We start from the raw sequence: 57,157 nt of genomic DNA, 5'->3' as shown, positions 1-57,157 counted from the left end.
ACATTGCGGGCTGTATTGATGAAGTGGCCGACAAAACCATTCGCCACTTGGCCTATGAACCGATTGCCTCTGGCCAGTACCCAGTGCTTTTTTCACCCTCGGCATTCCTCAGCCTGCTCAGTGCCTTTAGCAATCTCTTTAATGCCCAAAACATTTTGGATCGCCAGAGCCTTTCGACGCCAGAATCCCTCCATCAGGCGATCGCCAGCCCCCTTTTGAGCGTGTACGACGACGCCCGCCATCCCCAGAATGTGGGTCAGTCCCTCTTTGATGGCGAAGGTACCCCCACCCGCCGCACCCCTTTAATTGAGCAGGGGATTCTTACGGGTCTCTACCACAGTGCCGGTACGGCGCGTCGCTTTCAAACCCAGCCCACGGGGCATGCCAACTTAGGGGCAAAGGTGACAGTGAGTGGTCACTTCTACGATGTCCCAGCGGGTGAAGGGGGCGATCGCGCCGATGGTCTTGTCTGGATTGACGAACTCCATGCCCTCCACGCGGGCGTGAAAGCCCTTCAAGGCTCATTTTCCCTCCCTTTTGACGGTTGGCTGTTGCGCAACGGCGAAGCCATCAGCATTGAAGCGGCCACCGTGGCCGGCGATATTCGCAGCCTGCTGAAAGGTATTCTCCATCTGGGCACTGAAGTTGAAGTCACCCCCTATGGTTGTTGTCCGCCAGTGTGGGTGAGTCCCCTTGCGATTACCGGTGAATAGCTAGACCTGCATCAAGTCGAGGCTGCGGGACGTGCCCAAGCGGGTGGCACCGGCATCAATGAGTTCAAGGGCTTGCTCCCGCGTACGAATGCCGCCAGAGGCCTTAATGCCCACGCGATCGCGACTCAGGCGCTTGAGCAGACGCACATCTGCAATCGTGGCACCACCGCGCCAGCCCGTGCTGGTTTTCAGGAAAGCCACCCCCGCATCCAAGCAAATATCCACTGCCAGTTGTTTTTCTTCCTCTGTCAGCACCGTGGTTTCCAAAATTGCCTTGACGGTCACCCCCGTTTCCGCGCAGATTTGGGCAATATCGCGATAGACGGCCTCGGTGTTGCCCTCCTTGAGCCAACCCAAGTTAATGACCACATCCAACTCTGTCGCACCACTGTCAACCGCCTCCTGCGCCTCATAGAGTTTCGTGGCACTGGTGTGGGCACCACTGGGAAAGCCAATGACGGTACACACTTTCACGGGTGTGCGGTGGAGCAACTGGACTGCCGTCTTCACCCAGACGGGCATGACACAGACGGCGGTAAATTTCCATTGTTCTGCTTCAGCACAGCATCGTTCAATCTCTGCTGTGGTTGCCAAGGGGTCAAGCTGGGTATGATCAATGTAGGGCGCAAGGTCAAACAAATCACGTTCCGTCATAGGAATTCACCCAGAACAACCCTATTTTTATTAACTAAATAATAATAAAAACGGGGACGGAAAATGAGACCTTGGGAGATCGGTTCTCCCACCCCCCACCTAAAATTCACCCTTGCTAGATTAAAGCTAGGCTATCACAGGCACGCTGACCTGTTGGCCAGACTACCTTTTTGGGAGGACACTCTATGGAGCCAACCATGAACCCTCGCAATCTTCAAGAAAGTGCTGATTCCCTCTGGAACTATCTGCAAAGTTTGGATGCAGAAGTGGTGGCTCGCCTGTCCCGTCCCGCGTCGCCAGAAATGGCCATTGTGATGGAACGCCACATTGGTAACCTGCTGGGCTACTTGCCACCGGAGGGGTTTGAGGTTTCCATTACCACGAATCGGGAGCACCTTGGGCGTCTCTTGGCTTCGGCAATGATGAGCGGTTACTTCTTGCGCGGTGCCGAGCAACGTCTTGAATTCGAGCGATCGCTCCAAGCGGCTGCCCAAGCGGAAGACAGCAAATAACCCATGCCAACGGTACAGGACAGTGGGGGCGGGTATACACTACCTGCCCTTCGTTTTGCACTTTTACAGTGGTATCAGCAGCAGGGGCGGGATTTACCTTGGCGGCACACGCGCGATCCCTATGCCATCTGGGTCTCAGAAATCATGCTCCAGCAAACCCAAGTGGCCACGGTGATTCCCTACTACCAGCGTTGGCTAGCCACCTTTCCCGCGATCGCCGACTTAGCGATTGCCGATTTGGAAACCGTCTTGAAACTGTGGCAGGGATTGGGCTACTATGCACGGGCACGCCATTTGCACCGCGCGGCTCAACAGATCATGGCCGATCATGGGGGGCAATTTCCCTGCACCTACGAGGCCGTGGTGGCATTACCGGGAATTGGTCGCAGTACCGCAGGTGCGATCCTCAGTGCTGCCTTTAATCAGCCCCAGCCGATTCTCGATGGCAATGTCAAACGGGTGCTTGCCCGTCTCTATGGACTCACGATCCCCCCCAAGCAAGCGGAAGCCCAACTCTGGCAGTGGTCGGCGCAACTGCTGTGTCCCCAAGCCCCCCGCGATTTTAATCAAGCCCTGATGGATCTGGGGGCAACGATCTGTACACCCCACCAACCCCTGTGTCATGCTTGTCCTTGGCAACACCATTGCGTCGCTTACCAACAGCAGTTAACCCATGAGATTCCTCGCAAAATGAACCGTTCCCCCTTACCCCATAAAAAGATTGGTGTCGCGGTGATTTGGAATGCGGCAGGTCAGATTCTCATTGATCGGCGGCCACCAACAGGTCTATTGGGGGGACTATGGGAGTTTCCGGGGGGCAAAATTGAACCCAATGAGACGGTTCAGGAGTGTATTCAGCGGGAAATTCGTGAGGAATTGGGCATTGAGATTAGTGTTGGTGAGCATTTGATTGACATTGATCATGCCTACACCCATTTTCGGGTGACGCTCCATGTCTATTACTGCCAGCATCTTTCAGGAAGTCCTCAGCCCTTGGGGTGCGATGCCATCCGTTGGGTGACCCCTGAGGAATTGGAGCAGTTTCCCTTTCCGAAAGCCAATACTGCAATTATTCAGGCCATTCACGAACGGGGCAGACCCACAGCCTAGGTGTTTGCAACGACACCCTCAGCCGCCGCCGCATCCAAAAACCAAAGGGCATTGCCAGTAATCAGCCGTGCCGGATAGAGATGGGGATCAGTCGTCCCAGAGAAAATATGACGTAGGGCAGTTTGTTTATTGGCACCTGTCACAAGAAAGAGAATTTGACGGGCATGGTTAATCAGGGGCACCGTGAAGGTGAGGCGGGGCTGGCCATCCTTGTTGCCCACGGTAATCAGGCGATCGCCCACCGTCAGGGCTGCTGTGTGGGGAAACAGGGAGGCCGTATGGCCATCGGGTCCCATACCGAGCAAAATCAGATCAAAGCTGGGAACTTCTCCTTCACGGATGCCAAAGGTTTGGCGCAGGATTTGCTCATAGCGATCGGCAGCGGTCTGCGGATCCGCATCCGCCGTTGGCATTGGGTGAATCTGATTTTTGGGAATCGGTACATGATTGAGCCACGCCTGAAAGGCCATCCCCGCATTGCTGTCGGCATGATCGAGGGGAACATAGCGTTCATCACCCCAGAAAATGTGCCACCGTGACCAAGGAGTATCCGCACAAACAAGGCTTTCATACAACGGTTTAGGCGTGTTGCCGCCGGCAAGGGCAAGCATAAATTGCCCCCGTTGGGCGATCGCCCCAGTGGCCTGCTCAAGAACAAACTGCTTTGCCGCCGCCGTCAGGGCAGCCAAATCTGGAAAAACACGTACATTGGGTGTTGGCATAGAAGCATCATCCTAATTGGAGCGAATCACACCATCGGTCGCCGTACCCAGTCCGGGACTGGAAAAGGGATCAGCATTGCCGCGCCAGTTAAACCCATTAATGCGCAAAAGAATCGTCGCCAACTGGCGATCGAGGTTATAGCGAAACACCACCCCATAGGTGCGACGGCTATATTCAACAATAATGTTTGTATCAAAAACTCTCCCTGTGTCCACATTAATTTGCATTTGGGTACCCGCTCGCAGCGGACCGTAAATCTGCTGCAACAATCCCACGTTGAGCACACTAAAGTCAGTAATCCGATCAAAGAGAAAGGGCGAGGATGGCTCACTCAATGTCTGTGTAAATCCCACATCAAAACTGGTGTAGTCAAACCAATGACGAGAAAAATGACCCACTTGACCCCGAAACCCTGCCCCTGCAACTAACGCGGGTTGGGTACTGCCATTGGTATAGTAGTTCGCTACACCGCCTACCTGACTATAGAACTGCAAGAAGGGTTGTACAGGACGGGGGCTATAGCGCAGGCCTTGGGTTCGCGTCGGCGGTAAGGGAGTGCCCCGCCAAATGGGCATCACCCAGTTAAGACTTGCGGCAGCTTGAAGACGACCTAGGCTTGGCTTAGGGGGTAAGGAGGGATCATCACTGGCTGCCGTGACGTATTGACCTCCCAGAAGATAACTGAGTGTTAGGCCCTGAGTTAAGGGAATACCTGTACCACTGAACATGCCGCCAAAGCTACTGGTAATTTCCTGCTCCCCAAGGGAACGATTAAAAACCCGTTGGCGATAAAGGGCAGAAACCGTTAGGAGATTGCGGGCATCAAAATTGTGGAACAAGTCTACCCCTGCGCGTGACGTACTCGGCCAGTCGTTAGGGTTGAGCGTATTCAAGAAGCCGTAACCGCGCACACGAGTCTGCGGCGTGAACCGATGGCCTAGCTCGATCGCCGCCCCGTAGCTTTTAGCATCAAAAACATCAAAGTCATTGTTGATGATCCGTTCTAAATAGATGGATGGCAGGAAGGTGATTTGGGTATTGGGGGTATTGATTGCTCTGTACCGATAGGCGAGAAATACGCCGCCGCGATCTTGTTCATCATAGCCAAACTCAAAGGGGAGAATTTCGTAGGGACGACCTACAACAAACCGCCGCAGCACAATGGGTAAGGCCACCCGCTGATCAAAGACCACACGACCCCGTCGTACCTTGAGCAGGGTTTCATCGGCACTGAGGGGTTCGGCGGTGGCTTCCTGAGCCCGTGCCTCCAGCTCTGGCGGACTAAAGGGATCATTCGTGATTCGCAGGTTTGTCGCCAACCAGCGGCGGCCATCAAACTCTAGGCGATCGGCCTCAAAGCGCAACCGATCAAAGGTTTCTGTCACTTCTGCTTGGAGATCTGTGCCCTGTTCGTCAAGACCGGGGAGAGGGCTAAGGGGTGGGGGGCTAGGAGAGCGGGTCAGGCTCAGGTCTTGATCCACCCTAGCGGTATTGACGACGCCGCGAGCATTGGTGAGAGAGCCTTGATCGAGTCTGAGGTTATATTCCAAGCGATCGCCCTGCAAGACTTGATCGCCGCGCGTAATCGTCACATTACCTTCCGCCACCAGAATTTGGGCGTCAATATCGGTTTGAATGCGATCAGCGGTGAGTTCAGCTTCCTTGAAGCGGAGGAAAACATTGCCAATGGCATTAAACAAGCGCCGCATCAGATCGAACTCTTGGCGATCGGCCGTCACCTCCAAGGGTTGATCACGGACAACGGGCGTTTCAGCATTGGCCTCCCCAAGACGGAGGGGGGCTGTAAAATCCGGTGTTGGCCTAGGGCTGATCGGCGTTGTACTGCTAAGATCAGGAGCTACCGTTGTTCCAAGTAGCTCCGCTTGTGGTGCGCCGCTGACCTCAGTCATTTCTGCGGGTTGTGCAGGGGGGGGCAGACTAGCAAAAAGGGGTAAAAACAACAACGGCCAAACTTCCTCACGACCACTGCCTAGTTACGTTACCCGATGCCCACCCCCTTTGGCGAGGATTACTCGAGATCCTTACGCTTGGGGTTACGAGCTGGGTCACCCGAAAGGAACCCGAAAACAAAGAGCAGGACAAAGAAGGTCACAACGATATAAACGGTAATTTTGAGTGTTTCCATGATGTTGTCGTTTTTCGTAGCGTCACCTTCTGATCATACGGGATGAGGGACTCCCTCGCATCCCCTAAAACACTTGGCTTTTTGTGGCATCCGACAGCGTGGGAATTTCGGCATAGATGCCGCGTACAGACTGCACCACCGCATAGACGACGCCAATCACCGTGGCAATAAAGACAAAGTTGAAGAGCACTTTAATCAGCAGGTCAAAACTAGCAACGCGGATCAGCAGTTGTACCAGTAGTTGGACAATAAACAGCACAATCCCCATCAACAGTGCCTGCATCGTGTTATAGCGAATAAAAAGGCTGATACGACTGTTGCGCACCACCAGCAGGTACAACAGCATAAAAACAATTAGGCCAGCAAAGGGAATGGAGTAGATCAAGGCTACCGGTAAAACCACTAACACCAGTGCTTGCAGTGGTGGAAACAAATCAAACAAAAAGCCACCAAAGGGCATGACGTAGAAGAGCGGCAGCAGATACGCTAAGCTGGCAAAGATACGATCTAACGCAGTGGTTGTGGCACGCCAAGTCATGGGTTGCTCCTTTTAGGGGTTGGAGGGGGATTGACTCATGGCCTTCAGCAGTAGATCCGCCGAAATCATGTTGCATTCCACAACTTTACTGACCAGCGGTGGCCCCACTCGCGAGACAATGATCCCTTGCAGCTCCGGATTATTTCTGACTGACAGGATAGCAGCACCGATGATGGAACCGGAATCGGGAGCTGGGTTAGTACCATTGGTGGGTAGCATTTTGAGCAACTGGGCGATATCTGTACAACTTGCCCGTGACACATATTTTGCCAAGGAATCACTCAGCTGCTCAACCATGGTCTTCATCATTTCCGGAGGCAACGGGCTGGCGCCTTGGGCACGCGCTGGTTGACCTACTCCTAGGACAAGGATGCCACCTATCACAAGGGGAATGCCGATAGCCGACTTGAGCAATTGCAACATGTTCAACCTCATGTTCATTTGAACTCTCAGCCAATGTGCCAGCAAACTAGCTGTGACGCTCCTCAATCACCCGATCAATCAAGCCGTAGTTTTTTGCCTCTTCGGCGGACATGAAGAAGTCACGATCCATATCCCGCTCAATTTTTTCGAGGGGCTGGCCGGTATGGTGGGCGTATAGCTCATTGAGTTGTCGCCGTACCCGTAAAATTTCGCGAGCTTCGATCTCAATATCCGTTGCTTGGCCACGGGTACCACCAGAGGGCTGGTGAATCATGATGCGGGAGTGGGGTAATGCCAACCGTTTGCCTTTGGTACCGGCTGCAAGGAGGAAAGACCCCATCGAGGCAGCCAGACCCACACAAATGGTGACGACATCGGATTTAATATGTTGCATCGTGTCATAGATTGCCATGCCAGCGGTGACGGAGCCACCGGGGGAGTTGATGTAGAGCATGATGTCTTTGCCCGGATCTTCGGAGTCAAGGTAGAGCATCACCGCCACAATTTGGTTGGCAATCTCATCATCGACTTCTTTACCAAGGAAAATAATCCGCTCGCGATAGAGACGGTTGTAGATGTCAATCCACTGGGTGTAGGGTTCACCGGGCATCCGGTAGGGGACTTTGGGTACTCCGATGGGCATAGAATCCTTCCACGCTGAGCTATCAATGCCGCAACCTGAGCCATGAAGGCGGCTTTTCTCCCTGATTCTAACCTATTCCAAAGGCCTTCGCTCTAAACCTGGCAGAGGCAGAGGGCAAACCACTGCTGAGGGTCGGTAAAGGCCTTGATCCATCGAAATCCAGCAGCCGTTAATGCCGCCTTGAGGGCAGCAAGATCAAACTTGCGGGAAATTTCGGTGAGAATCGGTTCACCCACAGTAAAAGTGCACTGAAAATCAAGGGCAGCCAAGGTAACGGTTTGCCGCTGCTGTGAATCGAGATACATTTCAATTTGCTGGGCAATCGGGTTATAGATGGCGCGATGGGCAAAGGCTGCGGGCTGAAAATTTCCTTGAAAGCGCCAGTTGAGGTGATGGAGGAGATTGCGGTTAAAGGCAGCCGTCACCCCTTGGGCATCGTTGTAAGCAGGGAGCAAAATACTCGTGTCTTTGATCAGATCCACGCCCAGCAGGAAATAGTCCCCGTCCCTAAGAACCCGATGAATCTGTTGAAAAAGGGTCTGGCATTCGCTGGGGGAGAGGTTGCCAATGGTGCTACCGAGAAAGCAGAGCAAGCGCCGAGGTGCCAAGGGGGGCGGTAGGTGCTCTAATCCCACTTGATAGGTACCGACAAGACCATGAATACTGAGCTGCGGATAGTCGGCAAGAAGAGCCATGGCACTGGTTTTGAGGATTGAGCCACTGACATCAATGGGACGATAGTACAGCCGAGGTTGTATGTGGGCATAGGCCGATAGGAGAAGGCGAATCTTGCGATCGCTGCCACTGCCCAGTTCCACGAGTTCACAGCCGCCCGTGAGTTGGGCGATCGCCCCGGCGGCGGTCTCTAAAATGCCCAATTCTGTACGGGTGGGGTAGTATTCCGGCAGCTCACAGATTTGCTCAAAGAGGCGTGATCCCGCAGCATCGTAGAAGTAGTAGGAGGGAAGAGACTTGGGTTGCTGAGTCAGACCTCGGATAACATCTTGGCCGTCCCGTTCTGTGGCGAGACTGGGTAAGTGGGTCAGGTGCAGGCGATCGCTCACAGGGAAAGCGGCTCCAGAATGTGCAGACCTTAAGATATTTTAGCCTTTAGCCGCTGCTCCAAACGCCGTCCCCACCACGCGATCGGCAAACTCATTAGCAGGTAGAGAATTAAGGCCAGCGCATACAGAGGAAATGGCTGGCTACTGTTGCGAATCACCCACACCCGCATCACTGAGGTTAAGTCCACGCCGGCAATCACACTGACAATAGTAAATGAGTGTATTTAGTGCTCCCCGCAAAAAGGCCGGCAGGGCAGCTTGGATCAGTTCCATCGAAGAGATTGGGTTACACCTGTTGCTCTAACTTAATGAGGGGTTCAGGGAGCTATCAGTCCCGCGCTCTACCTAAAAGGTGAGCTACATGGACTCCCCGCACTTATCGATTCGCCACCGCGACGCGAAAGCCAGCTACGATGGGGACGAGATTAAGTCTTTATCGTACACTTCGTACACTACAGTCCAGTCATGCAGTCCTCAATCGCCACCCACACCTCTGCACCACAGAGGACGGCACAGATGGTCAGACCAATGATGTCAAGGAGTTGATGCTCTAGCAAGTGTTCTGCGCGGGGGTCTTCTAGGGTTTTGACGTGGTCGAGCAGACGGGCAGAGGGTTGGCATGGTGGCATTCCCACAAACGATTGGCTTACTTTTCTACTATGCGTTTGCCCTAGAAATCCTCGTCCTAGGGTTGCGATCGCGCCCATCCCCTTGATATACTAGGCAAGCTGATTAAGTTGCCCTCGGCAAATCAGTGTATTTTTTGCACATTTTTGGTTGGACACCATCATCACTGTAGGTTGGGTATAGTTGCATGGCTCGATATCGTGGCCCTCGTTTGAGAATTGTCCGTCGTCTGGGTGAACTGGCTGGTCTCACCCGCAAAGCCCCCAAGCGGAGCTATCCCCCCGGTCAACACGGCCAAGCCCGCAAAAAGCGTTCGGAATATGCCCTGCGCCTTGACGAAAAGCAAAAACTGCGCTTCAACTACGGGGTCTCGGAGCGGCAACTTGTACGCTATGTGCGCAAAGCCCGTCGGGTCAGTGGTTCCACGGGGCAAACCCTTCTACAGTTGTTGGAAATGCGGCTGGATAACACTGTTTTCCGCCTTGGGATGGCACCAACGATTCCAGCAGCCCGCCAACTGGTGAATCATGGCCATATTCTGGTCAATGGCCGCAGTGTATCTATTCCCAGCTATCAGTGCCGTCCGGGGGACGTGATTACCGTCCGCGATAATGAGCGATCGCGCCGCTTGGTGGAAACCAACCTTCAAAATCCCGGTCTTGCCAATCTTCCCAGCCACTTGGAACTGGATAAAAGCACCCTCACCGGCAGAGTCACTGGTATTGTCGAACGGCAATGGGTTGCTCTCCAAGTCAATGAACTCCTCGTGGTTGAGTACTACTCCCGCAAAGTCTAGAGTATCGCCGCCCTTCCTATGGCAGAAGCCTATCTTCTGGAAAAACTTCGCACTGTCGAGCAAACCTTTACAGAACTTACCCGTCGCTTGGCGGATCCCGATGTGGCGGTCAACCCAACCGAATTTCAGAAGGTGGCTCGCTCCCGTGCTGCCCTAGAGGAGACGGTGAACGCCTATCACGAATGGCAGTCCCTCAATCAGCAACTGGTGGATGCCCGCCAACTGCTTAAAGAAGCAGTCAATGAACCCGAGCTACGCCAGATGGCTGAAGAAGAAGTCGCGGATCTCAGCCGCCGCATTACCGAACTGGAGGAACGCCTAAAAATTCTGCTGCTGCCCCGTGACCCCAATGATGATAAAAACATCATGCTCGAAATTCGAGCGGGTGCTGGGGGCGATGAAGCGGGAATTTGGGCAGGGGATTTAGTGCGAATGTACTCCCGCTACGCCAAAAGCCAAGGCTGGCAGGTGAGCTTAGTCAGTGAATCCCTTGCAGAAATGGGGGGCTTCAAGGAAGCCATCCTCGAAATCAAAGGCGATCGCGTCTATAGCAAGCTGAAGTTTGAATCCGGTGTCCATCGCGTGCAGCGGGTGCCTGTCACCGAAGCGGGGGGGCGAGTTCACACCTCTACGGCCACCGTGGCGGTAATGCCCGAAGTGGATGAAGTGGAAGTAGAAATTGATCCCAAGGATATTGAACTCACCACAGCGCGATCCGGAGGTGCTGGTGGCCAAAACGTCAACAAAGTAGAAACAGCCGTTGACCTCTTCCACAAGCCGACGGGTATTCGCATCTTCTGCACCGAAGAGCGTAGCCAACTGAAAAACAAGGAGCGCGCGTTCCAAATCCTACGGGCAAAACTCTACGAAATGAAGCTGCGGGAACAGCAGGAAGCCATTACCTCAATGCGTCGCTCCCAAGTGGGTACGGGCGATCGCTCCGAAAAAATTCGCACCTACAACTACAAAGACGATCGCGTCACCGACCACCGCTTGGGACAGAACTTTAGCCTCAGCAGTGTCCTAGAAGGGGATCTAGAACCCATTATTCAAGCCTGCATCAGCCGTGATCAGCAGGAACAACTGGCACAACTGGCTGCCGAACAAGCCTAGGAGGATCAAATGACCAAATTTGTGGCTTGGGGACGCTACTGTGAGGATGTCCTCGAACGGCGTGCCCCCCATCGCCAAGCACACCTCGACGGCCTTGCGGCTCAAAAAGCCCAAGGGGTGCTCATCACCATTGGTCCTACGAAAGACCTGCGCTACTTTTTTGCCATTTACGCGGCGGATAGCGAAGAGACCGTGCGCCAATTGATTGAAAACGACCCCTACTGGCAGCATCAGGTGTGGATAGAGTACAGCATTCATGAGTGGATCCAAGCCCTCTAGGGGCGAGGGCGGATCCGCAACTCACTTAGGGCGCAAGGGCATTGCCCCGCATCAGGCTACCAATCGTTTTTGCCGTAATTTTCAACTGCACTAAGGGATTAGCCGGCACCACCGTCTTGTAGAGGTAGCTATCGAAGGTGAGCTTCTGTACATCAATATCGCTACACATCTCCACAAAAGCCTCACGGGTGGCATCGGAGCGATAAAAGACCCGTTGCAGCAGATCTAACACTAGGTACGTCATGCCGTAGGCTTTGTCCCAGCGCTTCAGGTAGAGCTTGAGATCTGCTTCGGTGGGGATACGGCGACCGCTGTTGGAGGTCTCGACAATGGTTTCAGCGCACATGCGGGCTGACTTGGCGGCAAAGTAAATGCCTTCCCCAGAAGACTTGGTGACCGTACCGGCTGCATCTCCCACCAAAGCCACGCGACCGACCACCCGTCGCGGCCGCGGATGCTCAGGAATGGGGTGAGCCTCCACTTTAATAATTTGCCCCCCTTCCAGTTTGGCAGCAGCACGGGCGCGGATTCCCGCTTGCAACTCCCGAATGCGATCTTTGTTAATCTTCATGGTGCCGGTGCCCACGGCCACATGGTCATATTTCGGGAAAACCCATGCATAGAAGTCTGGGGACACGTCATCCCCCACGTACATTTCTGCCAACTCGTTGTAGTAGGTCATTTTGTCCTCAGGCAGGCGGATGCGCTCCTGATAGGCAATGGCGTAGTTGTAATCGCCGGCATCAATTTCCTTGGCAATGCGGGAATTTGCCCCATCGGCACCAATCACCACATCCACTTCAAGGGTCTGAGCTGTGCCATCCTCTTGGACATAGTGGAGGGTGTAGGGCTGATCGCTGGTGGCGGGCTGCTCCAGCTTAAAGACGGTGCCATTGATCAAGTTGGCGCCCAAATCCGCCGCCCGATTGCGCATAAAGCTATCGAGGACTTCGCGGCGACACATACCGATATACTCGTGGTCTTTGAGGGTATGGCCAATGTTCACCTCGATATTGGAGGGGGAAATCATCTTCATTTTGCGCACGCGGCGGTCAATGATTTCCGGCGGCAAGTCAAATTCACTGACCATGCACAGGGGGATCGCACCGCCACAGGGCTTGGCATTGTCTAATTTACGTTCAAAGAGATAGGTCTGGATTCCGGCTTTGGCTAAGGTTTCGGCGGCTGAGGAACCCGCTGGACCACCACCGACCACTGCTACCCGAAGTGACAACGGACGACTCCCAATTTTGGCTAACAAACAACAGTTTGGATACTATCACGGCAATTTTTTGTCTTCAAGGATTTAATCCCGAAAAGCCGCATCTGTAACAGTTTTCAACATTTGGCCATCGTTGATCCGTTAGGATAGATCTATCTATGGATTCAGAATTGATCCAGCGTGCGGACTGTAGCAGAAGCTACCCAATTTGTCTCTCGCGGTGGAGAATGGTATCATTTGCGAGGTTGTACAATTTACACCATTTCCCAGAGAAGTTTAAGGTAGGGCATTCACATGGCATCGTCTCCTGTTGCGCCCGTTGTTTTGATGATTTTGGATGGCTGGGGCTATCGCGAAGAGACCTACGGTAATGCGATCGCTAGCGCCAATACGCCTGTTATGGACAGTTTGTGGCAAGCCTACCCCCACACATTGATTTACACCTCTGGGAAGGCGGTGGGACTCCCCAAAGGTCAAATGGGTAACTCCGAGGTGGGGCATTTAAATATCGGTGCTGGGCGCATTGTGCCCCAAGAGTTGGTGCGCATTTCCGATGCCGTTGAAGATGGTAGCCTCTTTAGCAATCCCGTCCTTGTGAAGCTCTGCCAAACGGTGAGGGAACGCAACGGCAAGCTCCATTTTATCGGTCTGTGTTCTGCAGGCGGGGTGCATTCCCACATTGATCACCTCTACGGCTTGGTGGAACTGGCCAAGCGCCAGAACTTGCCCGCTTGTATCCATGCCATTACCGATGGTCGCGATACACCCCCCCGCGATGCCGCAGGTGTCCTTGAGGAATTGGAGCAACGCCTGAAAACCATTGGCTGCGGACGAATTGTGACGGTGAGTGGTCGCTACTATGCCATGGATCGCGATCGCCGTTGGGATCGTACCGAGGCGGCCTACCGCGTCATGACCAGCAATGAAAATATTCAACCCCTGCGGGCGGTGGATGTCGCCAGTAAGTCCTATGCCCAAGATATTGGCGATGAATTTATTGTCCCCACGCGCATTGCTGAAGGAGCCGTTGAACCCGGCGATGGCGTGGTGTTCTTTAATTTCCGTCCCGATCGCGCCCGCCAGCTCACCCAAGCCTTTATTGACCCTGACTTTAGTGGCTTTGAGCGGACGCTAATTACGCCCTTGGAATACGTGACCTTCACCCAATACGATGCCAACTTTAACTGTGGTGTCGCCTTCCCGCCCCAAAACCTCAATCATATCCTTGGGGAAGTGATTGCCGAGCATGGCCTGAAGCAATTGCGGGCAGCGGAAACAGAAAAATATGCCCACGTCACCTATTTCTTCAATGGCGGCCTTGAGGAACCCTTCCCCGGCGAAGATCGCATTCTCATCCCCAGTCCAATGGTGGCCACCTACGATCAAGCGCCAGCCATGTCTGCCCTTGCCGTCACAGAAGCGGTTAAGGAGGCCATTGAGAAACAGGAATATGCCCTAATTGTGGTGAACTTTGCTAACCCCGATATGGTGGGGCACACGGGGCAATTAGTGGCAACAATTCAAGCCATTGAAACCGTGGATCGCTGTGTAGGCGTATTGGTGGAAGCAACAACAAAGGTGGGGGGCACGCTGCTGATTACCGCTGATCATGGCAACGCTGAGTACATGATTGACGAGGACGGTAACCCTTGGACGGCTCACACCACTAACCCCGTTCCCTTCATCTTGGTGGAAGGGGAGAAACGCAAAATCCCCGGCCATGCTACAGATGTGAGCCTGCGAGAGGATGGGTGTCTGGCGGATATTGCGCCAACAATTCTGGAAATTTTGGGGCTGCCTCAACCCCCTGAGATGACCGGGCGATCGCTGATTGCCAGTGCCCCCTATGAAACGCGCCTCAATCGCACCCCAGTCTCTGTGAAGGTCTAAGGGCATTCTCAACCCAAGAGCGACGGCAGAAAATTTTAAGAAATCTTAAAATAGGAACAGTGCTTGTCCTGTTTTTATGGCCACGTTTCGCTCCATTCTGGGTTACTATCGCGCCTATCGGGGGATGGCGATCGCCAGTATGACCGCAGCTAGTCTCTGCGAACTGGTGGATTTGCTCGTGCCCTATGCCATTGGTCAAATTCTCAACCTGCTCTCGCAACAACCCCTCGATCCGCCAGTGGTGGCGATCGCCCATACGCTGCAAACATGGACGGGCTGGAACAATGCCTTTGGCGTCAATCTCACCGTTCTCGGCAGTATTGTCTTTTTGGCCACTGTGGTGCGTGCCCCAATTCAACCGTGGCTGGGGGTATGGTTCCACTGGTGGATTGCCTTGGCTGCCCGCCGCGACCACACTCGCAAAGCCGTCGAGAAAATTCTGACGCTGCCCCTAGAATTCTTTGAGGAAAACAACCCGGGTCGCATTGCCAATCGTGTTAGCAAAGGGATTTCCAACCATACGTGGAGCTATCCCGAAATTGCCGGTCAACTGATTCCCAAACTGGTACGGGTGCTGGGGATTGGCGTGATTGTCTGGTGGCTTGATTGGCCGATCGCCCTTGGACTGTTGCTCTCCTTTACAGTGATCTTGGTGCTGACCCTGCGCACCCTGCGACGGATCATTCAAAAGGAAGAAATTCTCGACAGCCACATCGAAAGCACAGAAAGCCGCACCTCAGAAATCATTACCAATATCAAAACCGTCAAGGCCTTTGCCACGGAAGCCCGTGAGCTTGCTCGTCAACAGCAGCGTCTCGATCGCGAGTTCAAGATGGTCATTGACCGCATCCATCGCGGCTATATGCACCTGATTACTTGGCAGGGAACCGTAGTCCAGTTCTGTCTTTTCAGTTTGTTGGGGTTTTCCCTAGCAGCCACGATCGCCGGCCGGGTCTCGATTGGCCACTTTATTACGATTTACACCCTTGCCAGTATGGCCTATGCCGAAATTACCCCCCTCTCGCAGGTGTCGGAGGTGTTTGCGCGCCGCTATGCCTCCATTTTGCGCTTCCATGAATTTATGGAATTGCCCCCCGGTCGCGATGCCATTGATCTGGAGCAACAGGAGATTCCTAGCCTGAAGTTTTCGGGCAAAGTGGATTTTCAGCACGTTTGGTTTAGCTACACGCCAGGGCGTCCCATTCTGCGGGATATTAACTTACTGATTGAACCCTGCCAAACGGTGGCCTTGGTGGGGCGATCGGGTTCCGGGAAATCTACCTTGATCAAGCTGCTCTTTCGCTACTTCCAGCCGGATCAGGGGCAGATTCTCATTGATGGCCAAGATATTCAAACCCTCGATGTCCGCGCCTATCGCCGCCGTTTGGCCATTGTCCACCAAGAGGTGGATGTCTTTAATGGCACCCTCTGGGATAACCTCACCTATGCCAATCCTGAGGTCAGTGCCGACGCCGTCTATGAGGCCTGTGCCATTGCGCGGGTGGATGAATTTGTGCAGCAGTTGCCCTTGGGCTATCGCACAATTGTCGGTGAACGGGGCTTGCGGCTTTCGGGGGGACAGCGGCAGCGGTTAGGGATTGCCCGTGCCCTCTTAGCAGATCCCGATGTGTTGATTTTTGATGAAGCGACCTCAAGTCTGGATTATGAATCGGAGCGGGAAATTCAACTGGCCCTGCGCTCCATTACGGGTACTCGCACAATGATTGTGATTGCCCACCGTCTCAGTACGGTTCGGGATGCCAATCAAATTGTGGTTTTGGATCAAGGGACAATCCGTGAGCAGGGAGACCATGAGACACTCCTCGCCCAAGGGGGGGTGTATGCCCATCTCTACTCGATTCAGCGCGATCGCGCCCCCCATGCCTAACTGAGATCGACACCAAGGAAGCGATCCAAAAGCCGATAGCGCCAAAAAGCCCGCAAGACCACCACCCATAGCAAGACAATCAGCACAATCAATGCCCATAGTGACCACGACAGGGGTTCCAACTCGGCCACTGCCCGTAGGGTCGGCGAGAAGCTGATGATCAGGAAGGCAGCCAGCAGAGCTAAAACCACAGCAACATAACGCCAGTTGCCCACTAAAGGCGAACCGCCAACCCATGTGGGATGGGGAGGTTTGAGAAACAGGACTAAACAAAGGGAGGCCAGCATCAGGGTCGTCACCAAGGCCGTGCGGGCGATCGCCACACTCTGCCCCAGTTCTAAGAGCACCTCGCGGCCATTCAACAGCGTTGGATCAAAGCGTCCTTGGAGCAATTCCACAAGGGGCGTCAGTTCCCGTGCTAACACCCCCAAGTACATGAAAATGGCCAACAGTGCGAGGCTTAGGGTGGCGGGGATGACAAAGTGCAACAATGAACGAATCAGCGATCGATGGGGACGCGGCCCCGGCACTGCCCAAAAAGCCACCGCCAAGGTCGGCAGACCCACTCCCCACAGGGTGAGCAGGCTATTGTGCTTAATCAACAGCGGAAAGGCGCGCCCTGCCATGACAGTGACTAGACAAAGCAAACTAAAGCTAAACACCCGCACCAGAAAGAGCTTCGTGACATCTTGAATGCCGTTGTAGATGCGCTGTCCTTCCCGAAAGGCGGCTGGTAAGGCGGCAAAGGAATCCGCAAGCAATACAATATCAGCCACATTCCGGGTAATGGCACTGCCACTTTCCATAGCAATTCCCACGTTGGCCTGCTTCAGGGACAGCACATCATTGACACCATCGCCAATCATGGCCACCTGATGCCCAAGGGCGCGTAGTCGAGTCACGAGTTTCGCCTTTTGCTCGGGGGTAATGCGACCAAAGACCGTGGCTTTCTCGGCCATTTGATCAAAGCTGGGATCATCCATGGCGGCCAAGTCTGCGCCGGAGATGGCGATCGCCCCATCATCGAGACCCACTTGTTTCGCAAGGGCAACAACGGTTTCCGCGTGGTCGCCGGAGATAATTTTGATTTGAATTCCGGCTTGCTGAAAGCGTTCTAGAACCTCACGGGATTGGGGTCGCAGGCGATCGCCCACCCAAATCACTGCTAAGGGTTCTAGGTCTGGGGGCAAGAGGGCAGTCTCCTGCCGCTCATCCCATTGCGGATCACTGCGACTACGGGCAAAAAGAAGCACTCGCAATCCCTGCTGCCGTCCGCGCCGCAGCAACTCAGTCGTACCAGAAGGAAGATCATCGGTTGTAAAGAGAACATCCGGTGCCCCCAAGATAAACGTTTCCGAGTCCTGCCACGCTGCGGCACTCCACTTATAGACCGAGGAAAAGGGAATCTCAAGGCGTAGGGGTTGGGGAGTTCCCTCAAAGGCCTCTGTGAGGGCAACAAGGGTGCGGTTCGGAGCACTAACACTGGCGGTAAACGTGGCGAGAGCCGCTTTTGTCTTTTCCTGTGTCTCGGTGAGGGCGTACCAGCTATGGAGTTCAAGGGCATTGGCTGTAAGGGTTCCTGTTTTATCAAGGCAGAGAATATCGACGCCACTGAGGGACTCAATGGCATTCACCTGCTGCACCAAGACATTGGCACGGGAGATGCGCAATGCCCCCAAGGCATAGGTCAGGGTAATGGTGAGATACAAGCCCACGGGGACAAGACCCGCCACCACTGCCGCCGTTTGCACACTCATTTGTAGGGTGGTCAGGCGTACCAACAGCGAAAGCAACACCAATAGCCACAGGAAAATGGCAAGGGCAAGGATGACGCGAATAATCAGGTTAATTTCCCGTTGCAGGGGGGTCAGTTTGTGGTGGTAAGTTTTGGCGGCAGCAGTTAGTTGATGGGCGGTACTGGCTTCCCCCACCTGTTCGGCGACATAGGCAGCGGCGCCGCGCACACAAAAGCTCCCAGAGTACAGGCGATCGCCCGCTTGCTTGGAGATGAGATCCGACTCCCCTGTGAGCAAGGACTCATCCACTTGGATCTGTCCATCACCAACGACAGTGCCATCGGCAACGATTTGATCCCCCGGCTCCAAAAGGAGAATATCCCCTTCTACGACTTCTGCCGGATCAATAATGGCCTCTTGGCGATCGCGCAGCACCTTGACACGGGGACGGGTGAGGAGGCTAATTTCATCCAACTGCCGTTTGGCGCGAATTTCTTGCAGGATGCTAATGATGGCATTGAGAAACACCACCACGATGATGGCGGCCACATCTCCCGGACGACCTAAAAAGAGCAAAATGACGCTAATAAAAGCAAAAACCCCATTGATAAACGTGAAGAGGTTTTCCCGCAAAATGTCGCCATAGGTGCGATTGCTTTCACTCGCTTGACGGTTAATGCGACCTCTGGCTTGCCGCTCCGCCACTTCCGCCGCTGTCAGACCCGTCAATGGTGCTGTCATACCCTAAGTTTCCGCTGATTTAACCACAAACACCGAACAGGGGGCATCCGCCACAACGGCGCCACTTACTGAGCCTTGCACAACCCGCTCAACCCCCGTGAGGCCGCGACTCCCCAGCACAATCAGGTCTGCCCCATAGATATTGGCCAAGCGTAAAATTTCCTCGACGGGGTCACCGGTAACAATTTCAATTTCCGAGTCACAGGGGAGGTGGCTTTGGAACTGTTGTAAATGCTGCTCAATACTGCGGTAGGTGCCCATTTGCGGATGCAACGAGGGGCGATCGGCACTGACCCCAAACCCCGACTCCACCGGTGAAATCACATGACTGAGAATCACTTGGGCATCTGGGTCAAGATTTAACTGTGCCACCGCTGCCATCACCCGTGCCGATAACTCACTGGTATCGAGGGCCACTAAAATTGTTTTGAACATGCCTGTGACTCTGTACTTGCAATCTCCTAGTCTGCCACAAGAGCGCAAGTAGCGGTCAAACTGCCCTTCTGGATAGCTATTCGCAATGATTATTAACCACACCTATCGGTTTATTTTCCTGAAAACTCGTAAAACTGCTGGCACCAGTATTGAAATTGCCCTCTCCCAGTTTTGTGGTAGTCAGGATGTCATCACACCGATTCGCTGGCAGGATGAGTGCATCCGTCGCCAATTGGGTTATCCAGAGCCTCGCAATTTTTGTGCTCCCTTGGTTGACTATCGGTTGTCAGACTGGCTCGCTCTCTTTTATCAGGGGCCTAAGCGCAAGTGTAATAATCACTTCACGGCTGCCGAAGTTAACAACGCGATTAATCCCGACATTTGGCATAACTACTTTAAGTTTTGCTTTGAACGTAATCCCTTTGATAAGGCAATTAGTCGCTATTACTAGGAAATTCCATCGGCAACCCCAAATGAGGTATAGCTCCTTTGAGCATACAAAAGGATGACAAGGGGAAATTAAGTAAAAGTACTCAATGATAATGTCAACATTTGTTACAAACGTTACTGGGGATCATAAGACTTGTGGAGAATCCCCATGAAATGCTGACATTTCCTCGCATTCGTTAGGGGATCGCAGTAGCGTGAGGATCAGTACAGGACAGCAGGTGAATGTGTTGTGACGGTGTCGGGCGGTTATAAAAATGCCCGGATGAGTACACCAAGGAATTGTTCTGTCAAGACTGCAAACCCTATCCAAGAGTGCCTATGAAAGTTGGGGTCGTTAAGGAACGCGAAGTGGGTGAACAACGGGTTGCCCTGATTCCCGAAGTCGTTGCCAAGCTGGTGCAGCAGGGGTATCACCTCTGTGTGGAGTCCGGTGCAGGGGATATGGCTCACTTCAGCGATGATGACTACCGTGCAGCAGGTGCGGAAATTGGTTACTCCATTGAAGAGGTCTGGGGCGGTGTGGATGTGCTGCTCAAGGTGGCGCCGCTGCGCGATCGCGAGGTGGAGTGGATTCGACCCGGCACCACCTTAATTAGTTTTCTCAATCCCTTGGGCAATCCATGGCAGATGCAACACTTGGCAGAGCGGCAGATTACTGCCTTTGCCCTCGAGTGCATTCCCCGCACGAGTCGTGCCCAGAGTATGGATGCCCTGTCTTCCCAAGCAGCGGTGGCAGGCTATGCGGCGGTGTTATTGGCCGCTGCTAATTTGCCGCGCTTTTTCCCGATGTTGACGACGGCAGCGGGTACGATTCCCCCCGCCAAGGTGTTTGTGATTGGGGCAGGGGTGGCTGGCTTGCAGGCGATCGCCACCGCGCGGCGTTTGGGAGCCGTGGTTGAAGCCTTTGATATTCGCCCAGCGGTCAAGGAGGAAGTACAAAGCCTCGGTGCCAAATTTGTCGAAGTTAACCTTGAGGAGGATACGGTTGCTGCCGGCGGCTATGCCAAAGAGGTTTCTGAGGCGGCGAAGCACAAAACCCAAGAGGCGATCGCTGCCCATGTCCACAGTGCCGATGTGGTCATTACCACTGCTCAAATTCCGGGCAAGCCTGCCCCTCTTTTGGTGACAGAACGGATGGTGGCCAGCATGAAACCGGGTTCGGTGATTGTGGATTTAGCCGCTGAGCAGGGGGGCAACTGTGCCTGCACAGAACCGGGGCGCTCTATTTGTCATCAGCGGGTCACCATTATTGGCCCAATTAATCTGCCCTCGACAATGGCGGTGCATGCCAGTCAAATGTATGCCAAAAACATTTCGACCCTTCTGAAGTACCTCACCCCCCAAGGGGAATTGGTCTTGAACTTTGGCGATGACATTGTGGATGCCGCCTGTGTCACCCATGAAGGGCAGGTTCGCAACCCACGGGTACTGCAACTGCTGCATCCTGCCCAAACCTTGGCAACAACGGTTTAGAGATGTCCCTAGAGGATTCGTTCTATGACAGATCCCATTCTTGTCGGTCTGATGATTTTTGTCTTGGCCAGTTTCATTGGCTTTGAGGTGATTAACAAAGTTCCCCCCACCCTGCATACCCCCTTGATGTCTGGTTCCAATGCCATTTCGGGGATTGCCGTAATTGGTGCCCTACTGATGGCGGGGAGTGGGCACACCACTTTAACGGTGGTCTTGGGATTTATTGCGACAGTGCTCGCCACGATTAATGTGGTGGGCGGTTTTTTGGTCACGGATCGCATGTTGCAGATGTTTAAGCGGTAGGAACCATGGATTGGCTAACACGCATTGAAGAATTGAGCTATCTGGGTGCTGCGGCGCTCTTTATCCTCGGTTTGAAAAAACTGGGGTCTCCGGCCACGGCCCGTCAAGGAAATCGCCTTGCCGCCTTGGGGATGTTGATTGCGATTGTGGTCACGCTCCTCGATCGCCAGATTATTAGCTATACGGGCATCCTAGCGGCCATTGGCCTCGGCAGTGTCATTGGCGCGATCGCTGCCTACAAAGTGGAAATGACGGCCATGCCCCAGATGGTGGGGTTACTCAATGGCTTAGGAGGGGCGGCCTCTGCCTTGGTGGGCATTGGGGAATTTTGCCGCATCGTTGCGTTGGGTGAACCGCTGACCCCCAGTACGCTGATCACCATTCTTTTGGGGGTGCTGATTGGGGGTGTCACCCTTACTGGTAGCCTTGTGGCTTTTGGTAAGCTTCAGGGATTGATTTCGGGAACCCCGATCATTTTCCCGATGCAGCAGGCGATTCACCTCGGCTTGCTGGTGGCTTTCTGGGTGGCCAGTGGCTGGGTGTGGTTGCATCCAAGTCAGATGCCGATTTTCTGGGGCCTAGTGGCGATCGCCAGCATTTTGGGGGTGCTCTTTGTCCTGCCCATTGGCGGTGCTGATATGCCGGTTGTGATTTCCCTTTTGAACTCCCTTTCGGGCTTGGCTGCCAGTGCTGCGGGCTTCATCGTTGGCAACAGTATGCTGATTATCGCGGGTGCCTTGGTGGGAGCTGCGGGGCTGATTCTGACCCAAATTATGTGCAAGGCCATGAATCGCTCCTTGGCCAATGTGCTCTTTAGTGGCTTTGGTAGCTCGACCACAGGCAGTGCTGAGGGTAGTGTTCATGCCACCGCGAAGTCAGTGCGCACCATTGACCCCGAAGAAAGTGCGATGATGCTGGGTTATGCCAAATCTGTGGTCATTGTTCCCGGCTATGGGATGGCGGTTGCCCAAGCGCAGCACAGTGTCAAAGAACTGGCAGATCAACTGGAGCGGCTGGGTGTGGATGTCAAATACGCGATCCACCCGGTGGCAGGTCGCATGCCCGGTCACATGAATGTGCTGCTTGCCGAAGCCAATGTCCCCTACCCCCAACTCAAGGACATGGAGGACATTAATCCAGAGTTTGAGCATGTGGATGTGGCACTGGTCATTGGTGCCAATGATGTCGTGAATCCAGCCGCGCGCACGAACCCCGGTAGCCCTGTCTATGGGATGCCCATTCTCGATGTGGATCGGGCACGACACACGATTGTGATCAAGCGCAGTCTCAATCCGGGCTTTGCCGGTATTGACAATGAGTTGTTCTACAAGGACAGAACGCTGATGCTGTTTGGCAATGCCAAGGAAGTGCTCAATCAACTCATTGCTGAGGTCAAACACCTTTAGGCAGTTGCCCTAGCCACGCGACGGTCAAAAACAGGGGCAATTTCTGCTAGGTCAAACTGATCAAGGCGATCGAGCACCCACTGACAACGACGCTGGAGCATGTGAAAGGGATAGGTGTGCGCGACCCCCAAGACTTTGACACCAGCTTCACGGGCGGATTGCACCCCCACCAAGGTGTCCTCGATCGCCAGACAATCAGCGGCTGTGAGATCGCCCCCTAGGGCTTGCAAGGCTGCAATGGCACGGAGATAGGGGTCGGGATAGGGTTTACCGCGTTCTACGCTTTCGGCACTGATAATGCAGTCCACAATGCCAGTCAAGTTTCCCCGCTCAAGAGCCAAGTCCACATCGGATTGCAGGGCACCGGTGACAATGGCAATTTTCAATTGCGCAGCATGGAGTTTCGCCAGCAGGGCGATCGCCCCCGCAAAGAAGGGAAAAGGCTCCATATTGGCTAGGCGTGCGCGGTAGGCAGCTGCCTTTTGTGCCACCAGTTTGTCGAGATAGGCCGGCGTCACTACCCGGCCGCGGCGACTGAGGAGATTATCCAAACAGGCGCGATCGCTGCGTCCCAAGCAAAAGAGATCGTATTCCCCCCGCTGGGGTCGCAAGTTCTCTTGCAGCAGAATCTCATCAATGAGGGCGGCATGGATCGCCTCATCATCAAGGATCACCCCATTGAAATCCAATAAGACTGCCTTCAGGGGCATAGTTAACTGCGCTACTTGTGTGCCAACTCTGGGAATAACTGCTGAATCCGTGCTTGGAGTTGCTCCGCAGCGCTGAGGTGCGCCATCTCTGCTGGGGGTCGCATGAGGGATTCTCCCACCAAAATCGCCTTGGCTCCCGCTTGGGTCACCCGCTCAACATCAGCGCGCTGATGAATGCCCGATTCACTGACCACGAGGATGTCGCGATCGCGCAGTTGCGCCCCATAGGTGGCCAAAAGCTGTTCAGTGGTGGCTAGATCAACACTAAAATCCGTCAAATTGCGATTGTTGATGCCCACCAACTGTACGTCCTCCAGCTCAAGTACCCGTTCCATCTCCTCGGCGCTGTGCACCTCCACTAATGCGGTTAGCCCCAAGCCATGGGCAATGCGCAGGAAATAACGCAGATCGCGATCCGAGAGAATGGCAGCGATTAAGAGAACCGCATCAGCGCCCCGCAACCGCGCTAAGAACATTTGGTAGGGGTAAATGATAAAGTCCTTGCACAGCAGTGGCACGTCCACCACTTGGCGAATTTGAGCCAGGTACTCAAAACTGCCTTGGAAAAACTCACTGTCCGTTAGGACGGAAAGGCAAGTCGCGCCAGCGGCAACATAGGCTTGGGCGATCGCCACCGGGTCAAAGTTGGGGCGAATCACCCCTTTACTGGGAGAGGCCTTCTTGACCTCGGCAATCAGTGCTGGCTGGGTGACAGGGTTTTGCAGCGCGGCGAAAAAGGAGCGTACGGGTGGTGCATCGAGTACCTGACGTTGCAAGTCCGGCAGGGGGAGCACTTCCCGCAGTTGCTCTACCTCCTGTTCCTTGTGCCAAACGATTTTCTCAAGGATATTGCGGGGAGCCTCATCGGCCACCGGTACTTGGTAGTGGAGGTTGCGAACGGTTACAGCGGGATTAGGGGGACGCCGGCGAATTTGCATGATGAGTGTCGTATGGAGTTGCAACAGTTGAACACTAAGATAAATCACATTGGCTGTACTAAACCATTCTCCCTTAGTCCTTATTTACAATCTGAGTTCAGATGGCCATTGGCGTTTGGGTTTTAGGCGATCAACTGTGGCAAGGGCAATCAGCCCTGCAAAGCTGTCCAACCCCTGTGCCCGCCATCCTCATTGAGTCCCGCCAATGGGTGCAACAACGCCGCTACCATGCCCAAAAACTCGTGCTGGTGTGGTCGGCCATGCGCCACTTTGCCCAAGAACTCGAGGCAGCCGGTTGGCCGGTGACCTATGCGATCGCCCCCGACTTTGCTACCCCCTTGCGACAGTGGATTGAAGCTCACCATATCCACGAACTACGGATTATGGCACCCAGCGATCGCCCCTTTCGGGATCTGATCGCTACCCTCGATCTCCCCTGTACCATTAAGTTCTTGCCCAACAATCACTTTCTCTGGTCAGAAGCAGAATTTCAGGACTGGGCGAAGGGTCGCAAAACGCTGGTCTTGGAGTATTTCTACCGCGCCGGTCGCCAACGGTTTCAAATTCTCATGGACGGCAAATCCCCCGTGGGTGGCAAGTGGAACTACGATGCCGAAAATCGCCAACCGCCGCCTACTCGCCTCAAACCGCCACCACCGCTGCGCTTTTCTCCCGATCAGATCAGCCAAGAAGTCATTGAGACAGTGCGCCAAGGCAACTTTGACACCTACGGCCACATCGAACCCTTTGACTGGGGAGTCACCCGCGCCCAAGCGCTGCAGGTCTTGGAAAACTTTATTGAATACCGCTTGCCCCAGTTTGGCCCCTACCAAGATGCCATGGTGGCAGGAGAAGAGACCCTATGGCACAGCCTCCTTTCGCCCTATTTGAACCTAGGGCTATTGCACCCCCAAGAAGTGATCGATGCTGTCTTAGCCGCCTATAGGGAACGGCCGCTGCCCCTCAACAGTGTGGAGGGCTTTATTCGCCAAATTCTCGGCTGGCGTGAGTATATGTATGGTCTCTATCACTACCTTGGTGCTGACTACTGCCAGCATAATTTCTTTCAGCACACTCACCCCTTACCGACGTTCTTTTGGCAGAGCGATCGCACCACCATGAACTGTCTGCGCCACGTTCTGCAGCAAATTGAGCGCACAGGCTATGCCCACCACATTCAACGGCTGATGATCCTCGCCAACTTTGCCCTGATTACTGGCTTGTCTCCGCAAGAAGTGGAAAACTGGTTCCACAGCGTGTTTATTGATGCCTACGACTGGGTGATGCAAACCAATGTTTTGGGAATGGGCTTATTTGCCGATGGCGGACGCTTGGCCTCCAAGCCCTATGCGGCGTCTGCTAACTACATTCAGCGCATGAGTAATTATTGCCAAGGGTGCGCCTATGATCCCAAGCAACGAGTGGGCGATCGCGCCTGTCCCTTTAACTTTTTTTATTGGCACTTTCTAGCCCGGCACCGCAAAATCTTGAGTCGCCAAGGACGCATGAGCATTATCCTCAAAAATTTGGATAAACTGAGTGCCACAGAAACGGCAGCCATTCAACAGCAGGTGCAGCAGTGGTATGCTGAAAATTCATAGCCTCGAAAATAAAAAGTGTATTCTACATAACATTCATTTGCCATACGTCTTAAATTTAATCCGAAGTCAGTGAATCTGGAATAAACGAAAAATTCGGGTATTTTGAAATCTAGTGGGAATCGAACTTAACCAAAAGATAACCAAAAAATAATTTCCTCCTACTCTTAAGTCGAGATAATTTAAGTGAGGTAAAGCAGAGTACAGTCTTCACGCTAAAACAATCGAATATTCATTCTGGGGGACAATCAAATGAATGAGACAGTCAATATCCAACTGTCGGCAGCCGCTACGTTGGCTGACTTACCCTATTTTTCCTATCAGGTTTCCCCTGAAACCATCTCTGAAGAAGTGGCTGATGAATTTCAACGTCACCCTGAGCTACCGGGGGTTCTAGTGGTGGCAGGCGATCGCGTCATCGGCATGATCTCCAAGGTCAAGTTCTTTGAGCGCATGAGCAAGCAGTTTGGTCGCGATCTCTACTTGCCGCGCCCGATCAAATTGATTCCAGAAATTGCCGCCCCCCAAGTGCCGCCCCTTGTTTTGATGGCACGCACTCCTGTGGAAGAAGCCGTGGAACAGGCCTTGAGTCGCCCCCCCGCCTTTGTCTACGAACCCGTGGTCGTGCGTAAGGGCAAGCAACTGGTGTTGGTGGATATGCGGCTGATCCTGATTGCCCAAGCGCAAGTGCTGAGCAAGAAAAATCTCTTCATTCAGCAGCAGCACTTCCACACCCAGCAACTCCTTGAGAAGTTAAAGGTGGAAAAAGAGCGGAACCAAGACTATGCCAAGCGCCTTGAAAGCGAGCTGACCCGCACCCAACAGATGAACGAAGCCCTAGAGCAGCAGGAGCGCTCTGTGCGTGAGCAAGCGGAGCGGATTGCCCAACTCAATCAACGGTTCGTCTCCATTAGCCAAGTTCTTTCCCAGCGGGGGCGCAAAGCCTTTCAGCAAACCTTCACCGGGGTTAACCAAATTAGCCGTCACACAGCGGAGGTTTATCGCCTCAGCGAACGGCTGAAACAGGACGTGGAAATTATCGACCAAGCCACCCATCAAATTGCTGAGATTACCCGTCAGGTGAAACACCTTGCGGTGCAGGCGGGGCTGATTGCCAGTCGCAGTGGCCAGCAGATGGCTGGTTTCGATTTTATCAGTGAGGCAATTAACAAACTGGCCAACCAAGTGGTCTTTGCCAACCAACAAGTAGAGGAAATGGCCAATCATTTTCGCCATCACATTCGCGAGGTTGTAGAGTCCACCGCCTCTGGGGAAAAAATCGCGCGATCGCTCCTCAGTCAAGTGGAGGATACCCAACAAGCCATCCAAGAACTACAAGCGCTACTGGATACTGAGGAAGCCACGACTCAGACAGAGACCATGCCAGCGGCAGCAGTTGCTTAGGGCAGCCCGTGGATTTAGACCCTCGCCGCGGGGTATCGTGAATTTAGTCTATTGATTTCTATCTCGCCTATTCAGGATGCCCCAACCCACTGTGATTCTCCATGGCGGCGCCGGCAGCTCGCTCCAAGACAAAGGCGGTCTCATTTCCGTCCGCCAATCCCTGCATACCATTGTCAGCCAAGTGGTTCAGACCCTAAAAGAAGGGGCAACGGCGATTGAGGCAGTGGTTTTGGGGTGTCGGCTCCTAGAGGATGAACCGCGCTTTAATGCAGGCACGGGGTCTGTGCTGCAATCCGACGGTCAAATTCGCATGAGTGCCTCGCTCATGGATGGGCAGCGGCAGCGCCTCAGCGGTGTCATTAATGTCTCACGGGTGAAAAATCCCATTGACCTTGCGCATTGGTTGCAACAGTGCCCTGACCGTATTCTGTCCGATGTGGGAGCAGCAGAGCTCGCTCGTGAATTGCAGCTTCCTGTGTATCAACCCCTCACGGATCAGCGACTCTACGAGTGGCTCGAGGAACGCAAAGGCAATTTCCAAACATCGATGGCCGGAGTCGTGGCTGAGGAGGCAAGGCGGGGCACGATTGGTGTTGTGGTTTTAGATCAGCAGGGACACTTGGCCGTGGGGACTTCCACTGGCGGCAAGGGCTTTGAGCGTATTGGGCGGGTCAGTGACTCCGCAACGCCAGCCGGCACCTATGCCAACAGCTTAGCAGCAGTCAGTTGTACTGGCATTGGTGAGGATATTCTGGATGAGGCGCTGGCCACGCGGATTGTGGTGCGCGTCACCGATGGGCTTTCCCTTGAGGCGGCCTTTGAAAAATCCTTTCGGGAAGCCGCGAGTCGGCAACGGGATTTTGGCGCCATTGGCCTCGACCATCAAGGGGCGATCGCCTGGGGCAAAACCTGTGATGTCCTGCTGGCGGCCTACTGGAATGGCATCACCATTGGTGACACCTTAGACCTACCCCCCGGCCTGCAGGTGGGCGGCCAAAAATAATTTATCCTTGCTGTCAAGTTTTTTTATTGCCAGCTCAATGCAATTGGCTGCATCTGTTAGGGTAAAGGCCTATAATTTTAAGTGTTTTTACATTTGGCCGATGTCCCTTGAGGGAACCCTATGACCAATACGACCTCGCCTGCCATCCTCAATCCAATTGCTCGTCCTGAAGTTCCCCAAGAACTTGCGGAAAATATCATCCTTACTTCCCTCAACGATGTTTATGACTGGGCACGGCTATCGAGCCTCTGGCCGCTCATGTATGGCACTGCCTGCTGCTTCATTGAGTTTGCGGCCATGATTGGCTCGCGCTTCGATTTCGATCGCTTTGGCTTGGTGCCCCGCAACAGCCCCCGTCAGGCGGATTTGATCATCACCTCTGGCACCATCACGATGAAAATGGCACCCGCCTTGGTGCGCCTCTACGATCAAATGCCCAATCCCAAGTACGTGATTGCGATGGGTGCCTGCACGATCACAGGGGGGATGTTTAGCTCTGATTCTTATTCCGCCGTGCGTGGTGTGGACAAGCTGATTCCCGTGGATGTCTATTTGCCCGGCTGTCCGCCCCGTCCAGAAGCGATCATGGATGCGATCGTCAAGCTGCGCAAGAAAATTGCCAATGAGCATATCAGTGAGCGTGGCAACCTTGCCCAAACCCATCGCCTCTTTACCGCCAAGCACAAGATGAAGCCGGTGCCCCCTATTCTCACCGGTCAATATCTCAATGCTCCCAGTCGCCAAGCGCCTCCTCCTGCCCTTGCTGCAGCGATGGGAATTGCTGTTCCTGCCCTTGGGGAAGCGGTGAGGGAAACCAGCACCGTTTCAGAATAATCTAGTCGTTTTGGTGAAGAGGTAGTCATCGATGGCAGTTTCAACAGAGCTTTTGGTACTCGGTGTCTATGGCGCCTTGGCAGGGCTATATCTGCTGGTGGTGCCAGCGATCGTCTATGCCTATTTGAATGCTCGCTGGTATGTGGCTGGCTCCTTTGAGCGGGCATTTATGTACTTTCTGGTGACGTTCTTCTTTCCGGGATTACTCCTGCTGGCTCCCTTTATTAACTTTCGTCCCCAACCGCGCTCTCTCGATTCCTAGGTGCTATGCGCCGCATTGATGTTCTAGGGATTGGTATTGGTGTTTTCCTTGCGGGCGGCTTGGTTTATCTGCTGTTGCGCATTGCGGGGGTTGAGCCGCTTCAAGCCGGGATTTGGAGTCAAGCCATTTTTGTCTTGGTGGTTCTGGGTTGGCTCTCCACCTATCTCCTGCGGGTCTTTACAGGACGGATGACCTACCACCAGCAACTTAAAGACTATGAAGAGGCCGTGATGAGCGATCGCCTTGCGCGGATGTCGCCAGAGGAGCTAGCCGCCCTTGAAGCAGAAATTCTAGCGGAATCCAGCGAGATTGCCGATCCAGAATTGGGCGATAATTAGCTCAAGTTTCCCCGTGGCTTAATAATGCACTTTCCCCGCTCCTGTGGTTTACTGCTTCATCCCACGTCCCTGCCTGGTGGTCATGGCATTGGTGACTTGGGTGCGGCAGCTCGTGAGTTCCTTGAATTTTTGGTTGCCAGTGATCAGCAGTACTGGCAGGTCTTGCCCCTAGGGCCAACGGGCTTTGGCAATTCCCCCTATATGTGCTACTCCGCGATGGCCGGCAACCCACTGCTGATCAGCTTGGATGAACTGGTCAAGGAGGGCTGGTTAACGGAAGCAGATTTGGCAGGACTCACGCTTGAGAATAGCGATCGCGTTGATTTCGAGGCTGTCATTAGCCAAAAACTCCCCCTGCTCCGCCTTGCTGCTCAACGCTTTCAGAATCAAGCCACCCCAGAAGACTGGCAGGCCTTTCGCGACTTTCAAGCCCTTGCCCACTACTGGCTGCCCACCTATGCCCTCTTTATGGCGCTGAAGGATCACCACGAGGGACAGCCGTGGTATGAATGGCCCGCCCCTTTGCGCGATCGCGAACCAACCGCCCTTGCCGCGATCCAAGCCGTTCTCAAAGAGCGCATTTTTGAGTACGAGTTTCAGCAATTTCTCTTTTACCAGCAGTGGCACGCCCTCAAGGAAGCCGCCAATCAACAGGGGATTCAGATTATTGGTGATATTCCCATTTATGTTGCCCACGACAGTGCCGATGTCTGGGCCTTTCCCCAATTTTTTGAACTCAATCCAGAAACGGGTGCGGCTGCCCTCATGGCCGGTGTGCCTCCAGATTACTTCAGTGCCACAGGACAACTCTGGGGCAACCCCATTTACAACTGGAAAGCCCTTGCTGCCGATGGCTACTCTTGGTGGATTGAGCGCTTCCGTGCCCTGCTCTCCTACATGGACATTATCCGTGTGGATCACTTTCGCGGCTTTCAGGGCTACTGGCAAGTGCCCGAAGGAGAGGAAACAGCCGTCAACGGTGAGTGGCAACTGGGTCCTGGTGCTGCCTTCTTTGAAACCTTGCAAGCTGCTTTGGGACGACTGCCTATTCTCGCCGAGGATTTAGGGGATATTACCCCCGATGTCATTGCCCTACGGGATCAGTTTCAGTTTCCGGGGATGAAAATTCTCCAGTTTGCCTTCGGCGGTGGTTCGGATAATCCCTTTTTACCCTTTAATCAAGAGCGCAACTGTGTGGTGTACACTGGCACCCATGACAATGACACAACTGTCGGCTGGTACCGCACCCTCAGTGACTGGGAACAGCAGCGCCTCATTGACTATTTGGGCTATACCCCCAGCGAACCCCACTGGGCTTTGATTCGCATGGCCCTAGGAACCGTTGCCAACCAAGCCATTCTTCCCGTTCAAGATTTGCTCGGTCTCGATAGTCATGCCCGCATGAATTTCCCCGGTACGAGCGAAGGCAACTGGGCGTGGCGCCTAACTGCGGGTCAACTTACCCCTGAACTTGCCGCTCATTTGAAGCACTTGGTGCACCTCTTTGGCCGTCAAGCACCACCGAGACCCCAGCCGGTTGAAGCTGCCGAAGAAACCGTCCCCGAAAAAGACCCCGCCTAAGCTCGCCGTCGGCCATCGGGCATAATCGTACCCCGCAAATCCACTTCACTGAGGTTGGCACCACTCATATCCGCAGCAGTCAGGTTCACCCGCGTCAAATCCGCCCGCGACAGGTTAGAGCCTGAGAGGTTGGCGTCCCCTAAGTCTGCCCCACTCAAGTTAACACCGCTGAGATCTACAGTTCCCAGTAAGCTGCCACTAAACGTTGCCCGGCTCAGGGTAGCTCCACTGAGGGTGGCGCGGCTGAGATTCGCTTCTGAGAGAGTAGCACGACTCAGGTTGGCTCCCACCAAGCGGGCACGGCTGAGATTCGCTTCTACCAAGTCGGCACGGCTAAAGTTGGCTTCCGTTAACTCCACTTCGCGAAGATTGGCACCACTGAGATTGGCACCCCGCAGCTTCACGCCATTAAAGACGAGGCCACTGAGATTGGCACTGCGTAGATCCGTTTGACTCAAATCCGCATTGTCCAGCAATGCCCCCTGCAAGTTTGCCCCTTGGAGATTCGCCCCCTGCAGATTGGTGCCCACCAGTTTGGCATGGCTGAGGTTGGCGCCCCGTAAATTTGCCCCACTGAGATCCGCACGGCTAAGGTTGGTATGGTTCAGGTTCGCGCCACTGAGATTGGCACCACTGAGGTTGACATCTGAAAGTTCTAGGGAGGACAGATCCGCCTTGGCCAGTTCCGCGCCGACAAGGTTGGCCTTGGCAAGGTTGGCTTCACTGAGCTTGACTTCCGTGAGATCAACGCGGCTGAGATTGGCTCCCGTGAGATTCGCCGCCGTTAAGTTCGCGCCACTCAGGTTGGCACCGCTGAGGTTCGCACCACTGAGATTGGCATTGCTGACATCCGCCTGAATTAAATCCACACGGGTTAGGTTCGCCTGCTTTAGATCCGTGCCATGCAAATTCGCGCCCTGTAAATTTGCCCCCGAAAGGTTAACGCCGTCGAGTGTCAATCCCCGTAGATCCGCATTCGCCAAGTCCACACGAGAGAGATTGGCACCCTGAAGCACCGTTCCCCGCAGGGTGGTTTCACTAAGTTCAGCGCGGCTGAGATTGGCTCGCGTCAGGTTTGCCCAACTGAGATCACTGCGGCTAAGGTTTGCGCCAGCGAGGTTGGCATCCACCAATTCTGCCTTGATGAGCATGGCATTAACAATTTCTGCGCCACACAGCACTGCACCACTGAGATTGGCTCCGCTCAGGTTGACCCACTCCATGTCGGCACGGGAGAGAATAATCCCCCGTAGATCAGCGTTGATAAACTCGCCATTTGTCAAACTGGCACGATTAAAGTCCCGTTCACCGCTGGCATAGCGTTTTAACAACTCTTGGGGATTCATCAAAAAAAACGGGTCTGGAACCCCGCCCTTGAGAACGGCTCTACACTCTAAGCCTAGCTTAATTCGCTAAAACCACACTACGCTCGTGAGAGGATGATAATAAAGACTTGCGCTCTCTCATGGATACCATCCCTATTCTTGATCTCAAGGCCCAATATCAATTCCTGCAAGCAGACATCGATCGCGCAGTTGCCCGCGTACTGGCATCCGGTCAGTTCATTCTAGGGCCAGAGGTACAGGCCTTTGAGGAAGAGGTAGCCGCCTATTTAGGGGTGCGCCATGCGGTAGCAGTTAATTCAGGGACAGATGCACTGGTGATTTCCCTGCGCAGTTTGGGAATAGGTGCTGGGGATGAGGTGATTACCACCCCCTTTTCGTTTTTTGCGACGGCAGAGGCAATTAGTTTGGTGGGTGCCCGCCCGGTCTTTGTGGATGTGGAACTGGACTCTTTTAACCTTGATCCCAATAAAGTTGCCGCAGCCATTACCCCCCGCACCAAGGCGATTTTGCCGGTTCATTTATTTGGGCGGCCAGCTGCTATGGGAGCAATTGTTGAAATTGCCCAAGCCCATGGGTTAGCCATTCTTGAGGATTGTGCCCAGTCCTTTGGTGCCCGCTATTGTCCGCCCTGTGAGAACTGTCAATGTGAAACGGCAACTCAAGAGGCTTTAGCTCATCGGTTCACGGGGGCGATCGGTACCATGGGAGCCTTTTCATTTTTTCCCACCAAGAATCTCGGTGCCTATGGCGACGGGGGGCTGATTACCACCAATGATGATGATTTAGCCGAGCGATCGCGCATGCTGCGGGTTCACGGCTCCCGTCAACGCTACCACCACGAAATGATTGGCTACAATTCTCGCTTGGACAGCCTACAGGCGGCAATTCTGCGGGTGAAGCTACCCCATATCGATCGCTGGAATCAAGAGCGACGGCGAGTCGCCCAAACCTATAACCAAGCCTTGGCGGGTCTTGAGGCGGTGGTGACCCCAGCAGTATCTCTAGGGCATGTGTTTCATCAATATACCATTCGGGTGCTCAATGGGCAGCGGGATGCGCTCGCGGCTTACCTGAAGGCGGCTGGTATTAGTTCGATGATTTACTACCCCATTCCCCAAGATCACTCTCCGATGTATAAGGGGCAATCTCCACCCAATCCTGTGAGCGATCGCCTTGCCAGCGAGGTTCTCAGCTTACCCATTTGGCCTGAATTGAGCGATGCCACCATTGAGCATATTGCCGCAACCATTCGCCAGTTTTTTCGCAAGCGCTAAGGGCATCCCCTAAGCAGTTGTCTGGGTATTTGTCCTCCCTTAACACAACCTTAAGCTGACACTCGCTAAGCTAACTACAGCTCTTTTGTGGAATATGGGGTTAACAGACAGGACACATCGGCATGCTGTCCGCCATTAACGTTCTCAGGATTCTAGAGTGTTCAACCCTAGTGAAAAGGGCTGTAATGTCACTTGGGCTAGGAGAGCCATGCTATGAAAGTTGCCGTTTTCAGTGCCAAATCCTACGATCGCCAGTTTCTGAATGCCGCCAATGAAGCTCAAGGTCATCCCCATCTCCTCACCTACTACGATGTGCTACTGCGTCCTCAAACAGTTTCCCTTGCCGAGGGACATGAGGCCGTCTGTGTATTTGTCAATGATGATCTGGGGGCAGAGACCCTCAAACGGCTGGCAGCGTTGGGGGTGCGTCTGGTGACGCTGCGCTGTACGGGCTTCAACAATGTGGATTTGGCAACAGCGGCCAGCTTGGGCATCACAGTTACCCGCGTCAGTGCTTATTCCCCCTATTCGGTAGCGGAGCATACAGTGGGGCTGATCTTGATGCTAAACCGCAAACTTCACCGTGCCTACAACCGCGTGCGCGATGATAATTTTTCCCTAGAGGGGCTGATGGGCTTTGATCTGTATGGTTGTACGGTCGGCATCATTGGCACAGGCAAAATTGGGCGTGTTGTTGCCCGGATTATGCATGGTTTTGGCTGTCACCTCTACGGCTATGATCCCTACCCCAACAAAGACTTTGAGCAGATAGGCACCTACACAACCCTAGAAACCCTCTTGGCTGAATCGGACATTGTCACTCTTCATTGCCCCCTTGTCCCCGAAAATGAACACCTGATCAATGCGACCACGATCGCCCAAATGAAGCGCGGTGTCATGTTGATCAATACTAGTCGTGGCAAGCTGGTGGACACCAAAGCAGTCATTGAGGGCATTAAAAGTGGCCAAATTGGTTATCTGGGCATTGATGTCTATGAAGAGGAAGACTCCCTCTTTTTCCAAGATCTTTCGGACACGATTATTCAAGACGACACCTTCCAACTCCTGCAATCCTTCCCCAATGTGGTGATTACTGCTCACCAAGCCTTCTTTACCCGCAATGCCCTCACAGATATTGCCCGTACGACAATTGAAAATCTGACCTGTTTTGAGCAAGGCCTGCCCCTAGCAAACGAAGTGAAACAGATGTAAGGCTCGGCGAAACGGTTATTGCTATAACGTTTCTGGCAAACAGATCCGCTATAGTAGCGATCGCATTTATTTCAGGAAAGAATCATGGGGCGTGCAGAAAAAGTCATTTTGGCCTATTCGGGGGGAGTGGATACCTCCGTGTGTATTCCCTATCTCAAGCACGAGTGGGGCGTGAAGGAAGTCATTACCCTCGCCGCTGATTTAGGACAGGGGGATGAACTGGAACCCATTCGCCAAAAAGCCCTTGATGCTGGTGCCAGTGCCTCGCTGGTGGTCGATGCCAAAGCTGAGTTCATCCGCAACTATGCCTTTCCCGCTCTTCAGGCCAACGCTCTCTACGAAAATCGCTATCCCCTCTCGACGGCCCTTGCTCGCCCTCTGATTGCCAAGCTCTTGGTGGATGCGGCTGCTGAGTATGGTGCCGATGCCGTTGCCCACGGCTGTACAGGGAAAGGCAATGATCAAGTGCGCTTTGATGTGGCGATCGCCGCCCTGAATCCCAACCTCAAGGTCCTGGCACCCGCTCGCGAATGGGGCATGAGCCGCGAAGAAACCATTGCCTATGGCGAACGCTTTGGCATTCCTGCGCCTGTGAAAAAATCTTCCCCCTACAGCATTGACCGCAATCTTTTGGGACGCAGTATTGAAGCCGGCCCCCTTGAGGATCCGTGGATTGAACCCCTTGAGGAAATCTATTTGATGACCCAAGCCATTGAAAATACCCCCAACTCCCCGGAGTATGTGGATATTGGCTTTGAGGCCGGAATTCCCGTTAGCCTCGATGGCCGCTCCCTCGATCCCGTAACGCTGGTGAGTGAACTCAATGAGCGGGTGGGGCGCCACGGCTTTGGTCGCATTGACATGATTGAAAATCGCCTTGTCGGCATTAAATCCCGCGAAATTTACGAAGCCCCTGCCCTCTTGGTGCTTATTGACGCCCACCGCGATTTGGAAAGCTTGACCTTAACCGCCGATGTGACGCAGTACAAACGGGGGATTGAAGAGACCTACAGCCGTTTGGTCTATAACGGTCTTTGGTATAGCCCCCTCAAGGAAGCCTTGGATGCTTTTATTCAACAGACCCAGAAGCGGGTGACGGGTACCGTGCGCGTCAAGCTCTTTAAGGGAACCGCACGGGTGGTGGGGCGACGCTCTCCCTATTCCCTCTATACGCCCGATTTGGCTACCTATGGCGCCGAGGATCAATTTAATCACAAGGCCGCCGAGGGCTTTATCTACGTGTGGGGGCTACCCACCCGTGTCTGGGCGGAGAAACTGCGCCAAGGCTAATCGGGGGCTTCGACGATACACCACTCGTGGAGTTCGTAGTGGACACACTGGTGTTGGACGAGGGGATCACGGGCAACAATTTCTTCAGCGGCTTGCCGGGAATCCGCCTGAAACAACAACATGCCACCCCCGCGCTCAGCCCAGTATCCCGTGCGGGCTTGATGCCCTGCGGCAATGAGGGCGCGCACATAGGCACGGTGGGCAGGAACGTGGCGATCAAAGGTGGCTTTGTCCACAATACCGCGTTCAATTTTGACAAACCATGGCATCGCTGACTGGCTCCTCTGGATGGGAATCAAGACCTAGAATAGCTATAGCAGTGGGCTTGAAAAACTCTGTGGTGCCCTGCTAGTGAGCGGCTATGAGCAAAGCAATTACCCTTGAAACCTTGTTAAGCGAATTTGCCCGTGGGGTGCGGAATTTCCGGGGTGTGAATTTGGCGGGCAGTGTGTTCCCTCTGGTGCAACTGAGCCATGTGGATCTAGCGGGGGCGGATCTTCAGGGCATCAACTGGAGTGGAGCGGATTTGATCAAGGCCAACTTGGCCAATGCCAATCTGCGGGGGGCAAATCTGATTGGTGCAGATCTGAGTGGTGCTAATCTGACCGATGCCAACTTGCAGGAAGCCATGCTCAGTGGCGCCATCCTAGTGGGTGCCTACCTCTCACGCGCCAATTTACAGCAGGCGGTGCTCAGTGGGGCCATCCTCAAGGGGGCGGTGCTCCACGACAGTAATCTGAAGGATACAAATGTGGTGGGGGCAGATCTCTCAGAGGCGGATCTGACCGGGGCGATCGCCCGCCGCCAAGACTTAGAGGAAGCCAAGCTCTCAGGAACTATCCTGCCCAATGGCGAAGTGGTCTTTGAGGCTGGGGAAATGGAAGAGGTTCCGTTGCCCGCCCCAACGCCAATGGCTAAGCCAATGGCCACTGCGAACGAAACCACCGTGATTGAGTGGACGAATGAGCAGGTGATTCAAATGCTGATCCTGCAACAACACCCCCTGCCCAGTACCTACCAAAGTGCTGATTTGAAGGTGGTTAGCCTCGGCAATCACTGCTATCAATTGCGCACGGTCACGGAAACGGTGGTGGCGGTGGTAGAAGGTGAGAGTGTGGCCAATGAAAAAGTAACCCTTTTTGCCGAGGCGCCCTTTGCCGATGTGGTGGCCAGTGTCCTCCAAGCCCATTCCTTCTTGCCCACACAATACGTCAGTGAACCCGTACCGGCGTGGCACTACGAACAGGTCGCCATTCCGTCGGGACAGGTGGTGCGTTGGGGAACGGCACGGCAACTTTGGAAAACTTGGTGGTTACTGCTCAAGTCCACTGCCACACCTCAGGAGCCACAGCAATTGCAACTGTTGGTGGGCAAGGAGTGGCAGCCCATTTGCGATATTGCCTTTTCACCGTCGGCGGGCGGTGGTCTGATAATCAAAACGGCGATGGGCGATCGCCACTTTTCTGGGGATGCCTCGCTGATTTGGCTAGAAAGTGTCCCGTCTGGATTGCCCACCACCTCTGCCCCAGCAGTCCCGCCTTGGAACGGCTTACTCAAATTTGAAAATAACTGCCTCACCATTGAAACCGCCGCAGGGCTCGTCTGTGTGCAGGGGGAAAACTTGAGGGTCACCCTTGGGGGGCAAGCGATCGCTCTCAACCAGCTCTAATGGTCGCCCTTCAACCCTTTGATTTTAGTCGCTGGCCGATCGCGGTCAGTGATTTACCGGCCGATACCTACCTCGTGGGGGGAGCGGTGCGGGATGCGCTCCTAGGCCGGATCAATTCGTGCCCCGACTTGGATTTTATTGTGCCGAGGGATGCGATTGCCCTGACCCAAAAACTGGCGGATAAGTACAAGGCTGGTTTAGTGGTTTTGGATCGGCAGCGGCAGATTGCCCGCTTAGTCTTTGCTAATACAACGGTGGATATTGCCCAGCGGCACGGAGAAACCCTCTTGACCGATTTGAGCGATCGCGATTTTCGCCTCAATGCCATTGCCTACGACATTCACCACCACCACATTGTCGATCCCCTCGGTGGCCTTTTGGATTTGCAACGCCGCCAAATTCACTATGTCGCACCAGAAAATCTCGCTGCTGATCCCCTGCGACTCCTACGCGCCTATCGCCAAGCCGCCCAACTGCAATTTACGATTACGCCCGAAACGCGGCAGGTGATCCAAACCCTTGCCCCCCAACTGCGACGAGTCGCCCCAGAACGGGTGCGGGTGGAACTCAGTTATTTTCTCAGTGCCCTTGAGAGTGCCCCCTATCTCACCCTTGCTTTTCGCGATGGCGTGTTGGCGGTGTGGCTGCCGTCGGTCACCGAGGAGCGGATTACCCACTACCATGCCCTTGAATCCACCCTAGGGAATTTTCCCTTCCCAGCCCTTTGGCCGGCGCTAACGACATCTATTGCCGCAACAACTGCCCCCGGCGAACCCCAACGGCGAACCCTAGTGGCTTTGGCCAAGCTCACCTGCCTCGTGAATGCCAGCGATCGCCGCGCTGCCGAGGAACTAACTGCCCTCACCTACACCACTGATGAAATTCGCATTGTCCAAGTCCTGTGCCGATTGCTCAACCACTGGCTAGTCCCCCTCGAACAGCCCCTGAACCGCGAGCAAGCCTTCTATCTATTTCGCGCGGCGGGTAGCTATTTTCCAGCCTTTGTTGCCCTTGCCCTGAGCCGGGGCATCCCCAAAGCGCATCTAGTGCCCTTGGTCAAAGGGTGGTTAGACCCCAAGGATGCCATTGCCCATCCCCCCCAATTGGTGCGGGGTGCCGATCTGGTAGAAGTGTTTCAGGTCTCGCCGGGGCCGCGTGTGGGTGAATTGTTGCGAGCTGTGGAAGCAGCCCAAGCGCGGGGAGAAATTCGCGATCGCCCCCAAGCCCTCGCCTATGTGGCAGAAATCCTAGGTGGTTCAAGGCAACCGCGGCACACTTAGGAGAGGGGCAAAAACATTTCCTGCCAAAGGGTGTCATAGCGTTTTTGGGCAGCCACATCGAGGGGGAGCAGGAGTTCACTCTTGGCAAAGGCGGTGGGAGTCGCTAGGGGAATATAGCGATGCAAGAGAGTGCGTCTTAAATCGCTCACCAGCGGCGAGGGAGCATCACTAAACTGGCTGAGTTGCTCAGCAACTTCCGGTTGCCACCAGTAGTTCAACCAAGCCAAGGCTGCCGCATCGGGGTTTTGGCCACAGACCCACAAATCCACCCACAGCGCTGTCCCACTGGCGGGAAACACGGCGGCATAGGTCTGCGGATCTCGCTTCAGCAGCGGCAGTACATCCGTTGACCAACCCACTGCTAATTGTGTACTGCCCAGCATCAGTGGCTGCAGGTAGGCGTCAGAACTAAAAAAACGACATCCTTGGCGGAGACGCTGCAAGCGTTGCCGTAATTCGGGGTGGGTGGGTGGGGCATTGTAGGATAGCCCTAGGGATTTCAGCGTCAACCCAATCACTTCCCGCGGCTGATTTAACAGGCTATAGTGGCCTTGAACGCTTGGATGCCATAGGACATCCCAATCTGTGGGTTCCCAGCCCAAATCGGCAAAGAACTGGCGGCGATAAATGAGGACTGTTGCCCCCCAGCGATAGGGCAGACCCCAGAGAGCATCGTCTTTGCCAATGAGTTGCAGTAATGGCTGCCACGGTTCAGCCCAGTCCCACCGGTTTTGAATCAGTGGTTTGGGAATAGGGGCAATCTGTCGCTGCGCCACGGCCTGAGCTATCCAAGCATCCCCGAGACTGAGGACGGCTGACCCGAGGATTCCCGCTGCAAAGGTGTTGGCTAACTCTTGGGGGGTTTCCCGCAGCCGCAGCTGAAGTCCCACGCCGGCCTGTTGACGAAAGCGCTGAATCAATTGGGGGGGTAAGGATTTTCGCAGTAAATAGACGGTGAGTCCTGTATTGGCAGTGGCTTGACAACCACTGAGGGCGATCGCCCCCAAGGCAAACAACCCCTGACAAAATTGCCGCCGCTGCATTAGCGTTGCCACCGAAACTGCAATTGACTTGGCTGCCCTGGATCCCCCAGTTGCTCGATGCCGCGATCGTTGGCCACAAGGTGCCGTAGGATCAGGTAAATCCGCTCCAGTTGATCCGGCGCATTCACAGCGTCGGCGATCGCCTGCAAGTCTAGGGGTTCATCACTTTGTTCTAAGACTTTAACAATCTGCCGTTGCAACGCCAAGTTGGCCGCCGCTGCTTTTTTCCCCGCTTCCACCCCCGGCTGATGGTAGGCATTGATATTCACCAAGAAGCCATAAAGACCCACCGCTCGTTCATAGAGGGCAATCAAGGCACCCACGGTTTTCGGGGTCACGTCCGGAATCGTCACCGTCAGGGAGGGGCGATTCTTTTCATAGAGAGCTTGGCGGGTGCCGAGGAGTAGGCCACTGAGGTAATCCCCCGCAGTAATCCCCGGCTCCACGTCAATGGCGGGTTCTTGGCCATCCCGCAGCACCTCAATAAACGTGACAAAGAAGTTAGGTAGGCCATCCCGCAACTGCTGCACATAGGCATGCTGATCCGTGGTTCCCTTGTTGCCATAGACCGCAATCCCTTGGTGGACAATGTTGCCGTCGAGGTCTTTTTCCTTGCCGAGGGACTCCATTACCAACTGCTGCAAGTAGCGGCTAAACAGGAGCAGACTATCTTTGTAGGGCAGGACAACCATATCTTTTTCACCCCGACCATTGCCCGCATGGTGCCAAGCCAAGGCGAGTAGGGCAGCGGGATTTTGGCGAATCTTCGGCACGCGGGTTGCCTGATCCATCAATTTTGCTCCCGCGAGGAGGGCATCAATGTCAATCCCTTGCAGGGCAGCGGGCAATAGACCCACCGTTGACAGTTCCGAGGTGCGCCCCCCCACCCAGTCAAACATCGGGAAAATGGCCAGCCAACCGTTGGACTCCGCCACTTGGGCAAGGCCACTGCCCGGCAGGGTGACGGCGACGGCGTGATCGGCAAAGGCAAGGCCGGCACGTTGGAAGCGGGCTTGGGCTTCTAGCATGCCATTGCGGGTTTCCGGTGTCCCCCCCGATTTGGAAATGACAATCACCAATGTCGTCCGCAGGCGATCGCCTAGTTCCGCAAAAACCCGCTCAAACCCGGCAGGGTCGGTGTTGTCCAAAAAGTGAATGTTCAGGGGCGGATTCACAGGGGCAAGGGCAGCCGCCGCAAACTGCGGACCTAGGGCAGACCCCCCAATGCCAATGGAGAGAATCTCGGTAAAGCGACCCCCTTGGGGTGGAGCAATGGCGCCACTGTGGACTTGCTGGCTAAACTGCTTCACTTGGGCAATGGCATCGCGAATTTCGGCACGCAGTTCTGGAGTTGGTGCCAAATCGGCATCCCGCAGCCAGTAGTGCCCCACCATGCGGCCCTCATCGGGGTTGGAGATCGCCCCTGCTTCCAATTCCTTCATTTGCTGAAAGGCGCGCTCAAAAGCTGGCTCTAGGCGACGTACCACTTCTAGGGTCAGCCCCATACGACTGACATCCACATAGAACTCTAACTCAGGGTGGTAGTACAACCAGTCTTGGTAATGCTGCCAAAGAGCCAAAGCATCCATAAGAAAATCTTTTCGCGCTACGATCTCAGCGTACCTCAACAACTGTCCCTTACTGGGAACATCAGCTTTCCCTTAATAAACACCCTAGGCAGATTGTGCCTTCAGAAAAGCAGCAAATTCCTCTAACGCTATCCGCAGGCGATCGCCCGCCACCTCAACAAAATCATTGTGATCGGCACCCTCGACCCAGAGGGAAAATTTTGGCTCACGGGCAATGGCAAAAAGGTATTGGCCATGACGAAAGGGCACGATGCTATCGGCAGTACCGTGGAGAATCAACAGCGGCACCTTGACTTGCGGCAGTTTATCTCGGTTGATAAAGCGATCAAAGGGAAATAACGGGAAAGGTACCACCACCCGAAAGATTGAAGTAAAGGTACTTTCTAAGACCAACCCCGCAATTGCAACCTGTGTTGCCAGTTCCGTCGCCACCCCACCGCCAAGGGAACGGCCATAGAGAATCACCCGCTCTGGGGGGACTCGCAGTTCCTCTGTGAGATAGGTATAGGCTGCCAAAGCATCTACGTAGGCATGACGCTCACTAGGGCGACCCGAACTCAAGCCGTAGCCACGATAGTCGTAGGCGAGGACGGAAAACCCCCACTGCCGCAGCGTCTGTAGAAAGGGTTCCACCATGCCGAGGTCTTCCCCATTGCCGTGACTAAACAGCAGCGTAAAGTGAGCGTCTGGGTTGGCAACATACCGCACCGCAAGGCGATCGCCCTGCCCCACTGGAATCAGCCGGATCTCCTCAGAAAGGGAGTAGGTAGGACGGGGTGGATGGAAGATCAGGGCATCGGCGCCAAAGTAGAGATAGACCGCAATGATCAGATAAATCAGGAGTGCCGATCGCCCCAAGCGCAGCCAGCTCCACTCCCCCAGTACCCAATCTTGTAGCCAACTCATTTAGTCTTTGAGTTCAGGCTCGGTGCCACCAGTGTCCCTAAGGGTTGATCCACCTGCTGAGCCAGTGTCGGTACCACTTCCCGCGCTCGCGCAATCACCTGCCCCGTGGTGGCATCGTAAATTTGCGTCAATAGCTTGGGATAGAGGCCAATGCCAATAATTGGTACCAAAAGACAGGCAATGATAAACACCTCGCGGGGTTCAGCATCCACAAGGGCTTCATGCTCCACCAGTTCCTTGTTTTCAGGGCCGTAGAAAATTTCCCGCAGCATCGACAGCAGGTAAATCGGTGTCAAGATCACCCCCACTGCCGCCAAAAAGACCACAATCACGCGGAAGGGCAACGAATAGGCATCACTAGTGGCAAAGCCAATAAAGACCATGAGTTCAGCCACAAAGCCACTCATCCCCGGCAGGGCAAGGGAGGCCAAGGAGCAGGCCGTAAACATGGCAAAGATCTTCTTCATTTTCTGGCCAACACCGCCCATTTCCTCAAGGATCAGCGTGTGGGTACGGTCATAGGTGGCACCCACCAAAAAGAAGAGACTCGCCCCAATCAAGCCGTGGGAGACCATTTGTAGCATTGCCCCACTCATGCCCAAATTGGTAAACGAGGCAATCCCAATCAGCACAAAGCCCATGTGGGAAATCGAGGAGTAGGCAATTTTGCGCTTGAGATTGCGCTGCGCGTAGGAAGTCAGCGCCGCATAGATGATGTTGACCACCCCCAAAATCACCAAAACGGGGGCAAACTTGGCATGGGCTGCCGGCAGCATATCGACATTCATGCGAATCAGGGCATAGCCGCCCATCTTCAGGAGAATCCCCGCCAGCAGCATGTGCACCGGCGCTGTTGCTTCACCGTGGGCATCCGGCAACCACGTGTGCAGGGGGACAATCGGCAGCTTGACGCCGTAGGCCACCAAAAAGCCGGCATAAACCAGCAGTTGAAACCCAATGGCATAGTCCTTGGCCGCCAAGGTCTGCATATCAAAGCTAATCGTGTCGCCATAGAAGGCCATGGCCAAGCCCGCCACCAAAATAAAGAGGGAGCTACCAGCCGTGTAGAGAATGAACTTTGTTGCCGCGTATTGACGCTTGTGCCCCCCCCAAATGGCCAGTAGCAGGTACACCGGAATCAGCTCCAGTTCCCACGCAAGGAAAAAGACCAGCATATCCTGCACGGCAAAAACGGCAATCTGGCCACCATACATCGCCAGCATTAAGAAATAAAAGAGTCGCGGCTTCAGGGTCACTGGCCAAGCCGCCAAAATCGCCAGCGTGGTGATAAAGCCCGTGAGTAAAATCAGCGGCATCGAGAGGCCATCTGCCCCCACTGACCAGCGCAGGCCAATTTCGGGAATCCAGTCATAGCTTTCCCACAGTTGCATGCCGGGGGTGTTCAGGTCATAGAAATTCGTGAAGGCATAGACAATCAAGGCAAAGTCAATCAACCCCACCGTCAGGGCATACCAGCGGATTGGGCGTCCTTTGCCTGTGGCATCTGGAATGAAGGGAATCGCCAAGGAAGCCACAATTGGGAACAGGATAATCGTTGTCAGCCAAGGAAACGTACTCATGGCAGTCGTGTTTACTCCTCCAGCAGTTGGGAAAGAACCATAACCGGGGTTAGGCTTGCACCGAGAAGATGACAAATCCCAACACCGCCAGCAGCACAATGAGGGCGTAGAATTGGGCACGGCCATTTTGGAAGTATTTCAGTCCTTCACCAGTGACCATCGTGACAAAGCCCGTGAGGTTGACCACGCCATCCACCACGTTGTAATCCACTTCCAAGACCTGACGCGCCAAGCGACGACAGCCTTTAATGAAGACCGCTTCATAGAGTTCATCGAAATACCACTTATGCAGTGAGAACTGGTACAGCGGTTGAATGGCTTTGGCGATCGCCTGCGGACTGGGAGTGCCCTTGAGATACATCAGGGAGGCCAAGGTAATGCCAAGCAGGCCAATGCCCACAGAGCTACCGCCAAGGATGAGAAACTCTGTCAAATCCACCGCGTGCTCCGCCACCATCTCCTCACCGGGAGCATGGATAAAGGCCTCAAAGAGATTGTTGAAGGGGGTACCCACAAAACCAATCAACGTCGAGGGAATCGCTAGCACCACCAAGGGTAGGGTCATTGTCCAAGGAGATTCATGGGGTTCAGCAGCGTGCTGATCGTGGTGGGCATTGTGATCATAGTGCTCCTGTAACTCTGGGGGCACATTACGGAACTTGCCCTCAAAGGTCATGAAGTACATGCGGAACATGTAAAAGGCGGTTAAGCCCGCCGTGAGCCACGTCAGCAGCCACATGGCCGGGTTGGCATGAAAAACCGCGCCTAAAATTTCATCCTTTGACCAAAAGCCAGCAAAGGGAGGCACGCCAGAAATGGCCAAGCACCCCACTAGAAATGTTGCCCCCGTAATCGGCATGTACTTGCGCAGCCCCCCCATGTAGCGCATATCTTGAGCCAAGTCTGGGTTATGGCCAACCACCCCTTCCATGCTGTGGATGACTGACCCCGATCCAAGAAAGAGCATCGCTTTGAAGTAGGCATGGGTCATCAGGTGAAAAAGGCCAGCACTGTAGGCACCCACGCCCATCCCCATGACCATATAGCCCAGTTGGGAAATGGTTGAATAAGCCAAGCTCTTTTTGATGTCGTTTTGGGTGATGGCAATGGTTGCCCCCATAAATGCCGTAAAGGCTCCCGTCCAAGCAATGATCGTCATCACTTGGGGCAATTGCTCAAACACAGGGAACATCCGCGCAATCAGGAAGACCCCGGCTGCCACCATGGTTGCCGCGTGAATCAGAGCAGAAATGGGGGTCGGACCTTCCATCGCATCTGGTAGCCACACATGCAGGGGAAACTGGGCAGATTTGGCCACAGGACCGAGAAAGACCAAGATGGCAAGAATGGCGGCAAGACTAGGGGAAAGTAGGCCGGTATTGACCAGTTCCGTCAGGCGATCGCCCATGCCACCAAAGTCAAAGGTACCCGTTGCCCAAAATAGCCCCACCATGCCCAACAAAAGGCCAAAATCACCGACACGGTTGGTAACAAATGCCTTCTGTGCTGCTTCCGCCGCGCTTTTGCGGTCATACCAGAAGCCAATCAGCAGGTAGGAGCACATCCCCACCAATTCCCAAAAGATATAGACCTGCACCAAGTTGGGACTGACGACCAACCCCAGCATCGAGGAGCCAAACAGGCTGAGATAGGCAAAAAAGCGAACATAGCCCGCATCATGAGCCATGTAGCCATCGCTGTAGAGCATGACTAAAAAGGCCACCGTTGTGACGATGACCAACATCAATGCCGCTAAGGGGTCAATCACGTATCCCATGGCAATGTGGAGATTGCCCGCCGCTGCCCATTCAATCATTTGCGTATAGGGGGCGTGGCCTTGGACTTGACTCCAGAAAAGGCTCAGAGAATGCACCATGGCGATCGCCATCAACGCCATGATGAAAATGGCACTGGGTCGCCGCAGTTTCGAGGTGGTCTCTGAAAAGGCAATCAAGCCAAAGCCAACAATCAGCGCTCCCAAGAGGGGTAAAACGGGAATCAGCCAAGCGTATTGATACAGGGGTTCCATGCGTGCCACCTAACTTTCCATGAGAGCTGCCTGCTTGGGAAAACGAACTAGGTATGAATCACTAGTGCAGGCAAAACCCTTTACATTCTGCCACATCCGTTTTAACAACAGATGCCGGAAATCGGTTGCAGAAAATCAAAAAACAGGTTTTCTTCAGGTTTGTTACTACCAACCAAGGCATGACAGGTCAGGGAACAGGCAGGTAAGGTTGGCTCGTCTAACAATACATTGACGCACAAATAAGAGGAATTGCGATGGAATTGAGTTTTCTTATGGCACGATTTCACCGAACTGGCGCTGCAATTGTAGGGGCGATCGCCCTGATTTTCATCCCCCATACCACCCTTGCCCAAAATGCCCCTGATTCTCGCATGGTGCAACGGGTCGAGAATGCCACATTTGTCCTTGGCGAGTTTACATTTAACAACAACAACCGCATTCCACCGAGGATTGTCCAGCGCGCTCAAGGAATTGCCATTATTCCCAATGTCGTTCAAGCGGGCTTTCTCTTTGGGGGCCGCCGTGGCGCCGGTATTCTGCTTGTGCGCAATGAAAATAATGAATGGAGTAAGCCCGCCTTTATCACAATGACCGGCGGGAGCTTTGGCCTGCAAATTGGTGCCCAATCCACGGATGTGGTGCTGGCCTTCATGGATAAATCCGTCGTCATGCGCAGCTTGGCGCAGTCCTTTCGTCTAGGGGGCAATGTCTCCGTTGCGGCAGGCCCTGTGGGTGGCGAAGTCGTCAGTCCTACAGATCCGAGTCCCCAAGTCTTTTCCTACACACGCAGTGCGGGTCTGTTTGCCGGCGTTGCCCTTGAGGGCGCCAATATTAGTTTTGATCGTAGTGCCAGTACCCGCTTCTATGGCCGACCTAACCTGACGCCAATGCAAATTTTTGAGAACTCGCCCCCCCTCCCTTCCCCTCCCGTCCTCAATGGTCTCTACAATGCCCTTGCCCGTGCAGCGCGCTAATCCCTTCTCAAGACAGTGATAAGATAGCAGTCAATAGTCCGCACTGTATAGAAGGAACACTATGGCACAGGGACAGGGTTTTGGCTTCGGTCTTGGCAAAATGAAGGAGCTGGCCGCAGCCATCCAGAAAGCACAACAAGTTCAAGAAGGCGCCAAGAAGCTGCAAGAAGACCTCGAAAAAATGGACATTGAGGGTCAAGCAGCGGGGGGTGCCGTCAAAGTGATTATGAGTGGTACCCAAGAACCCCGCCGCGTCGAAATCAGCCCAGATCTCCTGAGTGAAGGGGCTGAAGTGCTCTCTGATTTGGTGACCGCCGCCATGCGCGATGCCTACCAAAAATCCACCGCTACCATGCGGGAACGGATGGAAGAGTTAACAGGTGGCTTGAACGTTCCGGGTCTCGGTTAATGCACTTCCCCGCCCACCATGGCACCCAAGCTGCGGCTCCTGATTGTGGAAGATGATCCAATGATGCAACTGGGGCTAGGACAAGCCCTAGGAGAGCAGTTTGCTGTGGTGGGTTATGCCGAAGATGGCTATGGCGCCATTGATATGACACGCCAGTTGCAGCCGCAAGTGGTCATTATGGACATTGGCCTACCAAGGCTAGACGGGATTGCCGCCACCCAACGGCTGAAGCGAGAATTTCCTGACATTCATGTGGTGATGCTTACCTCCCACCAATCGGCTCTTGAAGCTGTTGCTGCCCTTTCTAGTGGTGCCGATGCCTACTGTATCAAGGGAGAAACCGTTGAGCGATTACTGATGGCGATCGCTGCTGCCCAAGAAGGAGCCACCTACCTTGATCCCCAGATTGCCCGCCATGTGATCCAGCACCTGCATCCGCCCCAACCGACAATGGACTATCACCTGTCGCAGCGGGAACTGGATGTCCTGAAGCTGATGGTGGAAGGCTATAGTAACCCTGAAATTGCCAGTAAGCTGTTTCTCAGTCCAAATACTATCAAGACCCATGTGCGGGGTATTTTGAACAAGTTGGCGGTGGATGACCGTGTGCAGGCGGCGGTTGTTGCACTTCGTAACGGTTTAGTCTAGGCCTTCCCCAAGACTCAAGGGCACTTGTTATCGTGAAGGGGAACCGTCGGTGTGTTGAGCCTGTGTCCCATGGCATCCCATAGCAATGAGGCAACGGTTTTAGCCTCGGATCAAGAATCATCCCCCTTTCTGCAAATTAGTACGCCCGCTTCCGTCGAGGAGTTTCCACTCTTGCAACCCACGGTACGGGTAGGGCGATCGCCCCACAACGAAATTGTGATTTCCTATCCGACCATTTCGCGGCATCACTTTGAAATTGTTAAGACGGACACTGGCTATCGCATCCGTGACTTGGACAGTAAGCTCGGTCTGGTCTATGGCGATCGCCCCATCAAGGAAAAAGACCTCAAGGACGAGGATACCTTCTACATCGGTGTCAACGTCAAGATCACCTTCCGTGAAAGCCAAGCTCAGTTTCTGCAAAAAGCCATTAGCTTTCAGGGCAAGACGGTTCTGCGGATTGGTCGGGGTGACGACAATGACATTCAAATTGATCACCCCCAAGTCTCCCGCCACCATGCCAAGATTGAACGTCAAGGCACCTCCATTGTCATTACAGACCTCAATTCCTCCAACGGTGTCTTTTGCAATGGCAAGCGCCTCACCAAACCCCATGCCCTACGAATTGGCGACAAAATTCGCATCGGCCCCTATCTCCTGCAAATCAATGTTGACGAAACGATCACCGTTGATAATGAAACGGGCAGTATTCGCCTTGATGCCTTTGGCCTAGAGAAAGTCGTCAAAGGGAATAAAAAGCTCCTCCACGATGTCTCCCTATCCATTTTGCCCCGTGAATTTGTGGTCATTGCTGGCGTCAGTGGGTGTGGCAAATCGACCCTATTGCGGGCGTTGACGGGATTTAACCCCGCCTCCAGTGGCACGGTTCTGGTGAATGGCAACGATCTCTACCACAACTTTGATGCCTACCGCTCTCAGTTTGCCTATGTGCCTCAGGAAGACATCGTCCACAAGGAACTCACCGTTGAGGAAGCCCTCGACTTTGCCGCCCAATTGCGGATGCCAGCTGATATTACACCTACTGAACGCCACAGCCGCGTGGAAGAGGTGATGCAGATTTTGGGGCTGAGCCAACGGCGGGATGTGCCAATCAAAAATCTCAGTGGCGGCCAACTGAAGCGGGTCTCCATAGGTGTTGAGTTAATTACCAAACCCAGTTTGTTCTTTCTCGATGAGGCCACTTCGGGTCTGGATCCGGGTACCGAGGCAGATGTCATGACCCTATTGCGGCGCTTAGCCAATGGTGGCTGTACTGTTGTCCTGATTACTCACGTCACAGAAAATATCAAGCTATGTAATTTGGTCTTGTTTCTCGCCGCTGGCGGTCGCATTGCCTATTTTGGCCTCCCCAATGAAGCTCCTGACTACTTTGGTGTCAAGTCCTTTAATGACATTTATCCCTTGGTTGAGCGCGAGCGCAGCCCTGAAGAATGGCAGCAGTTATATTTGCAGTCGAAACAGTACAAAACCTATGTTCTCGATCGCCAGAAGGCAGTAGTCTGCCACCTCGATCAGGGACGCACGCCAGATGCCCAAGGGAAACGTGCCAGCAAAATTCCCCAGTACCACCCTGTCTCAGGCTTACGGCAGTACCTGATCCTGTTGCAGCGGGAAGCAGCCGTTTTAATGCGCGATCGCGTCAGCTTAATTTTGAATTTCTCGATCCCTTTCTTTATTGGTTTACTGGACTTGATAGTTTGGGATCGCCACCTGTTTGATATTCGCAAGGGGGATGCCGCCTCAGCGATTACGATGCTCTTTGCCACAGCCTTGGTGGCGGTGATGGTGGGTAATTTAACTACGATGCGCGAAATCGCCAAAGAGCGAGAGATTTACCGCCGCGAACACCTCGTAGGACTGAAAATTGGTGCCTATGTCTTTTCTAAGACAACGGTGGCGCTATTGCTGTCACTTTATCAGGCCTCGGCCTTTCTCCTATTCAAAAACATTGCCATTGATTTTCCCGGCGATAGCCTCACTCAAGTGCAGTTATGGCTGACGATGTTCTTGGCCTCCTTCAGTGGCATGATGATGGGGCTGTTGGTGTCGGCACTGTCACCCAATACAGCGATCGCCCCCCTGTTGTTAATTCTCTTTATTATTCCCCAAGTCACATTTGGGGGCGGGATTATTGCCCCCTCCCAGATGAATCCGATTGGCCAAGTCATGAATGTCTTTACCTTAACCAAGTGGCCCTTTGAAGCCTTTGTCACAATTACAAAAGTGGGCAAGGATGTCGCTTTGGATCCCTGCTGGACGAAACCCAATGAAACCCATCCCCCCGAAAGCTGTCGTTGCACGGGTGCCCAACTCTTTAAGACCTGCTACTTCCCGGGGGTTCGTGGCTACTACACCCCAGCCCTTGATGAGGCCGAACCGCAAAAGCCCACGGAACCAGCAACGCCAACCACCCCAGCCGCCTTTGCCACCTTCCAAGAGGAGATGACCAACTACAAGGATGATCTGCAGATTTGGCAGGAACGGTATTCTAACTGGATGCTGAAGCGGGAAAAAGCCATTGGCCAAGCGGAAGGCATTATTGACCGGCTCTACGGCATTTATGGTGAGATCTTTGACGTGAATGTGGCGGGGCACTGGCTGATCATCAGCTTGTTTATTGTCCTCATGTTTGCCATGATTGTCGGCATTCAGATCTATTTCGACACCCTCCACTAGGGGCGTGACTGGTGAATTCTCTGATCCCACTAGGACAAACCCAACTTCAAGAGTACGTCACCGCCTTGGCGTGGGGCGATCGCCATCTGTTGGCCGCTTCCGCCGCAGGAGAGGTCTATCACATTGATCCAGAGGTGGGTGAGCAACTCATCTTGCAAACGGCGACCGATCAAAGCTTAACGATCCTCGCGGTGGCCAGCGATCGCCAGTGGTGGGCAGCGGCGGGAGAGCAGGGACGGGTACTCATGGGTTCCTTAGCTCACCCTGAGAATCTTCAGGTGCTCCACTACGGTTCCCACTGGATTGATCAACTGGCTTGGCATCCCACATTGCCTTGGGTTGCTTTTAGTCTTGGTCATTACGTCCAGATTTGGGATGCGGCTCAAGCCGATGTCATTGCCACCCTTGATTTTGCGGCCTCGTCAGTGCTCGCTTTGGCTTGGCAACCTACGGGTGATGCTTTGGCCGTTGCCGGTTATGGCGGTGTGCGGGTGTGGTCGGCTAAAGATTGGGATGCCGATCCCCAAGAATTAGGGTTTATGTCTGCGACAGTGGGCGTAGCTTGGTCCGCCACAGGGGAATATTTCGCGGCCAGCAACATGGATCACACCCTTTTTGTCTGGCGTTGGGGCGATCAGTATCCGTGGCACATGCAGGGCTTTCCCGGTAAAGTGCGGCATCTTCACTGGTTGGAAACCGCCAACCAAGCCCCCCAGCTCCTGAGCAGTTCCCAAGAGGGGATTATCCTCTGGCGCCTCAGCGAGGATGCAAGCGGCTGGCAACCCCAAGTGCTGGATCTGCACCGTGGCACTGTGCGCGCCCTCTCTATTCATCCCCAAGGTCAAGGCTTCGTGTCCAGTGGCGATGAGGGATGGCTGTGTTATTGGCAGCAAACTCAACCGCAGGAGTTACTGCAAGGTGCCCAAGAATACTTCACAACTCTTGCTTGGCACCCCAAGGGATCGTATTTAGCCGCCGGGGGCACCCAAGGGGAACTCTGGGTTTGGCAAGCCGGTTAGGGAGAACCCGTGTGGTAGGATGTTGCTGCGGGTTTAAGCTAGAGTGCCGATGAAACTCATTGATCGCTATGGCCGTCTTTTTGGCAAGCTGAGTCTTCTAGACCTTGGGGCAGGGCTTGTTCTCCTGTGCGTTTTGGCGGGCTTGTTCCTCCTGCCGGGGCGATCGGGCACCTCGTTGGCACAAATGACCGCTGCCCAACCCATTGAAGTAGATGTTCTCGTTCTGGGTCTGAGTACTCCCACTCCCCAAGACCTAATTCCCAAGAGCAGTACCGCCAACTTTATTATTCGCAACCAGCCCTACGGCCAAATTACTGTGAAAAATGTCCAGGTTCTGCCGCGCACAGTTACTGTTTCCCAGCCCGATGGGTCGGTTAAAGCGCTGCCAGATCCCCGCCCAGAGATGGCCTACAGTAGCAACTTGCTCCTGACCCTCGAAGGCCGAGGCCAAATCACGAACAATGGCCCGGTGCTAGGGAATATGGCCATCAAAGTGGGAACGCCCGTAGAATTAGAGGGCAAAGAGTATAATTTCCGTGCCTCGGTGATTGCCGTTAGGCCGTTGTAGGACAGTAGGCAATGCAGTCAATTTCGACCTTGGCTCCCTTCGGCAGGCGCGATACTTCCACACAGGCACGGGCAGGCGCTGTCTCAGCATCCATGTACTGAGCATAGATTTCATTCATGGCGGCGAAGTCATTGAGGTCTGCAAGATACACGGTTGTTTTCACCACCTGTGACCAATCGCTACCGGCGGCCTTGAGGACAGCACTGAGATTATCCATCACTTGGCGGGTTTGCTCCTTGACATCTTCGCCACCAACAATCTCACCCGTTTTTGGATCAAGGGCAATTTGCCCTGCGAGAAAGACCCATTCCCCTTGCCGCACGGCTTGGCTATAGGGGCCGACCGGCCTAGGCGCATCAGTGGTACAAATAATCACTTTTGTCATAAAACTTAAAACAATTTACATGTCGGGGGCGATCGCCCCAAAAGCCGATTCTACAGGGAATTGAGCCACGGCCACCTGTATTAAATCAATGGATATGATAGCGCATATATTATGCATTTATACCCCCACAATCATGTCAAGAATTCAAGCATCTTAAATAATGTTAATTATCGGCAAAGTCTGTACTCCCCTTCTATAATGCTGAATTGAGCATTCGCCTCCTGAACGGGCTTTATCGTTCCATTCTGGGTCTTTAGATTCACGATTCTTCACAATCATTGATCTAAAGATCTTTCTATATTGCCGAGGTGAATGCCCTCGTTCCTTCCTTGCCTAAGAGAGAGGAGAGACTCGATGACCATCAGTCCACCGGAGCGAGAGCCAAAGGTCAGAGTCGTGGTTGACAATGACCCGGTGTCCACATCGTTTGAAAAATGGGCAAAACCCGGGCATTTTGACCGCACCTTGGCCAGAGGACCCCAAACCACCACATGGATTTGGAACCTCCACGCTCTTGCCCACGATTTTGATACACACACGAGCGACCTTGAAGATATTTCCCGCAAGATCTTCAGTGCACACTTCGGCCATCTGGCTGTGGTGTTCATCTGGCTGAGTGGGATGTACTTCCACGGTGCAAAATTCTCAAACTATGAGGCTTGGCTGGCCGATCCCACCGGTATCAAGCCCAGTGCTCAAGTGGTCTGGCCCATTGTGGGTCAAGGCATTCTCAATGGTGATGTCGGCGGTGGTTTCCACGGCATCCAAATCACCTCGGGGCTATTCCAACTGTGGCGTGCCTCTGGGATCACCAATGAGTTCCAGCTTTACTGCACCGCAATCGGTGGCTTGGTCATGGCTGGCTTAATGCTCTTTGCAGGCTGGTTCCACTATCACAAGCGCGCTCCTAAGCTGGAATGGTTCCAAAACGTGGAATCCATGCTCAACCACCACCTCGCCGGCTTGCTTGGCTTGGGGTCTTTGGCTTGGGCAGGTCACCAGATCCACGTCTCGCTACCCATCAACAAACTCTTGGATGCAGGGGTTGCTGCTAAGGATATTCCCTTGCCCCACGAGTTTATCCTTAACCCCAGCTTGATGGCCGACCTATATCCCAAAGTGGATTGGGGTTTTTTGAGTGGCGTCATTCCCTTCTTCACCCTTAATTGGGCTGCCTACTCGGATTTCCTGACCTTTAACGGCGGCTTGAACCCCGTTACCGGTGGCCTGTGGCTGTCGGATACGGCTCACCATCACGTGGCGATCGCTGTCCTTTTCATCATTGCCGGTCACATGTACCGCACCAATTGGGGGATTGGCCACAGCCTCAAAGAGATTCTTGAAGCCCACAAAGGCCCCTTCACCGGTGCCGGCCACAAAGGTCTGTACGAAGTGCTGACCACCTCTTGGCATGCCCAACTGGCGATCAACCTAGCCATGATGGGTTCGCTGAGCATTATTGTGGCGCAGCACATGTATGCAATGCCCCCCTATCCTTACTTGGCCACCGACTATCCCACCCAACTGTCGCTGTTTACCCACCACATGTGGATTGGCGGCTTCCTGATTGTGGGTGGTGCTGCCCACGGTGCCATCTTCATGGTGCGTGATTACGATCCGGCCATGAATCAAAACAACGTTCTGGATCGGGTACTGCGCCATCGCGATGCCATCATTTCCCACCTCAACTGGGTGTGCATCTTCTTGGGCTTCCACAGCTTTGGTCTGTACGTCCACAACGACACGATGCGTGCCTTTGGTCGTCCCCAAGATATGTTCTCCGACACTGGCATTCAGCTTCAGCCTGTCTTTGCCCAATGGGTACAACACCTACACACCCTAGCCCCCGGTGGTACGGCTCCCAATGCTGCTGCCACCGCTAGTGTTGCCTTTGGTGGTGATGTGGTTGCTGTCGGTGGCAAAGTCGCCATGATGCCCATTGTTCTGGGAACGGCCGATTTCATGGTGCACCATATTCACGCTTTCACCATCCACGTGACAGTGCTGATTCTGCTGAAGGGCGTCCTCTTTGCCCGCAGCTCTCGCCTCATTCCCGATAAAGCCAACTTGGGCTTCCGCTTCCCCTGCGATGGTCCCGGTCGTGGCGGTACCTGCCAAGTCTCCGGTTGGGATCACGTCTTCTTGGGTCTGTTCTGGATGTACAACTGCATCTCTGTTGTGATTTTCCACTTCAGTTGGAAGATGCAGTCGGATGTCTGGGGTACTGTTGCTCCCGATGGCACGGTATCTCACATCACGGGCGGTAACTTTGCCCAAAGTGCCATCACCATCAATGGCTGGCTACGGGACTTCCTGTGGGCACAAGCTTCTCAGGTGATTGGCTCCTATGGTTCAGCCCTATCCGCCTATGGTTTGTTGTTCTTGGGTGCTCACTTCATTTGGGCCTTCAGCCTCATGTTCCTCTTCAGTGGTCGTGGCTACTGGCAAGAGCTGATTGAGTCCATTGTTTGGGCCCACAACAAGCTGAAAGTTGCACCGGCCATTCAGCCCCGTGCCCTGAGCATTATTCAAGGCCGTGCCGTCGGTGTAGCCCATTACCTCCTAGGGGGGATTGCCACTACTTGGGCATTCTTCCTAGCTCGGATTATTTCTGTAGGATAGGGGCGAGGAGGAGATAACCAACTATGGCAACTAAATTTCCGAAGTTTAGCCAAGACCTCGCACAGGATCCGACCACACGCCGGATTTGGTACGCCATCGCCATGGCTCACGACTTCGAAAGCCACGATGGCATGACCGAGGAAAATCTTTACCAGAAGATTTTTGCCTCCCACTTTGGGCATCTGGCCATCATCTTCCTGTGGGTGTCTGGTAGCCTATTCCACGTTGCGTGGCAGGGGAACTTTGAACAATGGATTCAAGACCCTGTCAACACCCGTCCCATCGCCCATGCGATCTGGGATCCTCAATTTGGCAAAGCCGCAGTGGATGCCTTTACCCAAGCGGGGGCTGCTAACCCTGTGGACATTGCCTACTCCGGTGTCTATCACTGGTGGTACACCATCGGTATGCGCACCAACGGTGACCTCTACCAAGGTGCCATCTTCCTGCTGATTCTGGCTTCGCTGGCTCTCTTTGCCGGCTGGCTGCACCTACAACCCAAATTCCGTCCTAGCCTCTCTTGGTTCAAAAATGCCGAATCGCGGTTGAACCACCACTTGGCCGGTCTGTTTGGCGTTAGCTCCTTGGCTTGGGCGGGTCACCTGATTCACGTGGCCATTCCGGAGTCCCGTGGTCAGCACGTGGGCTGGGATAATTTCCTGAGCACCATGCCCCACCCCGCTGGTTTGGCGCCCTTCTTTACGGGCAACTGGGGTGTCTATGCCCAAAACCCTGACACGGCTAGCCACATCTTTGGCACGGCACAGGGTGCTGGAACGGCGATTCTCACCTTCTTGGGTGGCTTCCATCCCCAAACGGAGTCCCTGTGGCTCACGGATATGGCGCACCACCACCTTGCGATCGCGGTGCTCTTTATTGTGGCGGGTCACATGTACCGCACCCAGTTTGGGATTGGCCACAGCATTAAAGAGATGATGGATGCCAAGGACTTCTTTGGCACGAAGGTGGAAGGTCCCTTCAACATGCCTCACCAAGGCATTTATGAAACCTATAACAACTCGCTACACTTCCAGTTGGGTTGGCACTTGGCCTGCTTGGGCGTG

General features: G+C 54.1%; 55 protein-coding genes (2 of these 55 running past the window's edge). 32 read left to right on the top strand and 23 right to left on the bottom strand.

Annotated elements, in window-relative coordinates:
* Nucleotides 1-713 carry the 3' portion of a TldD/PmbA family protein gene (locus RHJ02_RS01565; RefSeq protein WP_310800385.1) on the top strand. The gene continues 628 nt to the left of window position 1, outside the view, so the window shows 713 of its 1,341 coding nt (coding positions 629-1,341); the start codon falls outside the window, past its left edge; its stop codon occupies nt 711-713.
* Here the strand turns inward: RHJ02_RS01565 and deoC are convergent, their stop codons facing one another.
* Entirely contained in the window at nt 714-1,367 is a 654-nt protein-coding gene (deoC, locus tag RHJ02_RS01560) for a deoxyribose-phosphate aldolase (protein ID WP_206200778.1), read from the bottom strand.
* 185 nt (nt 1,368-1,552) lie between these two features.
* Between deoC and RHJ02_RS01555 the strand changes: the two genes are divergently transcribed.
* Both RHJ02_RS01555 and mutY read left to right on the top strand, forming a co-directional pair.
* Nucleotides 1,553-1,879, top strand: coding sequence for a DUF760 domain-containing protein (locus RHJ02_RS01555; protein WP_024124133.1), 327 nt, complete (start codon nt 1,553-1,555; stop codon nt 1,877-1,879).
* A gap of 3 nt (nt 1,880-1,882) precedes the next feature.
* A complete protein-coding gene (gene mutY / locus RHJ02_RS01550; RefSeq protein WP_302677112.1) occupies nt 1,883-2,989 on the top strand; it encodes an A/G-specific adenine glycosylase in 1,107 nt (368 codons plus the stop codon).
* On the opposite strand, the gene pgl is transcribed toward mutY, so the two are convergent.
* The 9 genes from pgl to RHJ02_RS01505 form a co-directional block, all read right to left on the bottom strand.
* Nucleotides 2,986-3,711, bottom strand: coding sequence for a 6-phosphogluconolactonase (pgl, locus tag RHJ02_RS01545; protein ID WP_310800384.1), 726 nt, complete (start codon nt 3,709-3,711; stop codon nt 2,986-2,988). The two genes, mutY and pgl, sit on opposite strands and share 4 nt — an antisense overlap.
* 12 nt (nt 3,712-3,723) lie before the next feature.
* Nucleotides 3,724-5,673 (bottom strand): DUF3769 domain-containing protein, encoded by a 1,950-nt coding sequence (locus RHJ02_RS01540; RefSeq protein ID WP_310822143.1) that lies wholly within the window; start codon nt 5,671-5,673, stop codon nt 3,724-3,726.
* 68 nt (nt 5,674-5,741) lie between these two features.
* Entirely contained in the window at nt 5,742-5,858 is a 117-nt protein-coding gene (locus tag RHJ02_RS01535; protein ID WP_011056917.1) for a photosystem II reaction center protein I, read from the bottom strand.
* Between the two features lie 64 nt (nt 5,859-5,922).
* Nucleotides 5,923-6,396: a Tic20 family protein gene (locus RHJ02_RS01530; protein ID WP_206200775.1), complete on the bottom strand. Its 474-nt coding sequence runs from the start codon at nt 6,394-6,396 to the stop codon at nt 5,923-5,925.
* 12 nt (nt 6,397-6,408) lie between these two features.
* The gene (locus RHJ02_RS01525; protein WP_206200774.1) at nt 6,409-6,831 is read right to left on the bottom strand and encodes a hypothetical protein; all 423 of its coding nucleotides are present in this window, start codon (nt 6,829-6,831) and stop codon (nt 6,409-6,411) included.
* Between the two features lie 34 nt (nt 6,832-6,865).
* A complete protein-coding gene (locus RHJ02_RS01520) occupies nt 6,866-7,462 on the bottom strand; it encodes an ATP-dependent Clp protease proteolytic subunit (protein ID WP_225901614.1) in 597 nt (198 codons plus the stop codon).
* A gap of 92 nt (nt 7,463-7,554) precedes the next feature.
* Nucleotides 7,555-8,526: an L-histidine N(alpha)-methyltransferase gene (gene egtD, locus RHJ02_RS01515; RefSeq protein WP_310800382.1), complete on the bottom strand. Its 972-nt coding sequence runs from the start codon at nt 8,524-8,526 to the stop codon at nt 7,555-7,557.
* Nucleotides 8,527-8,555: 29 nt separating this feature from the next.
* The gene (locus RHJ02_RS01510) at nt 8,556-8,714 is read right to left on the bottom strand and encodes a hypothetical protein (RefSeq protein ID WP_302677107.1); all 159 of its coding nucleotides are present in this window, start codon (nt 8,712-8,714) and stop codon (nt 8,556-8,558) included.
* 264 nt (nt 8,715-8,978) lie between these two features.
* Nucleotides 8,979-9,155: a transposase family protein gene (locus RHJ02_RS01505; RefSeq protein WP_399379721.1), complete on the bottom strand. Its 177-nt coding sequence runs from the start codon at nt 9,153-9,155 to the stop codon at nt 8,979-8,981.
* 185 nt (nt 9,156-9,340) lie between these two features.
* Here RHJ02_RS01505 and rpsD point away from each other — a divergent pair, with 185 nt between their 5' ends.
* The 3 genes from rpsD to RHJ02_RS01490 are packed head-to-tail and all read left to right on the top strand — an operon-like array spanning nt 9,341 to nt 11,341.
* On the top strand, nt 9,341-9,949 hold the full coding sequence (rpsD, locus tag RHJ02_RS01500) for a 30S ribosomal protein S4 (RefSeq protein WP_181495092.1): 609 nt from the start codon (nt 9,341-9,343) through the stop codon (nt 9,947-9,949).
* Between the two features lie 18 nt (nt 9,950-9,967).
* Entirely contained in the window at nt 9,968-11,062 is a 1,095-nt protein-coding gene (prfA, locus tag RHJ02_RS01495; protein WP_206200770.1) for a peptide chain release factor 1, read from the top strand.
* Between the two features lie 9 nt (nt 11,063-11,071).
* The gene (locus tag RHJ02_RS01490; protein WP_302677106.1) at nt 11,072-11,341 is read left to right on the top strand and encodes a YciI family protein; all 270 of its coding nucleotides are present in this window, start codon (nt 11,072-11,074) and stop codon (nt 11,339-11,341) included.
* Between the two features lie 25 nt (nt 11,342-11,366).
* On the opposite strand, the gene chlP is transcribed toward RHJ02_RS01490, so the two are convergent.
* Entirely contained in the window at nt 11,367-12,575 is a 1,209-nt protein-coding gene (gene chlP / locus RHJ02_RS01485; protein ID WP_206200768.1) for a geranylgeranyl reductase, read from the bottom strand.
* A 282-nt stretch (nt 12,576-12,857) separates the two neighbouring features.
* Between chlP and gpmI the strand changes: the two genes are divergently transcribed.
* Together gpmI and RHJ02_RS01475 are read left to right on the top strand one after the other, a co-directional pair.
* Entirely contained in the window at nt 12,858-14,453 is a 1,596-nt protein-coding gene (gpmI, locus tag RHJ02_RS01480; protein ID WP_310800381.1) for a 2,3-bisphosphoglycerate-independent phosphoglycerate mutase, read from the top strand.
* 76 nt (nt 14,454-14,529) lie between these two features.
* Entirely contained in the window at nt 14,530-16,341 is a 1,812-nt protein-coding gene (locus tag RHJ02_RS01475) for an ABC transporter ATP-binding protein (RefSeq protein ID WP_310800380.1), read from the top strand.
* On the opposite strand, the gene RHJ02_RS01470 is transcribed toward RHJ02_RS01475, so the two are convergent.
* A complete protein-coding gene (locus tag RHJ02_RS01470; protein WP_310743272.1) occupies nt 16,338-18,818 on the bottom strand; it encodes an HAD-IC family P-type ATPase in 2,481 nt (826 codons plus the stop codon). The genes RHJ02_RS01475 and RHJ02_RS01470 overlap by 4 nt on opposite strands.
* Nucleotides 18,819-18,821: 3 nt before the next feature.
* Nucleotides 18,822-19,253: a universal stress protein gene (locus RHJ02_RS01465; protein ID WP_206200764.1), complete on the bottom strand. Its 432-nt coding sequence runs from the start codon at nt 19,251-19,253 to the stop codon at nt 18,822-18,824.
* Between the two features lie 85 nt (nt 19,254-19,338).
* Between RHJ02_RS01465 and RHJ02_RS01460 the strand changes: the two genes are divergently transcribed.
* The 4 genes from RHJ02_RS01460 to RHJ02_RS01445 all read left to right on the top strand — a co-directional run bounded on the left by RHJ02_RS01460 (nt 19,339) and on the right by RHJ02_RS01445 (nt 22,885).
* Complete coding sequence (locus tag RHJ02_RS01460) at nt 19,339-19,704, top strand: sulfotransferase family 2 domain-containing protein (RefSeq protein ID WP_310800379.1); 366 nt, start codon at nt 19,339-19,341, stop codon at nt 19,702-19,704.
* 317 nt (nt 19,705-20,021) lie between these two features.
* The gene (locus RHJ02_RS01455; protein ID WP_206200762.1) at nt 20,022-21,176 is read left to right on the top strand and encodes a Re/Si-specific NAD(P)(+) transhydrogenase subunit alpha; all 1,155 of its coding nucleotides are present in this window, start codon (nt 20,022-20,024) and stop codon (nt 21,174-21,176) included.
* 24 nt (nt 21,177-21,200) lie between these two features.
* On the top strand, nt 21,201-21,479 hold the full coding sequence (locus tag RHJ02_RS01450; RefSeq protein ID WP_206200761.1) for an NAD(P) transhydrogenase subunit alpha: 279 nt from the start codon (nt 21,201-21,203) through the stop codon (nt 21,477-21,479).
* Nucleotides 21,480-21,484: 5 nt separating this feature from the next.
* The gene (locus RHJ02_RS01445) at nt 21,485-22,885 is read left to right on the top strand and encodes an NAD(P)(+) transhydrogenase (Re/Si-specific) subunit beta (protein ID WP_302677100.1); all 1,401 of its coding nucleotides are present in this window, start codon (nt 21,485-21,487) and stop codon (nt 22,883-22,885) included.
* Here RHJ02_RS01445 and RHJ02_RS01440 read toward each other — a convergent pair.
* Nucleotides 22,882-23,595, bottom strand: a complete 714-nt coding sequence (locus RHJ02_RS01440; RefSeq protein WP_310800378.1) for an HAD family phosphatase — start codon at nt 23,593-23,595, stop codon at nt 22,882-22,884. The genes RHJ02_RS01445 and RHJ02_RS01440 overlap by 4 nt on opposite strands.
* 11 nt (nt 23,596-23,606) lie before the next feature.
* Nucleotides 23,607-24,533: an indole-3-glycerol phosphate synthase TrpC gene (trpC, locus tag RHJ02_RS01435; RefSeq protein WP_206200758.1), complete on the bottom strand. Its 927-nt coding sequence runs from the start codon at nt 24,531-24,533 to the stop codon at nt 23,607-23,609.
* 101 nt (nt 24,534-24,634) lie between these two features.
* Between trpC and RHJ02_RS01430 the strand changes: the two genes are divergently transcribed.
* From RHJ02_RS01430 to malQ, 7 genes are all read left to right on the top strand, one after another.
* Nucleotides 24,635-26,134, top strand: coding sequence for a cryptochrome/photolyase family protein (locus RHJ02_RS01430; protein ID WP_310800377.1), 1,500 nt, complete (start codon nt 24,635-24,637; stop codon nt 26,132-26,134).
* Between the two features lie 249 nt (nt 26,135-26,383).
* Complete coding sequence (locus RHJ02_RS01425) at nt 26,384-27,535, top strand: hypothetical protein (RefSeq protein WP_310800376.1); 1,152 nt, start codon at nt 26,384-26,386, stop codon at nt 27,533-27,535.
* 76 nt (nt 27,536-27,611) lie between these two features.
* A complete protein-coding gene (locus tag RHJ02_RS01420; protein WP_206200755.1) occupies nt 27,612-28,538 on the top strand; it encodes an isoaspartyl peptidase/L-asparaginase in 927 nt (308 codons plus the stop codon).
* 120 nt (nt 28,539-28,658) lie between these two features.
* The gene (gene ndhK, locus RHJ02_RS01415; RefSeq protein WP_206200754.1) at nt 28,659-29,372 is read left to right on the top strand and encodes a photosynthetic/respiratory NAD(P)H-quinone oxidoreductase subunit K; all 714 of its coding nucleotides are present in this window, start codon (nt 28,659-28,661) and stop codon (nt 29,370-29,372) included.
* Nucleotides 29,373-29,403: 31 nt separating this feature from the next.
* Nucleotides 29,404-29,634, top strand: a complete 231-nt coding sequence (gene ndhL, locus RHJ02_RS01410) for a photosynthetic/respiratory NAD(P)H-quinone oxidoreductase subunit L (protein WP_181495109.1) — start codon at nt 29,404-29,406, stop codon at nt 29,632-29,634.
* 5 nt (nt 29,635-29,639) lie between these two features.
* On the top strand, nt 29,640-29,972 hold the full coding sequence (locus RHJ02_RS01405) for a DUF3007 family protein (protein ID WP_206200753.1): 333 nt from the start codon (nt 29,640-29,642) through the stop codon (nt 29,970-29,972).
* Nucleotides 29,973-29,996: 24 nt separating this feature from the next.
* Nucleotides 29,997-31,553, top strand: a complete 1,557-nt coding sequence (gene malQ, locus RHJ02_RS01400; protein ID WP_206200752.1) for a 4-alpha-glucanotransferase — start codon at nt 29,997-29,999, stop codon at nt 31,551-31,553.
* Here malQ and RHJ02_RS01395 read toward each other — a convergent pair.
* The gene (locus RHJ02_RS01395) at nt 31,550-32,899 is read right to left on the bottom strand and encodes a pentapeptide repeat-containing protein (protein WP_206200751.1); all 1,350 of its coding nucleotides are present in this window, start codon (nt 32,897-32,899) and stop codon (nt 31,550-31,552) included. The two genes, malQ and RHJ02_RS01395, sit on opposite strands and share 4 nt — an antisense overlap.
* 119 nt (nt 32,900-33,018) lie before the next feature.
* On the opposite strand from RHJ02_RS01395, the gene RHJ02_RS01390 reads away from it, so the two are divergent.
* The 3 genes from RHJ02_RS01390 to RHJ02_RS01380 all read left to right on the top strand — a co-directional run bounded on the left by RHJ02_RS01390 (nt 33,019) and on the right by RHJ02_RS01380 (nt 36,675).
* The gene (locus RHJ02_RS01390) at nt 33,019-34,173 is read left to right on the top strand and encodes a DegT/DnrJ/EryC1/StrS family aminotransferase (RefSeq protein WP_310437915.1); all 1,155 of its coding nucleotides are present in this window, start codon (nt 33,019-33,021) and stop codon (nt 34,171-34,173) included.
* A gap of 213 nt (nt 34,174-34,386) precedes the next feature.
* Nucleotides 34,387-35,385: a 2-hydroxyacid dehydrogenase gene (locus RHJ02_RS01385; protein WP_206200749.1), complete on the top strand. Its 999-nt coding sequence runs from the start codon at nt 34,387-34,389 to the stop codon at nt 35,383-35,385.
* An 84-nt stretch (nt 35,386-35,469) separates the two neighbouring features.
* Complete coding sequence (locus RHJ02_RS01380; protein WP_206200748.1) at nt 35,470-36,675, top strand: argininosuccinate synthase; 1,206 nt, start codon at nt 35,470-35,472, stop codon at nt 36,673-36,675.
* Here RHJ02_RS01380 and RHJ02_RS01375 read toward each other — a convergent pair.
* Nucleotides 36,672-36,944 carry a YciI family protein gene (locus RHJ02_RS01375; RefSeq protein WP_302677089.1) on the bottom strand — a complete coding sequence of 91 codons (273 nt, stop codon included), beginning with the start codon at nt 36,942-36,944 and terminating at the stop codon, nt 36,672-36,674. The two genes, RHJ02_RS01380 and RHJ02_RS01375, sit on opposite strands and share 4 nt — an antisense overlap.
* 92 nt (nt 36,945-37,036) lie before the next feature.
* Between RHJ02_RS01375 and RHJ02_RS01370 the strand changes: the two genes are divergently transcribed.
* Both RHJ02_RS01370 and RHJ02_RS01365 read left to right on the top strand, forming a co-directional pair.
* A complete protein-coding gene (locus RHJ02_RS01370) occupies nt 37,037-38,344 on the top strand; it encodes a pentapeptide repeat-containing protein (RefSeq protein WP_206200746.1) in 1,308 nt (435 codons plus the stop codon).
* Nucleotides 38,344-39,624 (top strand): CCA tRNA nucleotidyltransferase, encoded by a 1,281-nt coding sequence (locus RHJ02_RS01365; protein ID WP_310800375.1) that lies wholly within the window; start codon nt 38,344-38,346, stop codon nt 39,622-39,624. The genes RHJ02_RS01370 and RHJ02_RS01365 overlap by 1 nt, the downstream gene beginning before the upstream one ends.
* On the opposite strand, the gene RHJ02_RS01360 is transcribed toward RHJ02_RS01365, so the two are convergent.
* The 5 genes from RHJ02_RS01360 to RHJ02_RS01340 all read right to left on the bottom strand — a co-directional run bounded on the left by RHJ02_RS01360 (nt 39,621) and on the right by RHJ02_RS01340 (nt 46,771).
* Nucleotides 39,621-40,679, bottom strand: a complete 1,059-nt coding sequence (locus RHJ02_RS01360; RefSeq protein ID WP_286668755.1) for an extracellular solute-binding protein — start codon at nt 40,677-40,679, stop codon at nt 39,621-39,623. The genes RHJ02_RS01365 and RHJ02_RS01360 overlap by 4 nt on opposite strands.
* Nucleotides 40,667-42,256 (bottom strand): glucose-6-phosphate isomerase, encoded by a 1,590-nt coding sequence (locus tag RHJ02_RS01355; RefSeq protein ID WP_310453157.1) that lies wholly within the window; start codon nt 42,254-42,256, stop codon nt 40,667-40,669. Before RHJ02_RS01355 ends, RHJ02_RS01360 begins: the two co-directional genes overlap by 13 nt.
* Before the next feature lie 84 nt (nt 42,257-42,340).
* On the bottom strand, nt 42,341-43,162 hold the full coding sequence (locus RHJ02_RS01350; RefSeq protein ID WP_310743266.1) for an alpha/beta hydrolase: 822 nt from the start codon (nt 43,160-43,162) through the stop codon (nt 42,341-42,343).
* Nucleotides 43,159-44,742, bottom strand: a complete 1,584-nt coding sequence (gene ndhD1 / locus RHJ02_RS01345; protein WP_206200741.1) for a photosynthetic/respiratory NAD(P)H-quinone oxidoreductase subunit D1 — start codon at nt 44,740-44,742, stop codon at nt 43,159-43,161. Before ndhD1 ends, RHJ02_RS01350 begins: the two co-directional genes overlap by 4 nt.
* Before the next feature lie 49 nt (nt 44,743-44,791).
* Entirely contained in the window at nt 44,792-46,771 is a 1,980-nt protein-coding gene (locus RHJ02_RS01340; protein WP_310744719.1) for an NAD(P)H-quinone oxidoreductase subunit 5, read from the bottom strand.
* 272 nt (nt 46,772-47,043) lie between these two features.
* Between RHJ02_RS01340 and RHJ02_RS01335 the strand changes: the two genes are divergently transcribed.
* The 6 genes from RHJ02_RS01335 to RHJ02_RS01310 all read left to right on the top strand — a co-directional run bounded on the left by RHJ02_RS01335 (nt 47,044) and on the right by RHJ02_RS01310 (nt 53,086).
* Entirely contained in the window at nt 47,044-47,745 is a 702-nt protein-coding gene (locus tag RHJ02_RS01335; protein WP_310744718.1) for a lipid-binding SYLF domain-containing protein, read from the top strand.
* 61 nt (nt 47,746-47,806) lie between these two features.
* Nucleotides 47,807-48,154 (top strand): YbaB/EbfC family nucleoid-associated protein, encoded by a 348-nt coding sequence (locus tag RHJ02_RS01330; protein ID WP_206200739.1) that lies wholly within the window; start codon nt 47,807-47,809, stop codon nt 48,152-48,154.
* Nucleotides 48,155-48,172: 18 nt separating this feature from the next.
* The gene (locus tag RHJ02_RS01325) at nt 48,173-48,802 is read left to right on the top strand and encodes a response regulator transcription factor (protein ID WP_302677081.1); all 630 of its coding nucleotides are present in this window, start codon (nt 48,173-48,175) and stop codon (nt 48,800-48,802) included.
* A gap of 69 nt (nt 48,803-48,871) precedes the next feature.
* Nucleotides 48,872-51,499, top strand: a complete 2,628-nt coding sequence (locus RHJ02_RS01320; RefSeq protein WP_206200737.1) for an FHA domain-containing protein — start codon at nt 48,872-48,874, stop codon at nt 51,497-51,499.
* Nucleotides 51,500-51,510: 11 nt separating this feature from the next.
* A complete protein-coding gene (locus tag RHJ02_RS01315; RefSeq protein WP_225901612.1) occupies nt 51,511-52,518 on the top strand; it encodes a WD40 repeat domain-containing protein in 1,008 nt (335 codons plus the stop codon).
* A 49-nt stretch (nt 52,519-52,567) separates the two neighbouring features.
* Complete coding sequence (locus tag RHJ02_RS01310) at nt 52,568-53,086, top strand: DUF4330 domain-containing protein (protein ID WP_206200736.1); 519 nt, start codon at nt 52,568-52,570, stop codon at nt 53,084-53,086.
* Here RHJ02_RS01310 and RHJ02_RS01305 read toward each other — a convergent pair.
* Nucleotides 53,073-53,471 (bottom strand): RidA family protein, encoded by a 399-nt coding sequence (locus RHJ02_RS01305; RefSeq protein ID WP_302678649.1) that lies wholly within the window; start codon nt 53,469-53,471, stop codon nt 53,073-53,075. The genes RHJ02_RS01310 and RHJ02_RS01305 overlap by 14 nt on opposite strands.
* 414 nt (nt 53,472-53,885) lie before the next feature.
* On the opposite strand from RHJ02_RS01305, the gene psaA reads away from it, so the two are divergent.
* Both psaA and psaB read left to right on the top strand, forming a co-directional pair.
* A complete protein-coding gene (gene psaA / locus RHJ02_RS01300) occupies nt 53,886-56,093 on the top strand; it encodes a photosystem I core protein PsaA (protein ID WP_399373354.1) in 2,208 nt (735 codons plus the stop codon).
* A 23-nt stretch (nt 56,094-56,116) separates the two neighbouring features.
* A protein-coding gene (gene psaB, locus RHJ02_RS01295; protein ID WP_206200733.1) for a photosystem I core protein PsaB crosses the window boundary here: on the top strand, nt 56,117-57,157 show its start. The gene runs 1,185 nt beyond the window's last position; only the first 1,041 of its 2,226 coding nucleotides appear in the window; it begins with the start codon at nt 56,117-56,119; its stop codon lies beyond the right edge, outside the window.

The sequence above is a fragment of the Thermosynechococcus sp. TG215 genome, assembly GCF_031583455.1.
Taxonomy (GTDB): Bacteria; Cyanobacteriota; Cyanobacteriia; order Thermosynechococcales; family Thermosynechococcaceae; genus Thermosynechococcus.
The sequence above is the reverse complement of the archived record's forward strand: the minus strand, read 5'-3'. Positions and strand labels throughout refer to the sequence as shown.

Bases quoted from the DNA above. Each gene is read 5' to 3' on its own strand.
- RHJ02_RS01465 (WP_206200764.1), bottom strand. From the start codon at position 19,253: ATGTTCAAAACAATTTTAGTGGCCCTCGATACCAGTGAGTTATCGGCA.
- RHJ02_RS01520 (WP_225901614.1), bottom strand. From the start codon at position 7,462: ATGCCCATCGGAGTACCCAAAGTCCCCTACCGGATGCCCGGTGAACCC.
- RHJ02_RS01405 (WP_206200753.1), top strand. From the start codon at position 29,640: ATGCGCCGCATTGATGTTCTAGGGATTGGTATTGGTGTTTTCCTTGCG.
- ndhL (WP_181495109.1), top strand. From the start codon at position 29,404: ATGGCAGTTTCAACAGAGCTTTTGGTACTCGGTGTCTATGGCGCCTTG.
- RHJ02_RS01385 (WP_206200749.1), top strand. From the start codon at position 34,387: ATGAAAGTTGCCGTTTTCAGTGCCAAATCCTACGATCGCCAGTTTCTG.
- RHJ02_RS01430 (WP_310800377.1), top strand. From the start codon at position 24,635: ATGGCCATTGGCGTTTGGGTTTTAGGCGATCAACTGTGGCAAGGGCAA.
- RHJ02_RS01445 (WP_302677100.1), top strand. From the start codon at position 21,485: ATGGATTGGCTAACACGCATTGAAGAATTGAGCTATCTGGGTGCTGCG.
- RHJ02_RS01335 (WP_310744718.1), top strand. From the start codon at position 47,044: ATGGCACGATTTCACCGAACTGGCGCTGCAATTGTAGGGGCGATCGCC.
- trpC (WP_206200758.1), bottom strand. From the start codon at position 24,533: ATGCAAATTCGCCGGCGTCCCCCTAATCCCGCTGTAACCGTTCGCAAC.
- gpmI (WP_310800381.1), top strand. From the start codon at position 12,858: ATGGCATCGTCTCCTGTTGCGCCCGTTGTTTTGATGATTTTGGATGGC.
- RHJ02_RS01455 (WP_206200762.1), top strand. From the start codon at position 20,022: ATGAAAGTTGGGGTCGTTAAGGAACGCGAAGTGGGTGAACAACGGGTT.
- rpsD (WP_181495092.1), top strand. From the start codon at position 9,341: ATGGCTCGATATCGTGGCCCTCGTTTGAGAATTGTCCGTCGTCTGGGT.
- RHJ02_RS01310 (WP_206200736.1), top strand. From the start codon at position 52,568: ATGAAACTCATTGATCGCTATGGCCGTCTTTTTGGCAAGCTGAGTCTT.
- RHJ02_RS01470 (WP_310743272.1), bottom strand. From the start codon at position 18,818: ATGACAGCACCATTGACGGGTCTGACAGCGGCGGAAGTGGCGGAGCGG.
- RHJ02_RS01365 (WP_310800375.1), top strand. From the start codon at position 38,344: ATGGTCGCCCTTCAACCCTTTGATTTTAGTCGCTGGCCGATCGCGGTC.
- RHJ02_RS01530 (WP_206200775.1), bottom strand. From the start codon at position 6,396: ATGACTTGGCGTGCCACAACCACTGCGTTAGATCGTATCTTTGCCAGC.
- RHJ02_RS01460 (WP_310800379.1), top strand. From the start codon at position 19,339: ATGATTATTAACCACACCTATCGGTTTATTTTCCTGAAAACTCGTAAA.
- RHJ02_RS01490 (WP_302677106.1), top strand. From the start codon at position 11,072: ATGACCAAATTTGTGGCTTGGGGACGCTACTGTGAGGATGTCCTCGAA.
- mutY (WP_302677112.1), top strand. From the start codon at position 1,883: ATGCCAACGGTACAGGACAGTGGGGGCGGGTATACACTACCTGCCCTT.
- malQ (WP_206200752.1), top strand. From the start codon at position 29,997: ATGCACTTTCCCCGCTCCTGTGGTTTACTGCTTCATCCCACGTCCCTG.
- RHJ02_RS01555 (WP_024124133.1), top strand. From the start codon at position 1,553: ATGGAGCCAACCATGAACCCTCGCAATCTTCAAGAAAGTGCTGATTCC.
- RHJ02_RS01395 (WP_206200751.1), bottom strand. From the start codon at position 32,899: ATGAATCCCCAAGAGTTGTTAAAACGCTATGCCAGCGGTGAACGGGAC.
- RHJ02_RS01330 (WP_206200739.1), top strand. From the start codon at position 47,807: ATGGCACAGGGACAGGGTTTTGGCTTCGGTCTTGGCAAAATGAAGGAG.
- RHJ02_RS01350 (WP_310743266.1), bottom strand. From the start codon at position 43,162: ATGAGTTGGCTACAAGATTGGGTACTGGGGGAGTGGAGCTGGCTGCGC.
- RHJ02_RS01420 (WP_206200755.1), top strand. From the start codon at position 27,612: ATGCCCCAACCCACTGTGATTCTCCATGGCGGCGCCGGCAGCTCGCTC.
- RHJ02_RS01340 (WP_310744719.1), bottom strand. From the start codon at position 46,771: ATGGAACCCCTGTATCAATACGCTTGGCTGATTCCCGTTTTACCCCTC.
- ndhD1 (WP_206200741.1), bottom strand. From the start codon at position 44,742: ATGAGTACGTTTCCTTGGCTGACAACGATTATCCTGTTCCCAATTGTG.
- RHJ02_RS01325 (WP_302677081.1), top strand. From the start codon at position 48,173: ATGGCACCCAAGCTGCGGCTCCTGATTGTGGAAGATGATCCAATGATG.
- RHJ02_RS01375 (WP_302677089.1), bottom strand. From the start codon at position 36,944: ATGCCATGGTTTGTCAAAATTGAACGCGGTATTGTGGACAAAGCCACC.
- RHJ02_RS01320 (WP_206200737.1), top strand. From the start codon at position 48,872: ATGGCATCCCATAGCAATGAGGCAACGGTTTTAGCCTCGGATCAAGAA.
- RHJ02_RS01525 (WP_206200774.1), bottom strand. From the start codon at position 6,831: ATGAGGTTGAACATGTTGCAATTGCTCAAGTCGGCTATCGGCATTCCC.
- RHJ02_RS01440 (WP_310800378.1), bottom strand. From the start codon at position 23,595: ATGCCCCTGAAGGCAGTCTTATTGGATTTCAATGGGGTGATCCTTGAT.
- RHJ02_RS01370 (WP_206200746.1), top strand. From the start codon at position 37,037: ATGAGCAAAGCAATTACCCTTGAAACCTTGTTAAGCGAATTTGCCCGT.
- RHJ02_RS01475 (WP_310800380.1), top strand. From the start codon at position 14,530: ATGGCCACGTTTCGCTCCATTCTGGGTTACTATCGCGCCTATCGGGGG.
- RHJ02_RS01425 (WP_310800376.1), top strand. From the start codon at position 26,384: ATGAATGAGACAGTCAATATCCAACTGTCGGCAGCCGCTACGTTGGCT.
- deoC (WP_206200778.1), bottom strand. From the start codon at position 1,367: ATGACGGAACGTGATTTGTTTGACCTTGCGCCCTACATTGATCATACC.
- pgl (WP_310800384.1), bottom strand. From the start codon at position 3,711: ATGCCAACACCCAATGTACGTGTTTTTCCAGATTTGGCTGCCCTGACG.
- RHJ02_RS01390 (WP_310437915.1), top strand. From the start codon at position 33,019: ATGGATACCATCCCTATTCTTGATCTCAAGGCCCAATATCAATTCCTG.
- RHJ02_RS01450 (WP_206200761.1), top strand. From the start codon at position 21,201: ATGACAGATCCCATTCTTGTCGGTCTGATGATTTTTGTCTTGGCCAGT.
- RHJ02_RS01380 (WP_206200748.1), top strand. From the start codon at position 35,470: ATGGGGCGTGCAGAAAAAGTCATTTTGGCCTATTCGGGGGGAGTGGAT.
- RHJ02_RS01535 (WP_011056917.1), bottom strand. From the start codon at position 5,858: ATGGAAACACTCAAAATTACCGTTTATATCGTTGTGACCTTCTTTGTC.
- RHJ02_RS01355 (WP_310453157.1), bottom strand. From the start codon at position 42,256: ATGGATGCTTTGGCTCTTTGGCAGCATTACCAAGACTGGTTGTACTAC.
- prfA (WP_206200770.1), top strand. From the start codon at position 9,968: ATGGCAGAAGCCTATCTTCTGGAAAAACTTCGCACTGTCGAGCAAACC.
- RHJ02_RS01305 (WP_302678649.1), bottom strand. From the start codon at position 53,471: ATGACAAAAGTGATTATTTGTACCACTGATGCGCCTAGGCCGGTCGGC.
- RHJ02_RS01505 (WP_399379721.1), bottom strand. From the start codon at position 9,155: ATGCCACCATGCCAACCCTCTGCCCGTCTGCTCGACCACGTCAAAACC.
- ndhK (WP_206200754.1), top strand. From the start codon at position 28,659: ATGACCAATACGACCTCGCCTGCCATCCTCAATCCAATTGCTCGTCCT.